General features: G+C 72.3%; 44 protein-coding genes and 1 riboswitch. Of the genes, 15 read left to right on the top strand and 29 right to left on the bottom strand.

The annotated features are described in order from the left end of the window. Window positions 1-704: alpha/beta fold hydrolase (locus ACE3Q3_RS07965; RefSeq protein WP_374444300.1), on the top strand; the 704-nt coding region annotated here is incomplete at its 5' end. Window positions 705-713: 9 nt separating this feature from the next. Then, entirely contained in the window at window positions 714-2,489 is a 1,776-nt protein-coding gene (locus tag ACE3Q3_RS07960; RefSeq protein WP_374444298.1) for a tetratricopeptide repeat protein, read from the top strand. Here the strand turns inward: ACE3Q3_RS07960 and ACE3Q3_RS07955 are convergent. After that, the gene (locus ACE3Q3_RS07955) at window positions 2,419-3,144 is read right to left on the bottom strand and encodes an HAD hydrolase-like protein (protein WP_374444296.1); all 726 of its coding nucleotides are present in this window, start codon (window positions 3,142-3,144) and stop codon (window positions 2,419-2,421) included. The genes ACE3Q3_RS07960 and ACE3Q3_RS07955 overlap by 71 nt on opposite strands. 83 nt (window positions 3,145-3,227) lie before the next feature. Further along, window positions 3,228-4,079, bottom strand: coding sequence for a calcium-binding protein (locus ACE3Q3_RS07950; RefSeq protein WP_374444294.1), 852 nt, complete (start codon window positions 4,077-4,079; stop codon window positions 3,228-3,230). A gap of 126 nt (window positions 4,080-4,205) precedes the next feature. On the opposite strand from ACE3Q3_RS07950, the gene ACE3Q3_RS07945 reads away from it, so the two are divergent. Both ACE3Q3_RS07945 and ACE3Q3_RS07940 read left to right on the top strand, forming a co-directional pair. Further along, window positions 4,206-4,619, top strand: a complete 414-nt coding sequence (locus tag ACE3Q3_RS07945; protein ID WP_374444292.1) for a DUF350 domain-containing protein — start codon at window positions 4,206-4,208, stop codon at window positions 4,617-4,619. Between the two features lie 3 nt (window positions 4,620-4,622). Beyond that, window positions 4,623-5,480: a serine protease gene (locus tag ACE3Q3_RS07940; RefSeq protein WP_374444290.1), complete on the top strand. Its 858-nt coding sequence runs from the start codon at window positions 4,623-4,625 to the stop codon at window positions 5,478-5,480. A gap of 8 nt (window positions 5,481-5,488) precedes the next feature. Here ACE3Q3_RS07940 and ACE3Q3_RS07935 read toward each other — a convergent pair whose 3' ends face one another. From ACE3Q3_RS07935 to ACE3Q3_RS07920, 4 genes are all read right to left on the bottom strand, one after another. Continuing rightward, on the bottom strand, window positions 5,489-6,493 hold the full coding sequence (locus tag ACE3Q3_RS07935) for a succinylglutamate desuccinylase/aspartoacylase family protein (protein WP_374444288.1): 1,005 nt from the start codon (window positions 6,491-6,493) through the stop codon (window positions 5,489-5,491). A 64-nt stretch (window positions 6,494-6,557) separates the two neighbouring features. Then, the gene (locus tag ACE3Q3_RS07930) at window positions 6,558-7,346 is read right to left on the bottom strand and encodes a transporter substrate-binding domain-containing protein (RefSeq protein WP_374444286.1); all 789 of its coding nucleotides are present in this window, start codon (window positions 7,344-7,346) and stop codon (window positions 6,558-6,560) included. A gap of 53 nt (window positions 7,347-7,399) precedes the next feature. Then, the gene (locus tag ACE3Q3_RS07925) at window positions 7,400-8,071 is read right to left on the bottom strand and encodes an amino acid ABC transporter permease (protein WP_374444284.1); all 672 of its coding nucleotides are present in this window, start codon (window positions 8,069-8,071) and stop codon (window positions 7,400-7,402) included. Beyond that, entirely contained in the window at window positions 8,068-8,733 is a 666-nt protein-coding gene (locus ACE3Q3_RS07920; protein ID WP_374444282.1) for an amino acid ABC transporter permease, read from the bottom strand. Before ACE3Q3_RS07920 ends, ACE3Q3_RS07925 begins: the two co-directional genes overlap by 4 nt. Window positions 8,734-8,906: 173 nt before the next feature. Between ACE3Q3_RS07920 and ACE3Q3_RS07915 the strand changes: the two genes are divergently transcribed. The 3 genes from ACE3Q3_RS07915 to ACE3Q3_RS07905 are packed head-to-tail and all read left to right on the top strand — an operon-like array spanning window position 8,907 to window position 12,319. Continuing rightward, on the top strand, window positions 8,907-10,418 hold the full coding sequence (locus ACE3Q3_RS07915; RefSeq protein ID WP_374444280.1) for a M81 family metallopeptidase: 1,512 nt from the start codon (window positions 8,907-8,909) through the stop codon (window positions 10,416-10,418). Window positions 10,419-10,427: 9 nt separating this feature from the next. Further along, window positions 10,428-11,054: a hypothetical protein gene (locus ACE3Q3_RS07910; RefSeq protein ID WP_374444278.1), complete on the top strand. Its 627-nt coding sequence runs from the start codon at window positions 10,428-10,430 to the stop codon at window positions 11,052-11,054. Beyond that, window positions 11,051-12,319, top strand: coding sequence for an MFS transporter (locus tag ACE3Q3_RS07905; protein ID WP_374444276.1), 1,269 nt, complete (start codon window positions 11,051-11,053; stop codon window positions 12,317-12,319). Before ACE3Q3_RS07910 ends, ACE3Q3_RS07905 begins: the two co-directional genes overlap by 4 nt. On the opposite strand, the gene ACE3Q3_RS07900 is transcribed toward ACE3Q3_RS07905, so the two are convergent. Genes ACE3Q3_RS07900 through ACE3Q3_RS07875 form a run of 6 tightly spaced genes read right to left on the bottom strand, consistent with a single transcriptional unit; the run spans window position 12,288 to window position 17,820 of the window. Beyond that, window positions 12,288-12,620 carry a hypothetical protein gene (locus ACE3Q3_RS07900; protein WP_374444274.1) on the bottom strand — a complete coding sequence of 111 codons (333 nt, stop codon included), beginning with the start codon at window positions 12,618-12,620 and terminating at the stop codon, window positions 12,288-12,290. The two genes, ACE3Q3_RS07905 and ACE3Q3_RS07900, sit on opposite strands and share 32 nt — an antisense overlap. 30 nt (window positions 12,621-12,650) lie before the next feature. After that, window positions 12,651-13,874, bottom strand: a complete 1,224-nt coding sequence (locus ACE3Q3_RS07895) for a CaiB/BaiF CoA transferase family protein (RefSeq protein ID WP_374444272.1) — start codon at window positions 13,872-13,874, stop codon at window positions 12,651-12,653. Further along, complete coding sequence (locus ACE3Q3_RS07890) at window positions 13,871-14,683, bottom strand: SDR family NAD(P)-dependent oxidoreductase (protein ID WP_374444270.1); 813 nt, start codon at window positions 14,681-14,683, stop codon at window positions 13,871-13,873. Before ACE3Q3_RS07890 ends, ACE3Q3_RS07895 begins: the two co-directional genes overlap by 4 nt. Next, a complete protein-coding gene (locus ACE3Q3_RS07885) occupies window positions 14,680-16,002 on the bottom strand; it encodes a phenylacetate--CoA ligase family protein (RefSeq protein WP_374444268.1) in 1,323 nt (440 codons plus the stop codon). Before ACE3Q3_RS07885 ends, ACE3Q3_RS07890 begins: the two co-directional genes overlap by 4 nt. Then, entirely contained in the window at window positions 15,999-16,652 is a 654-nt protein-coding gene (locus ACE3Q3_RS07880; RefSeq protein WP_374444266.1) for a TetR/AcrR family transcriptional regulator, read from the bottom strand. The genes ACE3Q3_RS07885 and ACE3Q3_RS07880 overlap by 4 nt, the downstream gene beginning before the upstream one ends. 1 nt (window position 16,653) lies before the next feature. Beyond that, window positions 16,654-17,820, bottom strand: coding sequence for an acyl-CoA dehydrogenase family protein (locus tag ACE3Q3_RS07875; protein WP_374444264.1), 1,167 nt, complete (start codon window positions 17,818-17,820; stop codon window positions 16,654-16,656). Between the two features lie 89 nt (window positions 17,821-17,909). On the opposite strand from ACE3Q3_RS07875, the gene ACE3Q3_RS07870 reads away from it, so the two are divergent. Genes ACE3Q3_RS07870 through ACE3Q3_RS07850 form a run of 5 tightly spaced genes read left to right on the top strand, consistent with a single transcriptional unit; the run spans window position 17,910 to window position 22,166 of the window. After that, on the top strand, window positions 17,910-18,293 hold the full coding sequence (locus ACE3Q3_RS07870) for a Zn-ribbon domain-containing OB-fold protein (protein ID WP_374444262.1): 384 nt from the start codon (window positions 17,910-17,912) through the stop codon (window positions 18,291-18,293). 5 nt (window positions 18,294-18,298) lie between these two features. Then, window positions 18,299-19,456: a thiolase gene (locus ACE3Q3_RS07865; RefSeq protein ID WP_374444260.1), complete on the top strand. Its 1,158-nt coding sequence runs from the start codon at window positions 18,299-18,301 to the stop codon at window positions 19,454-19,456. A gap of 29 nt (window positions 19,457-19,485) precedes the next feature. After that, window positions 19,486-20,400, top strand: a complete 915-nt coding sequence (locus ACE3Q3_RS07860; RefSeq protein WP_374444258.1) for an SDR family NAD(P)-dependent oxidoreductase — start codon at window positions 19,486-19,488, stop codon at window positions 20,398-20,400. A 15-nt stretch (window positions 20,401-20,415) separates the two neighbouring features. Then, window positions 20,416-21,276 carry a MaoC/PaaZ C-terminal domain-containing protein gene (locus ACE3Q3_RS07855; RefSeq protein ID WP_374444256.1) on the top strand — a complete coding sequence of 287 codons (861 nt, stop codon included), beginning with the start codon at window positions 20,416-20,418 and terminating at the stop codon, window positions 21,274-21,276. Beyond that, window positions 21,273-22,166: a hypothetical protein gene (locus tag ACE3Q3_RS07850; protein WP_374444254.1), complete on the top strand. Its 894-nt coding sequence runs from the start codon at window positions 21,273-21,275 to the stop codon at window positions 22,164-22,166. Before ACE3Q3_RS07855 ends, ACE3Q3_RS07850 begins: the two co-directional genes overlap by 4 nt. Before the next feature lie 7 nt (window positions 22,167-22,173). On the opposite strand, the gene ACE3Q3_RS07845 is transcribed toward ACE3Q3_RS07850, so the two are convergent. The 5 genes from ACE3Q3_RS07845 to ACE3Q3_RS07825 form a co-directional block, all read right to left on the bottom strand. Beyond that, a complete protein-coding gene (locus ACE3Q3_RS07845; protein WP_374444252.1) occupies window positions 22,174-23,148 on the bottom strand; it encodes a hypothetical protein in 975 nt (324 codons plus the stop codon). Between the two features lie 8 nt (window positions 23,149-23,156). Continuing rightward, window positions 23,157-23,396, bottom strand: coding sequence for a ribbon-helix-helix domain-containing protein (locus ACE3Q3_RS07840; RefSeq protein ID WP_374444250.1), 240 nt, complete (start codon window positions 23,394-23,396; stop codon window positions 23,157-23,159). A 22-nt stretch (window positions 23,397-23,418) separates the two neighbouring features. Continuing rightward, window positions 23,419-25,038, bottom strand: a complete 1,620-nt coding sequence (locus ACE3Q3_RS07835) for a fumarate hydratase (protein WP_374444248.1) — start codon at window positions 25,036-25,038, stop codon at window positions 23,419-23,421. 76 nt (window positions 25,039-25,114) lie between these two features. Continuing rightward, the gene (locus tag ACE3Q3_RS07830; protein ID WP_374444246.1) at window positions 25,115-26,194 is read right to left on the bottom strand and encodes a site-specific DNA-methyltransferase; all 1,080 of its coding nucleotides are present in this window, start codon (window positions 26,192-26,194) and stop codon (window positions 25,115-25,117) included. A gap of 58 nt (window positions 26,195-26,252) precedes the next feature. Beyond that, entirely contained in the window at window positions 26,253-26,876 is a 624-nt protein-coding gene (locus ACE3Q3_RS07825; protein WP_374444244.1) for a ribonuclease HII, read from the bottom strand. A gap of 73 nt (window positions 26,877-26,949) precedes the next feature. Between ACE3Q3_RS07825 and ACE3Q3_RS07820 the strand changes: the two genes are divergently transcribed. Continuing rightward, the gene (locus ACE3Q3_RS07820; protein WP_374444242.1) at window positions 26,950-28,773 is read left to right on the top strand and encodes a potassium/proton antiporter; all 1,824 of its coding nucleotides are present in this window, start codon (window positions 26,950-26,952) and stop codon (window positions 28,771-28,773) included. Here ACE3Q3_RS07820 and ACE3Q3_RS07815 read toward each other — a convergent pair. From ACE3Q3_RS07815 to ACE3Q3_RS07780, 8 genes are all read right to left on the bottom strand, one after another. Then, complete coding sequence (locus tag ACE3Q3_RS07815) at window positions 28,758-29,432, bottom strand: hypothetical protein (protein WP_374444239.1); 675 nt, start codon at window positions 29,430-29,432, stop codon at window positions 28,758-28,760. The two genes, ACE3Q3_RS07820 and ACE3Q3_RS07815, sit on opposite strands and share 16 nt — an antisense overlap. Beyond that, window positions 29,429-29,869: a hypothetical protein gene (locus ACE3Q3_RS07810; protein WP_374444237.1), complete on the bottom strand. Its 441-nt coding sequence runs from the start codon at window positions 29,867-29,869 to the stop codon at window positions 29,429-29,431. Before ACE3Q3_RS07810 ends, ACE3Q3_RS07815 begins: the two co-directional genes overlap by 4 nt. Further along, on the bottom strand, window positions 29,866-31,428 hold the full coding sequence (gene gcvPB, locus ACE3Q3_RS07805) for an aminomethyl-transferring glycine dehydrogenase subunit GcvPB (RefSeq protein WP_374444236.1): 1,563 nt from the start codon (window positions 31,426-31,428) through the stop codon (window positions 29,866-29,868). The genes ACE3Q3_RS07810 and gcvPB overlap by 4 nt, the downstream gene beginning before the upstream one ends. Next, window positions 31,425-32,762, bottom strand: coding sequence for an aminomethyl-transferring glycine dehydrogenase subunit GcvPA (gene gcvPA / locus ACE3Q3_RS07800; RefSeq protein WP_374444234.1), 1,338 nt, complete (start codon window positions 32,760-32,762; stop codon window positions 31,425-31,427). The genes gcvPB and gcvPA overlap by 4 nt, the downstream gene beginning before the upstream one ends. Window position 32,763: 1 nt before the next feature. Then, window positions 32,764-33,141, bottom strand: coding sequence for a glycine cleavage system protein GcvH (gene gcvH, locus ACE3Q3_RS07795; RefSeq protein WP_374444232.1), 378 nt, complete (start codon window positions 33,139-33,141; stop codon window positions 32,764-32,766). An 8-nt stretch (window positions 33,142-33,149) separates the two neighbouring features. Continuing rightward, a complete protein-coding gene (gcvT, locus tag ACE3Q3_RS07790; RefSeq protein WP_374444230.1) occupies window positions 33,150-34,256 on the bottom strand; it encodes a glycine cleavage system aminomethyltransferase GcvT in 1,107 nt (368 codons plus the stop codon). 156 nt (window positions 34,257-34,412) lie between these two features. After that, window positions 34,413-34,529, bottom strand: a riboswitch (glycine riboswitch). A 71-nt stretch (window positions 34,530-34,600) separates the two neighbouring features. After that, entirely contained in the window at window positions 34,601-35,137 is a 537-nt protein-coding gene (locus ACE3Q3_RS07785; RefSeq protein ID WP_374444228.1) for a hypothetical protein, read from the bottom strand. Further along, window positions 35,137-35,376 carry a CDGSH iron-sulfur domain-containing protein gene (locus ACE3Q3_RS07780; protein ID WP_374444226.1) on the bottom strand — a complete coding sequence of 80 codons (240 nt, stop codon included), beginning with the start codon at window positions 35,374-35,376 and terminating at the stop codon, window positions 35,137-35,139. Before ACE3Q3_RS07780 ends, ACE3Q3_RS07785 begins: the two co-directional genes overlap by 1 nt. 213 nt (window positions 35,377-35,589) lie before the next feature. Here ACE3Q3_RS07780 and ACE3Q3_RS07775 point away from each other — a divergent pair, with 213 nt between their 5' ends. Both ACE3Q3_RS07775 and rnhA read left to right on the top strand, forming a co-directional pair. Further along, on the top strand, window positions 35,590-36,552 hold the full coding sequence (locus tag ACE3Q3_RS07775) for a homoserine kinase (RefSeq protein WP_374444224.1): 963 nt from the start codon (window positions 35,590-35,592) through the stop codon (window positions 36,550-36,552). After that, complete coding sequence (gene rnhA / locus ACE3Q3_RS07770) at window positions 36,527-37,009, top strand: ribonuclease HI (protein WP_374444222.1); 483 nt, start codon at window positions 36,527-36,529, stop codon at window positions 37,007-37,009. The genes ACE3Q3_RS07775 and rnhA overlap by 26 nt, the downstream gene beginning before the upstream one ends. A gap of 8 nt (window positions 37,010-37,017) precedes the next feature. On the opposite strand, the gene ACE3Q3_RS07765 is transcribed toward rnhA, so the two are convergent. From ACE3Q3_RS07765 to ACE3Q3_RS07750, 4 genes are read right to left on the bottom strand one after another with little or no spacing between them, the layout of a single operon-like run. Next, entirely contained in the window at window positions 37,018-37,647 is a 630-nt protein-coding gene (locus tag ACE3Q3_RS07765) for a helix-turn-helix domain-containing protein (protein WP_374444220.1), read from the bottom strand. After that, the gene (locus tag ACE3Q3_RS07760; RefSeq protein ID WP_374444218.1) at window positions 37,644-39,242 is read right to left on the bottom strand and encodes an ABC transporter ATP-binding protein; all 1,599 of its coding nucleotides are present in this window, start codon (window positions 39,240-39,242) and stop codon (window positions 37,644-37,646) included. The genes ACE3Q3_RS07765 and ACE3Q3_RS07760 overlap by 4 nt, the downstream gene beginning before the upstream one ends. After that, window positions 39,239-40,051 carry an ABC transporter permease gene (locus ACE3Q3_RS07755; RefSeq protein ID WP_374444216.1) on the bottom strand — a complete coding sequence of 271 codons (813 nt, stop codon included), beginning with the start codon at window positions 40,049-40,051 and terminating at the stop codon, window positions 39,239-39,241. The genes ACE3Q3_RS07760 and ACE3Q3_RS07755 overlap by 4 nt, the downstream gene beginning before the upstream one ends. An 8-nt stretch (window positions 40,052-40,059) precedes the next feature. After that, entirely contained in the window at window positions 40,060-41,004 is a 945-nt protein-coding gene (locus ACE3Q3_RS07750) for an ABC transporter permease (protein ID WP_374444214.1), read from the bottom strand. Window positions 41,005-41,169: the final 165 nt, after the last annotated feature.

Raw genomic sequence — 41,169 nt, 5'->3', positions numbered from 1 at the left:
CCTACGGCCCGACCTTCCCCGACATCACCGTCTCCGACATCGTCGGCGTGCAGCGACGGATGCTGGAGCACCTCGGCGTGCGCCACCTGGTCGCCGTCGCCGGCAATTCCTACGGGGGGTTCCAGGCCTTCCAGTGGGCCGTGAACCACCCCGACTTCATGGACGCGATCGTCCCCGTCGTCACCGCCCCGGCGAGCCCGCGTCGGGCCTATCCCGAACTCCTCGCCCGCATCTCCGCCGATCCCAACTGGAACGGCGGCTGGTACTACGACCGGCCGGGCGGCGTGACGGCGACGATGCGCGAGATCCGCTACGAAACGCTGAAGCGCTACGGCGCCGACGAGGTGCTGGCCGACGAGGGGCTCGACCCGGCGGCACGGGAGGCGCGGATGCGGGCCCAGGCCGAGGCCTGGGCCGACCGCTTCGACGCGCATTCGCTGCTGATCCTGCGCAAGGCGGCCGACCGCTTCGACACGGTGGCGGAGTTCGACCGCATCCGCGCCAAGGTGCTCTACGTCATCGCCAGGACCGACGTGCTGTTCCCGCCCTCGATCGCCCCCGACGTGATGGCGCGCCTGACGGCGGCCGGCGTCGATGCGCAATATTTCGAGATCGACACCGAGTATGGCCACACGGCGAGCGGCGCCGACTGGCGGAAGTGGGAGGCGCCGCTGCGCCGCTTCCTGGCGCCGCTCGTGCCCTGAGCCGGCGCGTTGGCGCCGGGACCGACGCCGCGGCCACCCGACCTGCGCCGGGCCGAGGCCGCCCGACGGGGCGGCCGCCTGGCGGAGGCGGAGGCGATCTACCGCGCGCGCCTCGTCGAGGCGCCCGACGATCCGCGCGCGCTGCACGGCCTCGCCATCGTCGCCCTGCAGACCGGGCATCCGGGACCGGCGGCGGGCCTGCTGCAGCGCGCCGCCGCCCGCGGCGCGACGGCCGACCTGCTGGTCGATCTCGGGCTGGCGCTCGGCCTCGTCGGCGATCGCGCCAGCGCCATCGCCGCGGAACTCCGTGCGGTCGAGCTCGACCCGCGCCACGCCCAGGCGCGCTACAACCTCGCCTGCGACCTCCAGGCCGAGAACCGCCTCGCCGAGGCCATCGCGCAATACCGGCACGCGACCCGGCTGGCGCCCGGCCATGTCGACGCATGGAACAACCTCGCCCAGGCGCTGGTCGCCGCGGGCGAGATCGCCGAGGGCCTGGCCGCCTTCGACCGGGCGGAACGGCTGGCGCCCGCCGACGCCGCGCTCGCCGGCAACCGGCTGCTGGCGCTCCACTACGATCCCGGGCGGAGCCCGGCGGCGATCGCGGCCGAGCATCGGCGCTGGGGCGAGCGGCATGTCCGGCCGGCGCCGCCGCTGCGCCATCTCAATCCGCCCGATCCGGACCGGCCGCTGCGCATCGGCTTCGTCTCGCCCGACTTCTGCCGTCACCCGATCGGCTGGTTCGTGACCGGGCCGCTCGCCCATCGCGACCGCGCCCGGTTCCACGTCACCGCCTATTCCAGTCGGCGCGCCGAGGACGACCTGACGGCCGCCATCCGCGGCCTCGTCGACCGCTGGCGGCCGGTGGCCGGGCTCGACGACGGCGCACTCGCCGCCCAGGTCCGGTCCGACGGCATCGACATCCTGGTCGACCTCGCCGGCCACACCATGGGCAACCGGCTCGGCGCCTTCGCCCGCCGCCCGGCGCCGGTGCAGGCGACCTGGCTCGGCTGGATCGACACCACCGGCCATCCGGCGATCGACTGGTGCATCGCCGACCGGATCGAGGCACCGCCCGGCGAGGAGGACCGCTTCACCGAGCGGGTGATCCGGCTCGAGGGCGGCGCCATGTGCTACGCGCCGCCCGCCGACGCGCCGGCGACGGTAGCGCCGCCGCTGACCCGCGGGGCCGCGCCGACCTTCGGCTGCTTCAACAACCTGTCGAAGGTGAATGCCCGCGTCGTCGCCCTGTGGGCGCGCCTGCTGGCCGCGGTGCCGGCAGCCCGCCTGCTGCTGAAGAGCAAGGCGCTCGGCGATCCGGCGGTCGCCGGGGCGATGGCGGCCCGCTTCGCCGCCCACGGCATCGACGGCGACCGGCTGATCCTGGAAGGGCGGTCGCCGCACGGCGAGATGCTGGCGCGCTACGGCGACGTCGATGTCGCCCTCGACCCCTTCCCCTATTCCGGCGGCCTGACCACGGTCGAGGCGCTGTGGATGGGGGTCCCCGTGGTCACGCTGGCGGGCGACCGCATGGTGGCGCGGCAGACGGCCGGTTTCCTCGACACCCTCGGCCGGACGGAATGGATCGCGCCGTCGGGGGACGCCTATGTCGCGACGGCCGCGGCACTCGTCGCCGACCGCGCGGGCCTGTCGGCCGCGCGCGCCGGGCAGCGGGCGCGGATGGCGGCGACGCCGCTGGTCGACGGCGCCCGCTTCACGCCGATGCTGGAGGCGGCGTTCCGCGCGATGTGGCAGGACTGGTGCCGCCGGCAGGCACCGGGCTGAGCAGAGCCAGAACCGCCTCGGCCAGGTCGTCCGGGTGCCCGGCAACCCGGTCGGCGCCGGCCGCCGCCAGCTCCTCGCCGCCGCCATAGCCCCAGGCGGCGCCCACCGAGGGCAGCCGGTTCTGCTGCGCGCCGGCGATGTCGTGGTGGCGGTCGCCGACCATCACCGCGGTCTCCGGCCGGATCGCCTCCCGGCCCAGGATGTGGGCGATGAGGTCCCCCTTGCGGTCGAGCGCGCCGCCCGGCTCCGAGCCGTAGATGGTGTGGAAGGCGGGGGACAGGCCGAAATGGTCGAGGATGCGCCGGGCGAAGACGGTGCGCTTGGCGGTCGCGACATAGAGCCGGCAGCCGGCGCCGGCGAGCGCCGCCAGCGCCTCGGGAATGCCGCCGTAGACGGAGTTCTGGAAGAGGCCGCCGCGGCCGTAATGCTCGCGATAGAGCGCCACCGCCTCGGTCACCCGGTCGTCGCCGTAGCGCGCCAGCACCTGCGGCATGATCTCCTCGGGCGGCGGGCCGATGACGAAGGTGAGGTCGATGCCGAGGTCGGGCTCGTGCCCCAGCGACCGCAGGGCGGCGTGGTAGCTGGCGACGATGCCGGGTCGCGAATCGGTGAGCGTGCCGTCGAGGTCGAGGAGCACGGTGGGCGTGGGGGCCATGGCGGGGACGTCCGGGTCGGGTGGGCCGGGAAGAGGGCCCCAACCTACCCGGGCGCCCCCGCCCAGGCTATCGCCGGGACCGGCTACAGCAGGAACCAGTCCTGATCGAGCGAGCCGGTGCCGGCGATGGTGACCTTCGCGCCGGCCCCGAGGTCGATTTCCGCGCCGGCGCCCGTGAAGGCGATCGTGCTCGAGAAGATGAAGTCGTTGTAGTCGGCAAAGCCGAAGGCGATGAGGTCGATCTCGTCCTGGGTGCCGTCGAAGTCGCGGATCACGTCCTGGCCGCTGCCGGGGACGAAGACGAACCGGTCGGCGCCGCCCTCGCCGAACAGGACGTCGTTGCCGAGATTGCCGTGGACGACGTCGTTGCCGTCGCCGCCATGGACCGTGTCCGCGCCCTGCCCGGCATGGATCGTGTCGGCGCCGGCGCTGCCGAAGACCGAATCGTCGCCGGCGCCGCCGAACAGCCGGTCGTTGCCGGCGCCGCCGTCGACGAGGTCGCTGCCGAGATCGCCCGTCAGCGTGTCGGCGCCGTCGTCGCCATAGAGGGAGTCGGCGTCCTGGCCGCCGAAGGCGGCATCGTCGCCGGCGCCGCCGCCGATCAGGTCGCTGCCCTGGTTGCCGGCCAGGATGTCGTCGCCGGTGCCACCGAACACGCGGTCGAGACCGTTCTCGCCATAGAGCACGTCAGTGCCGTCGCCGCCGGTCAGGGTGTCGTTGTCGGGGCCGCCCGCGACGAGGTCGTCGCCGGGACCGCCGTCGAGCTCGTCCGCCCCCTCCGAGCCGAACACCGCGTCGTGGCCGTCGCCGGCCTGGATCGTGTCGTTGCCGCCGAGACCGGCCAGCAGGTCGTCGCCGCCCAGGCCGAAGATCCCGTCGGCCTCGCCGGTGCCGAACCGCACGTCCGCATCGTTGGTGAGGATGAAGGTCGCCATGGTCGCCACTCCCGTCGCGATGGTTGCGCGCAACCAACGGTGACGTTCGGAAAAGGTTTCGGACCTTCGCCGGGCCGGCGAACGTTGCTAGGGTCGGGTCCGGCGAAAGCGGGGTGCCCTGCCGTCATGATGCCCTTCCTCGACAACCTGCTATCGAGCCTTCCGGTCTTCCTCGCCCATGTCGGCGTCACCCTGGCGATGCTGGTCGCCGGGATTCTCGCCTACGAGGCGATCACCCCCTATCGCGAGCTGGCCCTGGTGCGCGCCGGCAACAGTGCGGCGGGAATCGCGCTCGGCAGCGCCATTCTCGGTTTGGCGATCCCACTCGCCGCCTGCATGGCGCGGTCGGTCGCGGTCTGGGACATCGTCGTCTGGGGCGTCGCCGCCCTGGTGCTGCAGCTCGCCGCCTTCGCCGTCGTCGCGGTGGCGCTGCGGCGCCTGCCGGATGCGATCGCCAAGGACGAGAAGGGGGCGGCCTGCGTCCTCGCCAGCGTCCAGCTCGCCGTCGCGCTGGTGATCGCGGCCGCCGTCGGCGGCTGAGCCATGGGGCGCCTGTTCCGGCTGCTCCTGATCCTCGGCGTGCTGGGGGCGATCGCGCACGCCACGTTCTTCCAGGAGTCGGAGCCGGGCTTCCCGCCGCCGCGCCGCGGCGTGCCCGACGCCTTCCGCGCGCCGGCGCCGCCGGACGTCTTCCCGCAACGACCGCTGCCGCCGCCCTCGGCCGCCGACCCGCGCGGCATCATCGAGGTGCCGGCGCGCGGCGGCAACGCCCAGGGAACCGCCGCCGTCATCGACAGCCGCGGCGTCTGGCTGACCGCCCGCCACGTGGCGGAAGGCTGCCGCGAGGTGCTGGTCGAAGGCACGGACCGCTGGGTGCGGACCCGGGTGGCGGCCCTCCATCCGCAGACCGACCTCGCCGTACTCGCCACCCGCGGCGCGCCCCCGGCCTTCCAGCTCGCCGACGGCCGCCTCCGGCTCGGGCAGTCCGGCTGGGCGATCGGTTATCCCAAGGGCGTGCCGTCGGTGGTCGAGGGCCAGCTGCTCGGGCGCGCGCGGCTGGGGTTCGCCGGGCGGATGCGCGGCGAGGCCGCGGTGACGGTGTGGACCGAGCGCCGCCGCACCCCGTCCGGCGACGGACCGCTCAGCGGCATCAGCGGCGGTCCGCTGGTCGACGGCGAGGGCCGGATCATCGGCGTCGCCGTGGCGGCGACCGAGCGCCGCGGCCGCTTCTACGCGGCCTCCCCCGAGGGCATGGCGGACATGATCGCGCGGCTGGCGCCGGCCGACCGGCCGGCGGCGGCCGCGCCGCTGGACGTCCGCCTCGACGGCGCGCGGGCCGAGCGCTTCGGTGCCTGGGCGATGGAGGCCCGCATGGTCACCCGTGTCGGCTGCCGCGGCTGAGCCGCGGCTCAGTCCTCGCGGTAGGGGGCGAGCAGCACGCAGACGCCGTTGCCGCGCTCGACCCGGCCCGGCGCACGGCGGCAGAAGAGATAGCCCGAACTGCGGAAATGGGCGACGAGCGGCGGCCGGCCGGGATCGTCGAGGAAGTTCACCTGCCCCGCCGGCTGCCCCTTCTCGACCCAGGTGCCGAGCGGATGGAACGGCTCGAACAGCCCGTCCGCCGGCGCGAAGACATAGCTGTCGGGCCCGGCGATCTGCATGAGCTGGGTCGGGCGGCGCTCCGGCGGCGGATCGGCGGTCAGCACTCCCAGGTGATGCAGCACGTTGCGGACGCCGCGTTCGCATACCGCCAGTCCCTCGAGCGAGACCGCCCCGGCGCTGCCCAGCTCCGAACCGATGACGACGAGGCCGCGGGCGAGCGCGGCCGCCGAGGAGGTGCGCTTCTCGCCCAGCGTGTCCATGACGACGGTGAGCGGCGCGTTGAAGGCGAGCACGGCATCCAGCGTGCGTCGCCGCAGGTCGGCATCGTCCGGCCGCTGCATCATCACCGACGGGATGAGGTCGAGCGAAGAGCCGCCCGAATGCAGGTCCATGAAGACGTCGGCCATCGGGAACAGCACGCTGTCGACATAGTGCGAGATCTGCTCGGTCGGGGTGCCCAGCGGATCGCCCGGGAAGGTCCGGTTCATGTTCTTGCCGTCGGCCGGCGAGACGCGGTTGCCGGCGCGTACCGCCGGCAGGTTGATCGCCGGCACGAAGATCAGGCGGCCGCGGATCGCGCGCGGGTCGAGGTCGCGGATGAGGCGGCCGAGCACGATCGGGCCCTCGTACTCGTCGCCGTGGTTGCCGCCCATCATCAGCACGGTCGGCCCCTCGCCGTTGCGGATGACGGCGACCGGGATCGGCAGCACCCCCCAGGCGTCGGTGTGCGGCGAATAGGGCAGATGGAGGAAGCCGACCTGCCGGCCCTCCCGCTCGTAGTCGATGTCGGTGAAGATGGGAGAAGCGGCCATCGGCGGGGGCTCCGGCTCGGACGGGGGGAGGGGCGGCCGCGGTGCCGGGCCGCCCCCGGCAGGATCAGAACACCGGCAGCTCCGGCATCTTGTAGCCGGCCCACTTCTCGAACAGGCGGCCGAAGTCGCCGTTCAGCTTGTGGAAATAGACGAAGGTGTTGACCCACTGCAGGAAGTCGGCGTCGCCGCGGCGGACGCCGATCGCCCCCGGCGACAGCCGGATGGTGAACTTGAGGTCGAGGTTCTTCTGCGGGTTGCGCTTGGCGATCTCGATCGCCAGCAGGTCGGCGGTGGCGACGATGTCGACCTGGCCCGAGAGCAGCGCCGCGGTGGTCGTGGCGTCGTCCTCGAAGCGGATGATCTGCGAGCCCTCGGGCGCCAGCCGCGTGAAGTCGAGGTCCTGGGTGGTGCCGCGGGTGATGCCGACCTTGTAGCCCTTGGTCGCCGCCATGTCGGGGATCGGCTTGTCCTTGGGTCCGAGCACCACGAGGCTGAGCGCGACGTAGGGGTTCGAGAAGGCGACCGACAGCGCCCGCTGCGGGGTGATGCCGAAGGTGGCGATGACGACGTCGACCTTGTTGGTCAGCAGGAAGGGGATACGGTTGGGACCGGTCAGCGGCACGATCTCGAGCTTGGCGCCGAGATCCTTGGCGAAGAGCTCGGCCACGTCGACGTCGTAGCCAGCCGGCTTCTGGTTGGCGTCGGTCAGCCCGTAGGGCGGAACCCCGAGGTCGATGCCGACCTTGACGGTGCCGCGCTTGACGATGTCGTCGAGCGTCCCGGCCGAGGCCGGCAGCGCGGCCAGCAACGGCAGGAGGAGCGGAAGCAGCAGGCGGGAGAGAAGACGACCCATGACGTGACCTCCAGCAGCAGCGGGCCGGTTCTCCGCCGACCCTCGGATCCTCATCAAGGCACGGCGCGCATCGGGGCGCCGCCGGTGCGGAGCCGCCGTTCGAGGCGGCGGCTCAGCAGCGACAGGGGGAAGCAGAGCGCGAAATAGAGCCCGGCCACCACCAGGAAGACCGTGAAGGGCTGGAAGGTGGCGTTGTTGATGACCTGGCCCGCGCGCGTCAGCTCGACATAGCCGACGATCGAGGCGAGCGAGGTGTTCTTCACCACCTGGACCAGGAAGCCGACGGTGGGCGGCACCGCGATCCGCACCGCCTGCGGCAGGATGACGAGCCAGACCGAGAGGACGAAGCGCAGGCCGAGCGCGCGCGCCGCCTCCCACTGCCCGGCCGGGATCGCCTGGATGCAGCCGCGCCAGATGTCGGCGAGGAAGGCCGCGGCATAGAGGACGAGCGCCGTCGAGGCAGCGACGATCGCCGGCACGTCGAAGCCGAAGATGCCGAAGCCGAAATAGAAGACGAAGAGCTGCATCAGGAGCGGCGTGCCCTGGAAGAGCTGGACGTAGCCCGTCACCAGCCACTGCGCCGGCCGCCACGGCGACACCCGCAGCACGGTGAGCACGAGCCCGAGCAGCCCGCCGCCGACGAAGGCGATGGCCGACAGCATCACCGTCCACTGCATCGCGGTGACGAGGTAGAGGAAGTCGCCGGTGCCGAACTGGCGGATCATCGGCCGCGCTCGAAGACGAGCCAGTGGACGCCGCGGAAGAATCCGCGGAAGGCCAGCGCCAGCGCCAGGTACATGACCATGACCACGGCGTAGATCTCGAAGCTGCGGAAGGTCCGAGACTGCATGAAGTTGGCCGCGAAGGTCAGTTCCTCGGCCGAGATCTGCGAGACCACGCTGGTCGCCAGCATCATCAGCGTGAACTGGCTGGCGAGCGCCGGATAGACGGTGCGCAGCGCCGGGAAGAGGATCAGGAAGCGGAATACCTGCACGCGGGTGAGGCCGAGCGCCCGCCCGGCCTCGACCTGGCCGCGCGGCACCGCCTCGATCCCGGCGCGCACGATCTCGGTGCAGTAGGCGCCGGTGTTGATGGTGAGCGTCAGCAGCGCCGCCGCCCCGGCCGACATGCGGATGCCGAGGCTGGGCAGGCCGAAGAAGATCAGGAAGAGCTGGACCAGGAAGGGGGTGTTGCGGATCGCCTCGACATAGGCGGCGATTGCCCAGGCGAGCCAGCGCGGTCCCTGGGCCCGGCCCCAGCCCCCGAGGATGCCGAGCATCAGCCCGAGGACGATGCCGGCGGCCGACAGCAGGACCGTCAGCCACGCCCCCCACAGGAGCTGGTCGAAGCCGGCGAAGACCGAACCGAACTGGAACTGGTAGGCCAAGGCGGTCGCCTCGTGCCCGAGGGCGGGATGGGAACGCTAACGTCGCGCTTCGCGACGCGTCAATGGCCGCGAGACCGGCAGGCGGGCGTCCCGCGCTCGACGGCCGGCCGGCGATCTGCCAACATCCTGGGCACCCCACACCTCTTCCCGACCCCACTGCCGAGGTATCGATCATGAGGCGCGTTCTGTGCGCGGTGATGGCGCACGAGACCAACACGTTCAGCAAGGACCTGACGACGCTGGACACCTTCAAGCGGCGCGACTTCTATCTCGGCAACCAGATCGCCGAGGTGCGTCGCGGCACCCGCTCCAACTTCGGCGGCAGCTTCGAGGCGGCCGACAAGTTCGGCTGGCAGCTCGTCCATCCGATCATCGCCAACGCCAATCCCTCCGGCACGGTGACGGACGAGGCGTTCGAATATATCTGCGGCCAGATCCTGGACGCGGTCGACCAGGCGGGCGGCGTCGATGCGGCGCTCCTGCACCTGCACGGCGCCATGGTCGTGGACAGCTACCCGGACGCCGAGGGCGAGCTCCTGCGCCGCCTGCGCGCCAAGGTCGGCCCGAAGGTGCCGATCGCCGTCACCCTCGACCTGCACGGCAACATCACGCCGCTGATGGCGGAGAACGCCAACGCCCTCATCGCCTTCAAGACCTACCCGCACATCGACCAGTACGAGCGCGCCTGGCAGGGCGCGGAGATCCTGGAGCGGGCGATGAACGGCGAGATCGAGCCGCGCGTCGTGCTCGCCCGCCGGCGGATGCTGACCGGGCTCGACATGGGCCGCACCCAGGGCGGCCCGATGAAGGAGCTGGTCGAGGAGGGGACGGCGCTCGAGGAGAAGGGCGAGCAGCTCAGCGTCTCCGTCTTCGCGGGCTTCCCCCATGCCGACATCGCCGACGTCGGCCCCAGCGTCGCCATCGCCTACGACGCCCGCAAGCCGGGCGCCGAGGCAGCCGCGCGCGCCACCGCCGAACGCTTCATGGATCGCTGCTGGGAGACGCGCGACTACGCCGCGCTCACCTTCCTCACGCCCGAGCAGGCGGCGAAGAAGGCCAAGGCCGAGGAGCAGGGGGCGAAGGCCCCGCTGGTCATCGCCGACTACACGGACAATCCGGGCGGCGGCGGCTACGGCGACACCACCGCGCTCCTCAAGGCGATGGTCGACGCCGACCTGCAGAACGCCGCCTTCCACGCCATCTGCGATCCCGCGGCGATCGCGGAAGGCATGAAGGCCGGCGTCGGCAGCACCATCACGCTCACCTTCGGCGGCAAGTGGGACCCGACCAAGGGCGGTGGCCCGCTGACCCTCTCCGGCAAGGTCCGCGTGCTGACCGACGGCGAGGTCTGGGCCTACGGGCCGATGGGCGGCGGCGTGCGCCGCGAATACGGGCCCAGCATGGTGTTCCGCGTCGGCGGCATCGACATCGTCTTCATCACCAACAACGGCCAGGCGGTCGACCTCGCCCAGTACACCGCCATGGGCATCGAGCCGACCCGGAAGACGACGCTGGCGGTGAAGTCCATGCACCATTTCCGGGCGGCCTTCCAGCCGATCTCGCGCGAAGTGGTGGTCGTCGATTCGGGCTCGCTGTGCTCGGAGAACTTCAAGACCTTCACCTTCAAGAACGTCCCGCGGCCAATCTGGCCGCTCGACGAGGTGACCGACCCGACGGGGCGCTGAGGCGGACGCTTGGCCCTGACCTGCTTCGGACCGGCGGCGCTGGCGACGGCGCTCGCCGGCTTCGCCGACATGCTCGCCGGACGGCCGACGGCGGCACGGGCCTTCGCCCGCATCGCCGCCAGCGGCCGGTTCGGCGGCCCGGAGGATTCGCCCGAGCGGCGGGCGGGCGCGATCGCGCTCGCCCGCCGCCTCGGCATCCCGACCCTCGACGAGGCGCCGGCCGCGGCCTTCTCCTGGGACGGTGCGGTGCTGCGCACCGACAGCGAGGCCTGGGTGGTCCTGCACGAGATCGCCCACTGGCTGCTCGCCCCGGACGGGCGCCGCCATCGCCGCGACTTCGGCCTCGGCGCCGGGCCGGAGACCGGCCGCAAGCCCGAGGCGGACGGCGACCGCTGCCTCGACGAGCCGGCGCTCGCCGCCGAAGAGGCGGAGGCGTCGCTCCTCGGCATCCTGCTGGAGGCCGAACTCGGGCAGCCGGCGATCCATGCCTTCCTCGAACAGAACTGGCTCGAGGGCTGGCAGCGGCCGTCGTCCGCCGACTATTTCGCGGCCGTGGTCGACCGGCTGCGGGCGCAGGGCCGGATCGATCGCGACGGCCGTCCGGTGCTGTCCCTGGGCGACGCCCGCGCCGCATGAACGGGGCCGCCGCCGGCCTACCGCCGGGGCCGCTGCGGGTCCTGGCGACGGTTCTGCTGCCGTTCGCCGCCGGCTATTTCTGCTCCTACCTGCTGCGCGCGGTGAATGCGGTGGTGGCGCCCGACCTAGTCGCCGCGGTCGGCCTTTCGGCCGGCGACCTCGGGCTCCTGACCGCCGCCTACTTCCTCACCTTCGCCCTCCTCCAGGTGCCGCTCGGCGTCGCCCTCGACCGCTGGGGGCCGCGGCGGGTGCAGGCGGCGCTGCTGGCGATCGCGACCGTCGGCATCCTCCTCTTCGCGCTGGCGGAGACGCGCACGGGCCTGTTCGCCGCCCGCGCCGTCATCGGCTTCGGCATGGCCGGCGGCCTGATGGCGGCGCTCAAGGCGATCACCCTCTGGGTCCCGCGCGAGCGCTGGCCGCTCGTCAACGGCTGCTTCATGGCGATGGGCGGGCTTGGCGCGCTCGCCGCGACGGCGCCCGCCGAGGCGGCCCTCCACTTCGTCGACTGGCGCAGCCTCTTTGTCGGACTGGCGGCGATAACCGCGGGGGCCGCCGCCCTCGTCCTGTTCCTGGTGCCGGAGAAGCCGGCCACGGCGGCTCCGGGCCGGCTCGCCGACCAGTTCGCCGCGGTCGCCCGCATCTACCGCGACCCCTTCTTCTGGCGGATCACGCCGGCCGCCGTCGCCACCCTCGGGATCACCATGGCGATCCAGACCCTGTGGGCCGGTCCCTGGCTGCGCGACGTCGGCGGCCTCGGCCGCGAGGCGGCCGCGGCCTATCTCCTCGCCATCGCCGCCGCCCTGACGGCGGGCTTCGCGCTCTCCGGCGTCGTGACCGACATCCTGGTGCGCCGCGGGGTGGCGCTGACCCGGGTCATGGGCGGGGCGCTCGTCCTGCTCATCGCGGTCCAGGCGCTCATCACCTTCCAGGTCGCCGCCCCGTCGCTGCTGCTCTGGGTGCTGTTCGGCCTGCTGTCGAACGGCGCCATCGTCTTCTTCCCGATCCTCAACCGTCACTTCCCGCCCGAACTGGCCGCGCGCGTCAACACGGCGACCAACCTGCTCAATTTCGGGATCGGCTTCGCCGCGCAGGCGGCGATCGGCTGGATCATCGACCTCTGGCCGGCGACCGACGGGCGCTATCCGCCGGACGCCTATCGCTGGGCCTTCGCCGCCATGCTCGCCGTGCAGGTGCTGGCGCTGCTGTGGTTCCTGGCCCCCGGGACCCCCCCAGTCAGCCGGCCGGGCCGACGACACCGTGCCTGACGAGGACGGCGCGGATCTCCGCCTCGGTCTCCGGGTAGAGATCGCGGTCGATCGCCGTCCGGCGGTCCGGGCGGCCCGCCGCCCGGTGGACGATCCGCGCGGTCCAGCCGGCGAAGTGCAGCACCGTGTCCTCGCCGAGGTTGCGCCCATAGTCGCCCGGCAGCCCGCGATGGGCCGGATCGATCGCGGAGAGCGCGAGCGCCACCATCTCCTTCGTCGCCGGCTTGGGCAGCTTGACCCCGCGCTCGCGCAGCTCCTTCACGAAGAGCCGCTCCAGGCTGTCGCCGAAAATCCCGAACATCGCCGCCCGCTCCCGCTGCCAAGGCGGGCGTTATAGCGCCGCGGGCGGCGTTCCGGAAACCGCGCCCTCGGCATGCAGGGCCGCGATCCGCTCGGGGCCGTAGCCCAGCACTTCGGCCAGCACCCGGTCCGTGTCCTGGCCGAGCAGAGGCGGGGGAAGCGGCGGTACCACCGGCGTGTCGGACAGGCGCAGCGCGCTCGCCACCAGTTCGAGCCGGCCGATCGTCGGATGCTCGACCGCGGCCACCATGCCGCGCGCCCGGACCTCGGGCGCCGAGAGGGCGGTCGGCACGTCGCGGACGATGCCGGCCGGCACCCCCGCCGCCTCCAGGCGCCGGAACCACTCGGCCGTGGTGCCGACGGCGAAGATGACCTCGAGCAGGGGGATCAGCACCTCGCGATGCCGGACCCGGTCGATGTTGCGGACGAACCGCGGATCCTCGGCGAGCTCCGGCCGGTCGAGGACGCGGCGGCAGAGGGCCTGGAACTGCAGGTCGTTGCCGCAGGCGAGCGCCAGCATGCCGTCGGCGGTCGCGAAGATCTGGTAGGGCACGGTCGTCGGATGGGCGTTGCCCCAGCGCCCGGGCGCCTTGCCCGAGACCAGCCAGGCGCTGCCGACATTGACCAGCGCCGCCACCGTCGAATCGAGCAGTGCGGCATCGACGAGCTGGCCGCGGCCGGTGCGGTCCCGGGCGATGAGCGCGGCCAGGATCGCCTGGGTCGCGTCCTTGCCGGTCAGCACGTCGCAGATGGCGACGCCGACCTTCATCGGCTCGCCGTCCGCGGCCCCGGTGATCGCCATCAGGCCGCCCTCCGCCTGGACGACGAAGTCGTAGCCCGGGCGGGCGGCCATCGGGCTGGTGCGGCCATAGGCGGAGATCGAGCAGTAGACGAGGCGCGGATTGATCGCCGACAGCGTCTCCCAGTCGAGCCCGTACTTGGCGAGCGCGCCGGCGCGGTAGTTCTCGACCAGCACGTCCGCCTTCCCGGCGAGCGCCCGCACCACCTCCTGGCCGCCCGGCGTGCGCAGGTCGACGGCGATGCCCTTCTTGTTGCGGTTGACAGCGAGGTAGTAGGCGCTCTCGCCGGCGGCGAACGGCGGCCCCCACTTGCGGGTGTCGTCGCCACCGTCGGGATTCTCGACTTTCCACACCTCGGCGCCGAGGTCGGCCAGGGTCATCGTACACCAGGGGCCGGCCAGGACCCGCGACAGGTCGAGGACGCGGATGCCGGCGAGCGGCGGGGCGTTGGTCATGGCGGATGCCCTCCGGGTCGAGGCGGCTCGATCAGGTGGAGGCCGGGACCGAGATGGGCGCCGCCGTCGATCTGCAGGAGCTGGCCCGTCATCATGGCGGCGGCGGGCGTGGCGAGGAAGGCGGTCAGCTCCGCCACCTCCTCCGGCATCGTCGGGCGGCCGAGCGGGGTCGCCTGGACGAGGCGGTCGAGGATCGCCTGACCCGCCTCGCCGGCAAGGCCCCCGGTCACCACCGTGCCCGGTCCGATGCAGTTGAGGCGGATGCCGGCCGGCGCCCATTCGAGGGCCAGCGTCCGCGTCAGGGCGAGGACGCCGGCGCGCGCGGCGATCGAGTGCGCCATGCCCATCGAGCCGCGATCGACGCCGGACAGCGAGATGCTGACGACGGCGCCGCGGGCGGCGGCGAGGAAGGGATGGGCGGCCCGGGTGATCGCGAACACCGCCGTCAGGTTGAGGTCGAGGACGGCGGCCCAGCCGCGGGCTGAAATCTCGGTCGCCGGCGCGAAGAACTGGCCGCCGGCATTGTTGACGAGGAGGTCGATGCGGCCGCCGGGTTCGGCGGCGGAGCGCACGAAGGCGGCCGCAGCCTCCTGGTCGCGGACATTGACGACGGCATGGCGGAAGCGGCCGCCGGCCGCAGCCGCGAGACGCCCCGTCTCCTCCAGCCGCGCCGCCGTGCGGCCGCAGCCGACGACCTCGGCGCCGAGCGCCGCCAGCCGGAGCGCGATCGCCCGGCCGATGCCGCTGCCCGCACCCGTCACCACGGCGACCCGGCCGGCGAGCGCGCCCGGCGCCAGGACGGCCGTCATCGCTTCACCAGCCGCTTCGCCTTGTGGGTGAACCGGTCGAGGGTCATCGGCGGCAGCACCTCGACGACGGCACGGACCAGCAGCTTCGTGCGGATCGCGTCGGCCAGCCGGTGGCCGATGTCCGGCGGCGCCTCGCCCACCGCCTCGACCTGCAGGCGGATCCCGGTCGGGAACCCGGTCGCCGGATCGCGCACGCTGTCGTCGAGGATGATGCGGTATTCGTCCGCCAGCCCCGGCATCGCCCGCACCACGTCCTCGACCGCCGTCGGGAAGAGATTGACGCCGCGGACGACGATCATGTCGTCGGCGCGGCCGAGCACGCCGCCCGGCAGGCGCGCGTGGGTGCGGCCGCAGGCGCAGGGCCGGCTGTCGCGCACCACCACATCGCCGGTCGCCCAGCGGACCAGCGGAAAGGCCTGCTTGTCGAGATGGGTCAGCACCAGCATGCCCGGCGTGCCGTCCGGCACGGCGGCGCCGGTGTCGGGGTCGATCACCTCGGCAAAGGCGAAATCCTCCATCAGGTGGCCGCCCGCCTGGGCCGCGCAGTCCCAGGCGATCGGCTGGAACTCCAGGCTGCCGTAGCAGTCGTAGACCCTGGCGCCCCACAGGTCCTCGAGCCGGGCGCGGGTCGCGGGCACGCCCGCCCCGGGCTCGCCGCCGACGCCGATGTGGCGCACCTTCGAGGCGCGCAGGTCGCGGCCCATGCGCTGGGCGACCTCGGCCAGATGGGCGGCGAAGGACGGCGTCGCCATGATCGCCGTCGTGCCGTAGGCGAAGAGCGTCTCGATCTGGCGCTCGGTGTCCCCGCTGCCGCCGGGGATGACGGCACAGCCGATGCGCTCGAAGGCCGCCGTCGCGCCGAGCCCGCCGACGAACCAGGGGTAGGAGAAGAGGCACTGGAAGACGTCGCCCTCGCGGGCACCCTGGCTGTAGGTGGCGCGCGCATAGAGATCGGCCCAGCGGGCGAGGTCGTCCGCGGTCCAGGCGTCCGGCGTCGGCCGCGAGGTGGTGCCCGAGGAGAAATGGACGCGCCGGATGGACGCGGGGTCGCAGGCGAGCGCCGTGCCCCAGGGCGGGGCGGCCTCCAGCGCCGCGAGGTAGTCCTGCTTCGTCGTCAGCGGCAGGCGGGCGAGGTCGGACGGCGAGCGGAAGTCGGCGGCGCGGAACCCGGCGGCGGCGAAGCGCGCGCGATACCAGGCGCTCGACGCCTCGACATAGGCGAGCTGGCGCGCCAGCGCGTCGGCCTGGAACGCGGCCAGCCGGTCGCGCGACCACGTCTCGCGCTCGTCCCACTGGTTCGCGGAGAATGCCTTCGTCACGGTCGCAGCCCTCGCACCACGAACTCCACCATCTCGTCGGCGATGGCGTCCTGCGCCGCCGCATCCTCGTGCGGGCGTGGGCGGTACCACACCGTCAGCCAGTTGAGGGACCCGAGGATCGGCTTGATGGCGCGCCGCGGCAGCAACGGCCGGAATTCGCCCGTCCGCACCCCCTCCTCCAGCACGCGGACGAAGAGGCCCTCGTAGGTGTCGCGCATGCGGATGACGCCGTCGAGCGCGGCGCGCTGCCGCTCCGTCACCCGGCCGGCCAGGTGCCGCTCGAGGCCCTGCACCGAGACGCGCTGGAAGGGGAAGCTGGTCATCAGCAGGATCGCATGCGCGCGGACCATCGCCGCGATGCGGGCCGTCGGCGGATCGCTTCCCTCGGCGAGCGGCGTCACCACGTCGAGCATCCGCTGCATCGCGTAGCGATGGATGTCGAGGAAGATGTCGGCCTTGCTGCGGTAGTAGTGGTAGACGCGGCCCTTGGTGGCGCCGAGCCGGTCGGCGATGTCGTCGATGGTGGTGGCGGTGTAGCCGCGCTCGGTGAAGGCGGCGGCGGCGGCGGCCAGGATGGCGTCGCGCCCCTCGACGCGGGCGGCGGGACGGGCGCCGCTCGCGATCTCCGCCGGCGGCTCGGGATCGGCCATGTCAGGCATCCCGGACCGCCTCGGCCTCGGCCTTGATGGCGCGGCCGATGACGAGGCGCTGGATCTCGGAGGTGCCCTCGTAGACCTCGGTGATGCGCTGGTCGCGGTACAGCCGCTCGACCAGGTTCGGCTTGCAGTAGCCCTCGCCGCCCCAGACCTGGACCGCGACGTCGACGGCCCGATGCGCGACCTCGGTCGCGTAGAGCTTCGCCATGGCGCCGAGCGTCGAGATGTTCTCGCCGCGATCGTAGGCGGCGGCCGCCTCGTACATCATCATCCGCGCCGCCGACAGCGTCGTCGCGACGTCGGCGAGCTGGAACGAGATGCCCTGGAAGTCGACGATCGGCTGGCCGAAGGCGACGCGGGCGAGGGACCGGTCGCGGGCGGCGGCATAGGCGGCGAGCGCGATGCCGAGCGACTGCCCGGCGACGACGACGCGGCCGACGTCCAGCGTCTTGAACGCGAGGCGAAGGGCGCGGCCCTCGGTGCCGACGAGGTCCTCCGGCCCGACGACGGTGTCGAGCCTGAGGTTGCTCGTGCGCGTGCCGCGGATGCCCATCTTGTCGGAAAAGTGGTCGACCGCGACGCCCGGCTTCTCCTTGTCGACGACGAAGGCGCTGACGCCGCGCGCGCCGGCCGCCGGGTCGGTGCGGGCGAAGACGACGTAGTAGCGGGAGATGCCGCCGTTGCCGATCCAGTATTTCTCGCCCTTCAGGCGCCAGCCCGCACCCTCGCGCACCGCCGTCGTCGCGAGCGCGGCGGCATCGGAGCCGGACCCTTGCTCGCTGAGTGCGAAGCTGATCGAATTGCCGCGGGCGAGTTCGCCCAGGTACTTCGCCTTCTGCCCGGCCGTGCCTTCGAGCAGGATCGGGAAGGCGCCCAGCTGGTAGGTCGAGATGATGGCCGCGGTCGTGGCGCAACCGGCGGCGACCGCCTCGGCCACCGCCGTCAGCGCCGTCAGCGAGGCGCCGCTGCCGCCGAACTCGCGCGGCAGGAACATGCCGCTGAGGCCGGTCTCGACCAGCACCGGGATCGATTCGTGGGGGTAGCGCTGGTCGCGGTCGATCTCCGCCGCCAGCGGCGCGAAATGGGTCTCGGTCGCCGCCCGGGCGCGCTCCAGCCACGCCGCGGCGGCGGCATCGAGCCGCGGTTCCCAGATCACGCCCATGACCCTGCCTCCCGGTCGCTTGTCTTGCACCTACCGGGTAGTATCATGCCCGCCCCCAGCGGGTACGCGCAATCTCCGGGAGTGTGGGAATGACTTTGGAAGACCGTGGGCCGGGCCCCGACGCCATCTATCGCGAGGAGCTCCTGGCCGGGCGCTTCACCATCCAGACCTGCGCCGACTGCGGGCTCGCCAGCTTCCCGCCCCGCGTCTTCTGCAAGCATTGCGGCTCGGCCGCCCTGACCCGCGCCGAGGCATCGGGCGAGGGCACCGTCTACTCGACCAGCGTCGTCCGCAACCGCCCGGACAAGGGCGGCGACCACAACGTCTCGCTGGTCGACCTCGCGGAGGGTGCGCGGATGCTGACCCGGGTCGAGGGTGCGGCCCCGACCGACGTGCCGATCGGCGCGCGGGTGAAGGCGCGGATCGTGACGGGCGAAGTGCCGCACGTGGTCTTCGATCTGGTGAAGGAGTGACGGCGATGACGCACCACCAACTGCGCGGCGCCAGCGCCGTCGTCGGGGTCGGGCTCGCCGGCTGCGGCGAGGCCCCCGGCCGGACCGCGATGGAACTGATCGGCGCCGCCGCCTGGAACGCCGTCACCGACGCCGGCCTGAAGATGACCGACATCGACGGCGTCTTCGGCGTCTCGGCCGTGCACGGGATGCCGTCCGTCACCATCTCCGAATATCTCGGCATCCGGCCGCGCTATTCCGACGGCAGCATGATCGGCGGCTCGTCCAACGTCGCCCACATCCTGCAGGCGACCATGGCGATCAAGGCCGGCCTGTGCTCGACGGCACTCGTCGTCTACGGCTCGAACCAGAAGAGCGCGTCGGGACGGCTCGTCTCCTCGGCGGCCGAGTTCAATCCCTACGAGCAGCCCTACAAGCCGCGCTTCCCGATCACCGCCTACGCGCTGGCCGCCGCCCGCCACATGCACCAGTTCGGCACGACGCGCCGGCAGCTGGCCGAGGTCGCCGTCGCCGCCCGCGCCTGGGCCAACCTCAATCCCGAGGCCTACATGCACGGGCCGCTGTCGGTGGAGGACGTGCTGAACGCGCGCATGGTCTGCGATCCCTTCGGGCTCTTCGACTGCTGCCTCGTCACCGACGGCGCCGGCGCGCTGGTCGTGGTCGGCCGCGACCGGGCGAAGGACTTCCCGAAGAAGCCGGTCTATTTCCTCGGCGGCGGGATGGCGCACTGGCACCGCTCGATCATGCAGATGCCGGACATCACCGTCAGCGCCGCCTCCGAATCCGGCCCGCGGGCCTTCGAGATGGCCGGCATGGAACCGGCCGACATCGACGTGCTCGAGCTCTACGACGCCTTCACCATCAACACGATCCTCTTCCTCGAGGATCTCGGCTTCTGCCCGAAGGGCGAAGGCGGCCGGTTCGTCGAGGGCGGCCGGATCGCGCCCGGCGGCGCCCTGCCGGTCAACACCAACGGCGGCGGCCTGTCCTGCGTCCATCCCGGCATGTACGGCACCTTCATCCTCGTCGAGGCGGTGCGGCAGCTCCGCGGCGAGGCGGGCGACCGCCAGGTGAAGGAGCCGGAGACGGCGCTGGTGCACGGCAATGGCGGCGTGCTGTCGAGCCAGGTGACCAGCATCTTCGGCACCGAGGCGACGCTCTGACGGCCGGATCGGGGAGGGAACGGACAACCATGACCAGGATGGTGGACGGCAAGGTCGCGCTGGTGACCGGTGCCGGGCGCGGCATCGGCCGCGAGATCGCGATCATGATGGCGAAGCACGGGGCCCGCGTCGTCGTGAACGACGTCGGCGCCTCGGTCGGCGGCGAGGGCACCGACCAGAGTCCCGGCGCGGAGACGGTGGAGGCGATCCGGGCGGCGGGCGGCCAGGCCGTCCTCAACACCGAAAGCGTCACCGACCGGCGCGGCGCCGAGGCGATGGTGCAGACCGCCCTCGACGCCTATGGCCGCATCGACATCGTCGTCAACAATGCGGGCATCCTGCGCGACCGCATCTTCCACCGCATGACCGAGGACGAGTGGGATGCGGTGATCGCCGTCCACCTCAAGGGCAGCTTCAACGTCAGCCGGGCCGCCGCCAACCACTTCAAGGAGCAGGAGTCGGGGGCGTTCGTCCACATGACCTCGACCTCCGGCCTGATCGGCAATTTCGGCCAGGCCAACTATGCCGCCGCCAAGATGGGCATCGCCGGCCTGTCGCGATCGATCGCGCTCGACATGTCGCGCTTCGGCGTGCGCTCGAACTGCATCTCGCCCTTCGCCTGGAGCCGGATGATCGGCGCCATCCCGACCGACACGCCCGAGCAGGCGGCGCGGGTCGAGAAGCTGAAGCAGATGACGCCCGACAAGATCGCGGCGGTCGCCGTCTGGCTCGCGTCGGAGGCGGCCAAGGACGTGACGGGCCAGATCTTCGCGGTGCGCAACAACGAGGTCTTCCTGATGAGCCAGCCGCGGCCGCTCCGCGGCCTCCATCGCGCCGGCGGCTGGACGCCCGAGGCGCTGGCGGAGGAGGTGGGGCCCGCCTTCCGGTCGATGCTGGTGCCGCTCGAACGGTCGGGCGACGTCTTCTGCTGGGACCCGGTGTGAGGGAGGAGGCGAGCGATGGCGATCGACTATGAGCGGCTGATGGCCAAGCCGTTCCCGGAGCGGCGGCACAGCTACACGAAGAAGGACACGATCCTCTACGCGCTCGGCATCGGCCTGGGCGGCGATCCGGTCGACGACGGACAGTTGCAGTTCGTCTACGAGGCGGGGCTGAAGGCCTTTCCGACCATGCCCGTCGTGCTCGGCTATCCCGGCTTCTGGATGCGCGACGACCCCGACTGCGGCATCGACTGGGTGCGGGTCGTCCATGGCGAGCAGCGGCTGACGCTGCATGGCGAGATCCCGGCCGAGGGCACCGTCGTCGGCCGCACGCGCATCACCCACGTCATCGACAAGGGCAAGGACCGCGGCGCGCTGGTGATCCAGCAGCGCACCGTCACCGACGCGGCGACCGGGCGGCTGATCGCGACCATCGACCACACCACCTTCTGCCGCGCCGACGGCGGCTTCGGCGGGCCGAAGATCGAGGCGCCGGTACCGCACCGCCTGCCGGAGCGCGCCCCCGAAGCGCATTGCGACATCGCCACGCTGCCGCAGGCCGCCCTCATCTATCGGCTCGCCGGCGACGACAACCCGCTGCACGCCGACCCCAGGGTCGCCCGCGACGCCGGCTTTCCGCGGCCGATCCTGCACGGGCTCGCGACCTACGGCGTCGCCGCCCACGCCGTGCTGAAGACCTTCTGCGGCATGGATCCATCGCGGCTGCGGAGCTTCGACCTGCGCTTCTCGGCGCCGGTCTATCCGGGCGAGACGGTGCGGACGGAGATGTGGCGCGAGGGCGAGGTCGTCTGGTTTCGGGCCCGGGTGCCCGAGCGCGACGCCGTCGTCCTCAACAACGGCCGGGCCACCATCTCGTGAGGTCCTTCGCCGCGGCGCTGGCCGCCGTCCTGCTGCTGGCCGCCCTGCCGGCCAGCGGCCAGACGCCGGGCGGCGCCGCACCGACCTACAGCGACCGCCCGCCGGGCGAGATCCCGAACGCCGAGGCGATCGACCGGCGCTTCTGGGCACCCGGCCTCGACGAGGGCTACGTCCCGCAGGGAATCACGCTGGCACCCGACGGTGCGGTGCTGGTGAGCGGCTACCGCTCGACCGACCCCAAGGTCGGCGGCGGCCCGGCGCGCATCTGGGCGGTCGATCCCGCGACCGGCGCCGTCCGCGGCACGTTCGACCTGCCGGAAGGGTTCGCCCATGCCGGCGGCATCGCCATGGGTGCCGGCGGCCGGCTCTGGGTCGCCGACACCCGGCTGCTCGGCCGCTTCGACCTCGCCCGGGCGCTCGCCGCAGGCGGCACCGCCACCGCCGAGCGCACCTGGGTGCTCGCCGAGCCGCTGCGCGGCTCGTTCCTGTCGCGGCACGGCGGCCGGCTCTGGATCGGTGGCTGGAATCCGAACGGCGAGGGACGCATGTTCGCCCTCGACGAGGCCACGGTCGAGACTGCCGGGACGCTGGACGAGCGTCACGTCCAGCGCTCCTTCGCGATCCCGTCGCGCGCCCAGGGCGCCGGCTTCGACCGGGCGGGAGCGCTGTGGATCACCCGTTCGTCGAGCCGGATCGGCGAACTCCTGAAGCTCGACCCGGCGGACGGCCGCGTCCTCGCGACCTACCAGACGGCGATCGGCATCGAGGATCTCGGCTTCGATGCGGAAGGACGGCTGTGGTCGGTGTCGGAGGCGGGCAGCCGTCGCTGGCTCGGCTGGGCCGCCTTCTACCCGCTGCTCTTCCGGCTCGATCCGGACAGGCTGCGATAGCGCGGGCTCAGGGCGCGCCGTCGACGCGGTCCGGATTGTCGATCGCCCGCCCCGCCAGCATCCGGTCGATCAGCCCCGAAAGCCTGCCCGAGACGATGGCGACGCTCAGCGAATCGTGCTCGGCATAGCCCGGGATCGGCACCAGCCGCAGGTTGGGCAGTTCCTCCATCCGCCGGGCATAGCGCGTGTCGCCCTGGCTCGCCGCCCCGTAGACGATGGTCGTCGCCGGCAGCCGGTGGCGCGCGCGGTAGAGCGGCCGGAGATCCTGCGCCATGTGCGGCAGAATCTCGTGCAGGCGCCGGATCATCGGCTGCGTCTCGACCTGACGGCGCCGGAGGTTGAGCTTGGTCGGCGGCGAGAAGGCGAGGACGGCCTCGGCGTCGATCTCGAGCGCGTGGCGCATCGCCGCATAGCCGTTGCCCGAGAAGCCGAAGCAGAAGCGCTGCCGGGCGCCCAGCCGGTCGCAGAGGATGCGCAGGTTGCGGGCGGTCGCGGCGAGGTCGCCGCCGAGCCCCGGCAGGCCGCCGACGCCGAAGAGCCGCCGCGGATCGGCGACGTAGATGGCGTGGCAGGGCCGGCGGCGAAGGTAGCTCTGCAGCACGACATGGGCGAACGGCGCCTGCTCGTTGCCGGAGAAGACGACGACCACCTGTTCGGCGCCCGGCTTCTCGATGACGAGCGGACCGCCGTCGCCGGTCGGCACCGACCGGTCCTGGCGGTGGATGTCCGCCAGCACCGTCGCCACCGCGGTCCGGGCCTGATCGCCCGGCGCGAAGCCCAGCCGGGTCGCCTGGCGGCTGGCGGCGATCAGGCGGCGGCCGATCCAGCGCAGCTGCGGCCGGGTCGACATGCGCTCGACCGCCTCCATCGCCTCCATGATCCGGTCCTCGGCGATCAGCCTGCGGACCGCGCGGATCATCTCCTCGTCGGCCGGCGAGAGCGGCAGGCTCGTCCTCGGAGATTCGTCCCTGGAATCGGCCATGGCGCGCGTCACCCGCCGGCGAGCGCGCCGCGCGCCGCCCGCTGCAGGACGTAGACCCGGATGGCGCCCGAGAGCGTGCCCGTCCGCCGGCGGTCGATCTCGGTCACCAGCGAGGCGACGGAGCGGCCGTCGGCCGCCGCGATCGCCCGCAGCCCGTCCCAGAAGGCGGACTCGAGGGAGATGCTGGTGCGGTGGCCGGCGATCACCACCGAATGCTTGCGCAGCGCCGCATCGGCCGGATCGATCACCGCCCCACCCGTCGCTCCCCCGTCAATAGGACGGGATGTCGGCGAAGAAGTCGTTGCCCTTGTCGTCGACGACGACGAAGGCCGGGAAATCGACGACCTCGATGCGCCAGACCGCCTCCATCCCGAGTTCCGGATAGTCGACGACCTCGACCTTCTTGATGCAGTCCTGCGCCAGCCGCGCGCCCGGCCCGCCGATCGAACCGAGATAGAACCCGCCGTGGGTCTTGCAGGCCTCGGTCACCTGGCGCGAGCGGTTGCCCTTGGCCAGCGTCACGAAGCTGCCGCCCTTGGCCATGAAGTCGCCGACGAAGGAATCCATCCGGCCGGCCGTGGTCGGACCGAAGGCGCCCGAGGCGTAGCCCTGGGGCGTCTTGGCCGGCCCGGCGTAGTAGATGATGCGGTCGCGGAAATAGTCCGGCATCGGCTCGCCCCGCTCCAGCCGCTCGCGGACCTTGGCGTGGGCGAGGTCGCGGGCGACGATCATCGGCCCGTTCAGTACCACCCGCGTCTTCACCGGATATTGCGACAGGGTCCGGCGGATCTCCGACATCGGCCGGTTGAGGTCGATCGCGACCACCGGACCGGCGAGCCGGTCCATGTCGACCTCGGGCAGGTACTGCGCCGGGTTCTCCTCGAGCTGCTCGAGGAAGACGCCGTCGGCGGTGATCTTGCCCAGCGCCTGGCGGTCGGCCGAGCAGGAGACGCCGATGCCGATCGGGCACGAGGCGCCGTGACGCGGCAGGCGGATGACGCGGACGTCATGGCAGAAATACTTGCCGCCGAACTGTGCCCCGATGCCGTTCATCTGGGTGAGGGCGTGGATGCGCGCCTCCATCTCGACGTCGCGGAAGGCGCGGCCCTGCTTGTTGCCCTCGGTCGGCAGCCCGTCGAGGTAGCGGGTCGAGGCGAGCTTGACCGTCTTCAGGTTGAGCTCGGCGGAAGTGCCGCCGATCACGACCGCGAGGTGGTAGGGCGGGCAGGCGGCCGTCCCCAGCGTCTTGATCTTCTCGTCGAGGAACTTGAGCAGGAGGTCGGGCTTCAGGATCGAGGGCGTCTGCTGGTAGAGGAAGACCTTGTTGGCCGAGCCGCCGCCCTTGGCGACGAAGAGGAACTTGTAGGCGTCGCCCTCGGTCGCATAGAGGTCGATCTGCGCCGGCAGGTTGTCGCCGGTATTCACCTCCTGGAACATCGAGAGCGGCGCCAGGTTCGAGTAGCGCAGGTTGGTCTCGACATAGGTCCGGCGCACGCCCTCCGACAGGGCGGCCTCGTCGCCGCCGCCGGTCCAGACCTGCTGGCCCTTCTTGCCCATGATGATCGCGGTGCCGGTGTCCTGGCACATCGGCAGCACGCGGCCGGCGGCGATGTTGGCGTTCTTCAGGAGATCGTAGGCGACGAAGCGGTCGTTGGCCGAGGCCTCCGGGTCGTCGAGGATCTTCCGGAGCTGGGCCAGATGGCCCGGCCGCAGCAGGTGGGCGATGTCGGCGAAAGCGGTGCGCGCGAGGAGGGTCAGCGCCTCCGGTTCGACGGTGAGGATCGGCCGCCCGGCGAAGGAGGCACGCCCGACGAAATCACCCGTCAGCTTGCGATAGGGCGTCGTGTCGGACGCCAGCGGGAACATGTCCTGGAAAATGCCGTCGGGCATGGCGCACCTGCAGGGGGAAGCGGAACCGGATGGGTCGCCGAACACCACGGATCGGCGGCCGCGTCAAGTCCGTCGGCTACGCCAGCTCGGCCCGCACCTTCTGGCGCAGCACGTCGATGGCGACCAGCCGCTTCTGGCGCTCGACATGCCAGAAGGTCCAGCCGTTGCAGGCCGGTGCCCCCTGCACCGAGGCGCCGATCTGATGGATCGAGCCCTTGGAATCGGCGGTGATGACGGTCCCGTCCGCCCGCACCTTCGCGGACCAGCGGCGCTGCTGGTCGAAAAGGATCTCGCCGGGCCGCACCAGGCCGCGCTCGACGAGCGAGCCGAAGGGGATGCGCGGCTCGTCGCGGCGGGCGGCGATCTGCACGGCCTCGCCCTCGGCCGGCTCGACGCCGGCGATGCGGGCACGCGCGATCTCGGCATAGTCCGGGTCGCGCTCGATCCCGATCCAGCGCCGGCCGAGGCGCTTGGCGACGGCGCCGGTGGTGCCGGTGCCGAAGAAGGGGTCGAGCACGAGGTCGCCCGGGCGCGAGCCGGCCAGGATGACCCGATGCAGGAGCGCCTCGGGCTTCTGGGTCGGATGCGCCTTGCGGCCGTCGCGCTTCAGGCGCTCGGCGCCGGTGCAGATCGGCAGGGACCAGTCGCTGCGCATCTGCACCCCGTCGTTCAGCGCCTTCATCGCCTCGTAGTTGAAGGTGTAGCGGGCGTCGCGGCGCTTCGACGCCCAGATCATCGTCTCGTGCGCGTTGGTGAAGCGGCGGCCGCGGAAGTTCGGCATCGGGTTGGTCTTGCGCCAGACCACGTCGTTGAGGATCCAGAAGCCCAGATCCTGCATCCGCGCGCCGACGCGGAAGACGTTGTGGTAGCTGCCGATCACCCAGACCGTGCCGTCCTCCTTCAGGGCGCGGTGCACGGCCGTCAGCCAGCCGGTGGTGAAGCGGTCGTAGGCGGCGAAGTCCTGGAACTTGTCCCAGTCGTCGTCGACGCCGTCGACCGCCGAGTTGTCGGGCCGGCGCAGGTCGCCCGAGAGTTGCAGGTTGTAGGGCGGATCGGCGAAGACCATGTCCACCGAGCCCGCTGGCAGGCGATCGATCACCTCGACGCAATCGCCGACGTGAACCGCATCGACTGCGATTCCGGAAGTGTCCCCCATGGCGGGCACCATGACCGTCCCTGTGGACGAGGTCAAATCGGCCGCCTGGAACAACCACTTATCGATTCGGGCGAGTCTCCGGACTCAACATCTGGGAAACCGGCGCGAAACTGTGGCGGTGGTGGCGCGTCACCCCGAATCGGACGATGCCCTCGCGGTGGCCCGGGGTGCCGTAGCCGACGTTGGTCTCCCACCCGTAGCCCGGGTGGCGCAATGCCAGCTTCGCCATCATCGCGTCGCGCAGGACCTTGGCGACGATCGAGGCGGCGGCGATCGACAGCGAGCGGGCGTCGCCGCCGACGACGGTAACGACCCGGCAGCCGAGCGGCGGTGCGCGATCGCCGTCGACCAGGACCGCGTCGGGCGCGACCGGCAGGCGGGCGAAGGCCCGCGCCATCGCCGCGAAGGTGGCGCGCAGCACGTTGTCGCGGTCGATCTCGCGGGTGCTGGCGGCGCCGACGCCGACCCGGGCATGGGTGCGGATCGCCGCCGCCAGCGCCGGACGGCGGGCGGGCGGAACCTTCTTGCTGTCGTCGATCGCGGCCAGCACGTCGGCCGGCAGGGACGCCGGATCGAGGATCACGGCGGCAGCCACCACCGGGCCGGCCCAGGGTCCGCGGCCGACCTCGTCGATCCCGCAGACGATCCCGCCCAGTCCGGTCTCCAGCTCGAAATCCGGCATTGCCGCCGCACCGTCCCGATTGCCGTCGATTCGACACAAGCTGATAGCATTGCTGGGGCGCCAACGGGGACCCATGGAACTCATCCACCAGATCATCTTTGCCGGCGCGCTGATCGTCATCCTCAGCATCCTCGCCGGGCGCCTGTCCTCGCGCTTCGGCGCGCCGATCCTCCTCGTCTTCCTCGGGTTCGGGATGCTGCTCGGCGACGAGGGGCCCGGCCAGATCCAGTTCTCCGACCCCGGCGCGGCCTACTTCTTCGGCAGCATCGCGCTGGCCATCATCCTGTTCGACGGCGGCCTGCGCACGACGCGCGACAGCATGCGGCTCGCCTTCGCGCCCGCGATCTCGCTGGCGACGCTGGGCGTGCTGGTGACGACCGCGATCACGGCCGTCGCCGTCTCCTACGCCATGGACTTCTCGGCCCTGGAGTCCTTCCTCGTCGCCGCCGTCGTCGCCTCCACGGACGCCGCCGCGGTCTTCATGCTGATGCATCTCCGTGGGCTCGACATCAACCGACGGGTGGGCGCCACGCTCGAGGTCGAGTCCGGCATCAACGACCCGATGGCGATCTTCCTCGTCCTCGGCGCCACCACCCTCATCGACAACGACATCGCCCATCCCGACGCGGCGTTCATCGTCCGCTTCGTCTGGGAGATGGGTGCCGGCGCGCTCATCGGCTGGCTCGGCGGGCAGGCACTGGTCCTGCTCATCAACCGCCTGCAGCTCGCGGCCGGCCTCTACCCGATCCTCGCCGTCGCCGGCGCCGTCTTCGTCTTCGGGACGACGCTGGTCCTGCACGCCAGCGGCTTCCTCGCGGTCTTCCTCGTCGGCTACGTGCTGGGCAACCGCCGCCACCGCGGCAACCAGCTCATCGTGCGCTTCTCCGACGCGCTCGGCTGGCTCAGCCAGATTGCGCTCTTCGTCATGCTGGGGCTGTTCGTCACGCCCTCGACGCTGCTGCCCTACGTCTGGCCGGCGATCGGCATCGCGAGCGCGCTGCTGCTGCTCGGCCGCCCGATCGCGGTCTGGATCAGCCTCTGGCCGTTCCGCTTCGAGACGCCGGAGAAACTGTTCATCGCCTGGGTCGGCCTGCGCGGCGCGGTGCCGATCTACCTCGCCATGATCCCGCTGCTGCACGAGGTGCCGCAGGCCCATGCCATCTTCTCGATCGCCTTCGTCGTCGTCATCGTCTCGCTCGTCCTCCAGGGCTGGACGCTGCCGGTCGCCGCCCGCTTGACCGGCGTCGAGGTCCCGCCGGAGACGGCGGGCGACGACCGGCTCGATCTCGATCCCCTGCATCGGCAGTCGCGCGAGCTGGTCGGCTACCGCGTCGCCGAGGGCAGCCCGGCGGTCGGGCTCGCGCCCTCGGAGCTGCATCTGCCGCCCGAGACCTCCGTCGTGACGGTGCTGCGCGACGACCGGGTGCTGCGCCCGGAGGCGGGCGAGCCGCTCGCCCCGGACGACCTCGTCCTCGCCCTCGGCCGTACCGAGTCGCTGTTCCGCCTCGACCGGCTGTTCGCGGCCCAGGTCCGGCCGATCCATCGCGAGGCGGGCGGCCTGCTCGGCGACTTCCCCATCGACCCGACCGCGACGATCGGCGCGATCGTCGACTTCTACGGGCTGCCGGCCGGGATCGAGATCCGCAGCCAGACGGCCGAAGCCTATGTCGCGAACCGGCTCGGCCGGCTCCCCGTCGCCGGCGACGCGGTGCCGCTGGGCGCCGCCGAGCTGGTGGTGCGGGAGACCGGCGCGGGCAGGATCGAGCGGCTCGGCCTTCGCCTCGATCCCGAGGCGGCGCGCTCGCCCGCCATCCGGCTCGGCCGCCGGGTGCGCCGCTTCGCCGGCGGCGCCCGCCGCTCCCTGGCGGCGATCGGCCGACGTCAGCCCAGGCCGTAGCGCCGGTCGGTCGCGCAGAAATACGTGGTCCGACGCCCGCCGGACCGGCGGATCAGCCGGGCTTCGCCGGGCCCGTGCCGGAATTCGAAGCGCAGTTCCTCGCCGCCGGCGACATCGACCCAGGTGAGCGCGACGGACGGGCTGCCCAGCCCCTTCTCGCAGCACTCCCCGCCGCAGCCCCGGCCCGAGCAGCAGCCCCACGACCTGGCCGGGTCGGCGAGACAGGCGTGCAGGGGCACCGGCACGGTGACCGCGACCCGTGGCGACTGCTCGAGCACGCGGACCCGCGCGAAGCGGTCCTCGAAGACCAGCAGCCGGGCGCGTGCGAAGCGCCGCTCCAGCCCGTCGACCAGCGGCGTCATCGGCGTGCCGCGGACGGCGTTGCGGAACTCGGCCGCACCCATCACGAAGCCCACGAGATAGCCGCGGCGCGGGCTGCCCTGGAGCGCTGCCGGTGCGAAGGCCGGGCCGGGGCCGAGCCGCGGGCCGCCGCAGGGCACGAACCCCTTCATCCGGCATTCCGGACAGGCGTCGTCGATCTGCCGCAGCAGATCCGCGCGCCGGTCGGGCGGCAGGATCAGCGCCTGCGCGCCTGCCGGCGCCGCATGGCCCCACAGCAGGGCCGCGAGCAGCAGCAGGGCGAGGGCGCGCGCCGTCACGGCTCGATCGTCGGCTTCTCGGTCGGCTCGGGGATGATGGCGAACTGCCAGAGCGAATGCTGGAAGCCGAAGGGGCCGCGATTGACGAAGGCTTCGATGTGCCGGGCCGCCATCAGCCGGTCGAGATCGGCCCAGATGATCTGGCCCGGCCGCACCGTCTCGCCCTCCTTCTTGCAGTCGAGATCGAGCGTGATCGGCGTGCCGACCGCGACATTGCCGCGGAAGACCCGCTCGATCCGCCCGGCGACGGCACAGATGCCGGGCGTCTTGTCGACGATGCGGACGCTGTCGACGGCGAACTGGATGTGGAACTCCGACTTCAGGCGGGCGTCGCGGAAGACCCGCGGCGGAAATCCCTGGGCCATGGCGGGCAGGATGCCCGCCATGGCGACCAGCAGGACGGCGAGGGCCGCCGCGACGCCCGGACGCGCCGTCACTCGGCCGCCTCCGCCGTCGCCGGCGGACGCCACCGCAACTGCGGCTTGCGCGCGGCCGCGGTCTCGTCGAGCCGCCGCCGCGGGGTGAAGCGCGGCGCCTCGCGGAACCAGGCTGCGGCCCCCTGCTGGCGGGTGCGCTCCGCCAGCGCGCGGATGACCCCGATGAACTGGTCGAGGCTCTCCTTGCTCTCGGTCTCGGTCGGCTCCATGAGCAGCGCGCCGTGGACGACCAGCGGGAAGTACATGGTCATCGGGTGGTAGCCCTCGTCGATCATCGCCTTGGCGAAGTCGAGCGTGGTCACGCCCGTGTCCTTGAGGAAACGGTCGTCGAACAGGGCCTCGTGCATGCACGGGCCCTCGAACGACGGCGTCAGCACGTCCTTCAGGCCGGCCATCAGGTAGTTGGCGTTGAGGACGGCGTCCTCGGCCACCTGCCGCAGCCCGTCGCCGCCATGGCTCATCATGTAGGCGAGCGCGCGGACGAACATGCCCATCTGGCCGTGGAAGCCCTTGAGCCGGCCGATGGTGCCCTGGGTGCCCGAGGCGGCGTCGGCATGCTCGACCAGCCGGAAGCCGTCCGGACCGTGGACGACCCAGGGCAGCGGCGCGTGCGGCGCCAGCGCGTCCGCCAGGACCACCGGGCCCGAGCCGGGCCCGCCGCCGCCGTGCGGCGTCGAGAAGGTCTTGTGCAGGTTGATATGCATGCAGTCGATGCCGAGATCGGCCGGCCGCACGCGCCCGACGATGGCGTTGAAGTTGGCGCCGTCGCAGTAGAAGAAGGCGCCGGCCCGATGCACCGCCTCGGCGATTTCGAGGATCTCGTCCTCGAAGAGGCCGCAGGTGTTGGGATTGGTCAGCATGATGGCGGCGACACCGCCGTCGAGCTTCGCCTTCAGCGCCGCCAGGTCGACGCGGCCGCGGTCGTTGGCCGGGATCGCCTCGACGGCGTAGCCGCAGGCGGCCGCCGTCGCCGGATTGGTGCCGTGCGCCGATTCCGGCACCAGGATGCGCTGGCGCATGTCGCCGCGCGCTTCCAGCGCCGCGCGGATCGTCATGATGCCGCAGAGCTCGCCATGGGCGCCCGCCGCCGGCGACAGGGCGACGGCCGGCATGCCGGTCAGGGCCTTGAGCCAGTGGGCGAGCCGGTCCATCAGTTCGAGCGCGCCCTGGATCGTCGCCCGCGGCTGCAGCGGATGCAGGTCGCCGAAACCCGGCAGCCGCGCCATCCGCTCGTTCAGCCGCGGATTGTGCTTCATCGTGCAGGAGCCGAGCGGATAGAGCCCGCTGTCGATGGCGAAGTTCTTCTGGCTGAGCCGCGTGTAGTGGCGCACCACCTGCGGCTCGGACAGGCCGGGCAGGCCGATCGCCCCCTTGCGGGCGAGGCCGCCGAGGCGATCGCCGGCCGGCGGTTCGGGGAGGTCGACGCCGGTGCGGCCGACCGCCCCCTGCTCGAAGATCAGCGGCTCCTCGATCTGCAGGCCACGGTTGCCGCTCGCCGTCTCGCCGCCGGCGGCACCGCCGCCCTGGAAGCGCGAGAGGGCCTTGCTCCAGTCGCTCATCGAAGGGTCTCCTCGAGCGCCGTCGCCAGCGCTTCGATGTCGGCATCGGTCACGGTCTCGGTGGCGGCCAGGATGAGCAGGTCGTCATGGCCGGGGGCGAAGCGCGAGACCGGCACGCCGGCGATGATCGGGCGTTCCGCCAGCCGGTCGACGACGGCCGCCGCCGGCTTCGCCAGCCGCACCGTGAATTCGTTGAAGAAGCTGTCGTTCAGCACCGTCACGCCCGGCACCTTCGCCAGCCGCTCGGCCAGCTTCACCGCCTTGCCGTGGTTGATGGCGGCGAGCCGGGTCAGCCCGGCCTCCCCCAGCAGCGACAGGTGGATGGTGAAGGCCAGCGTGCAGAGGCCGGAGTTCGTGCAGATGTTGCTGGTCGCCTTCTCGCGGCGGATGTGCTGCTCGCGGGTCGAGAGCGTCAGCACCCAGCCGCGGCGGCCCTCGGCGTCGGTCGTCTGGCCGACGAGCCGGCCCGGCATCTGCCGGACGAAGCGCTCGCGGGTGGCGAAGAGCCCGACATAGGGGCCGCCGAAATTGAGGCCGTTGCCGATCGACTGGCCCTCGGCCGCGACGATGTCGGCGCCCATCTCGCCGGGCGGGGTCAGCGCGCCCAGCGACACCACCTCCGTCACCACGACGACGAGGAGCGCGCCCTTGGCGTGGCACGCCTGGGCCAGCCCGCGCAGGTCGCGCACCCGGCCGAAGAAGTCGGGATACTGGACGACGACGCAGGCGGTCTCGCCGTCGATCGTGCCCGCCAGGTCCTCGGTCCCGTCGGGGTCGAGCGGCAGCGCGTCGGCGCGGAAGCCGACGAAGCGGGCCAGCGTCTCCACCACTTCGCGGTACTGCGGATGCAGCGCGCCCGACAGCACCGAGCGGCGGCGGCCGGTGACGCGGTTGGCCATCGCCACCGCCTCGGCCGTCGCGGTCGCCCCGTCGTAGAGCGAGGCGTTGGCGACCTCCATCCCGGTCAGCAGCGCGACCTGGGTCTGGAACTCGAAGAGATACTGCAGCGTGCCCTGGGTCACCTCCGGCTGGTAGGGCGTGTAGGAGGTGAGGAACTCGCCGCGCTGGATCATGTGGTCGACGGTCGCCGGCACATGGTGCCGATAGGCGCCGCCGCCGAGGAAGAAGGGCACCGCGCCGGCGGCGACGTTCTTCGCCGCCATCGCGGTCAGGGCGCGTTCGACCTCGAGCTCGCCCTGGTGCGGCGGCAGGTCGATGGCGGTCGTCTGGCGGGCCCGCTCCGGCACGTCGCGGAAGAGCGCGTCGACCGACGGCACCCCGATCGCGGCCAGCATCTCCCGGCGGTCCGCCTCCGTCAGGGGCAGGTAGCGCATGTCAGTGCTGCCCGTCCACGAAGGCGGCGTAGGCGGCCTCGTCCATCATGGCGTCGAGCTCGGCCGGGTTCGCCAGCTTCACCTTGAAGAACCAGGCCCCGCCCATCGGCTCGGCATTGACCTTGGCCGGCTCGTCGACGATCGCCTGGTTGATCTCGACGACCTCGCCCGTCACCGGCGAATAGACCTCGCTCGCCGCCTTCACGGACTCGACGACGGCGGCGTCGCCGCCCTTGGTCACCTTCCGGCCGACGGCGGGCAGCTCCACGAACACCACGTCGCCCAACTGGTTCTGGGCGAAATCGGTGATGCCGACGGTGCCGACGTCGCCTTCGACCCGGATCCACTCGTGCTCTTCGGTGAACTTGATGGCGCTCATGGGGCTCCTCATGGCCGGTAGTAGCGGTGCGGAACGAAGGGCATCGGGGCGACGGCGGCCGGCCGCGGCTGGCCGCGGACCACCGCCAGGAGCGGGGTGCCGTCGGCGGCGTGCGCGGTGTCGACATAGCCCATGGCGACCGGCCCGCCGAAGCTGGGACCGAAGCCGCCCGAGGTGATGGTGCCGACGGGGTTGCCGGCGGCGTCGGTCAGGCCGGTGCCCTCGCGTGCCGGCTGGCGGCCCTCGGGCAGGATGCCGACGCGGCGGCGCTTCGTGCCGTTGGCGATCTGGTCGGCGACGACGGCGGCGCCGGGATAGCCGCCCTCGGCGCGCCGGCGCTTGCCGATGACCCAGTTGAGGCCGGCCTCGATCGGGGTCGTGCCGGTGTCGATGTCGTGGCCGTAGAGGCAGAGCCCGGCCTCGAGCCGCAGCGAGTCGCGGGCGCCGAGGCCGATCGGCTTGACCTCCGGTTGGGCGAGCAGGCGGCGGGCGATGCGCTGGCCGTGCTCGGCCGGGATCGCGATCTCGAACCCGTCCTCGCCGGTATAGCCCGAGCGGGTGACGAAGCAGGGAATGCCGTCGACGGCGATCTCGCGCCCGGTCATGAAGCCCTGGCCGGCGACGTCGGGGGCGATGCGCTGCAGCGCCGCGGCGGCGGCCGGGCCCTGGAGGGCCAGGAGCGCGCGGTCGAACTGCGCCTCGATCTTCACCCGGTCGCCGAGCTTGGCCTGGAGATGGGCGAGGTCGTCGTGCTTGCAGCCGGCATTGACGACGACGAAGAGATGGTCGCCGGCATTGGTGACCATCAGGTCGTCGAGGATGCCGGCCTCGTCGTTGGTGAAGAGGGTGTAGCGCTGGCGACCCGGCGCCAAGCCCTTGATGTCGCCCGGCACCAGCGTCTCCAGCGCCGCCGCCGCGTCCGGCCCGGAAAGGCGGATCTGGCCCATGTGCGACACGTCGAAGAGCCCGGCCTGGGCGCGGGTGTGCTGGTGTTCGGCGAGGATGCCGGTCGGATACTGGACCGGCATCGCGTAGCCCGCGAACTCCACCATGCGGCCACCGAGCTCGAGGTGGAGCGCGTGGAGCGGGGTCTCGTGCAATCCTGCTGTGGTCATCGGCCTCGGAACCCGACAGTTTTCCCAGGGCCGGCGCCCATCGGCACCGGCCGCCGCCCCCTCTGTCCCGAGAACCTGAAAGATTCACCGCGCGGCCCCCAGGCCCTCGGCTTACCTCGTCGGTGGGGCGGTCGCCCGCCCGCTTTCCAGAGCGTCCTGCCCCACGCGGTCCTTTTGCCTGAGCGTTTCCGGGGCGGTTGCGCCTTCGGCTCCGGCCATGGCCGCCGCGACCCCTTGGTGCGGCGGCCCGCCGATCTCTCCCGCGCGGGGTGAACCGGACTGTCCCGGAGGCTAGAGCGTGCGGCGGCAAAGTCAATCGCCGTGACGCCCGGACCCCCGCGCCCCTAGCGCTGCCGGTTGTGGGAGAGCTGCTCCTCGGTCAGCGGGAAGCCGACGAAGATCTTGTAGCCGGCGCCGGTGCCGCCGCCGAGCTGGATCACCTGCTCGATCTCGTCGCTGGCCTGCATCCGGGTCACGTTGCCGTCGAACTTGACCGGCGTCGTGAAGGTCTCGCGGGCGAGGATCTGGTTCGCGGCGTCGGCGACCGCGACGAAATAGGTCACCTGGGCCTGGCGCGAGCGGTCGGCGGGGCCGCGCTCGACGACGAGGTTGACCACCGTCTGCATCGTCACCTTGCGCCGGCGATCGTACTCGCAGGTCGCGTCGACGCGCTCGATCGCGGCCGAGAAGACGACGTCCGACAGGTCGCGGCCGGGGCCGGGCCGGAACTCCGTCAGGCGCGACAGGTCGTTGACGACGACCGCCCGCGGGCAGGCCGGGGGAGGCTCGGACGCGCGGAACGGGTTCCAGCTGCTGCCGCAGCCGGCCAGCGCCAGGGCCGCCAGGCCGAGAACGAACGGTGTCGAACGCGAATGTGCCATCAAGCCCTCTCGTGGCTGCCGTCGCAGAAGGGCGCACCCGCCGTCCGCTTGCAGCCGCAGAACCAGACCTCCTCGGTCGCCGTCGCCTCCCACTGCATGGGGGAGATGCCGGTGCCGGAGTGGGAACCGTCGCAGAAGGGCTGCCGCTTCGACAGCCCGCAGGCGCACCAGAAATATTTCCGGCCCGCCTTCACGGTGACGTTGTAGGGCGCGCGCTGTGCCGGCACCGGATCCGTCATCGGCCTTCCTTCCTTTCCGCCGGGATTCCACCGCGAGGCGCCCGTGGCGCCGGCCGGAGCGCCTTTGCAACCGGAGGGCCATGGTCTAAGTTCCGCCGCCCGGACGCCCGAGGCCGCGACTGTAGTCGAGCCGGCGGAGCCGGGACAAGCGCGAGCGGGGCCCGGCGCATCGGCCGTCCCGCCGCCGGTGCAACAGGTTCCAGCGGAGGCGGTTTGGCCGTCTACACCGACGTTCCCGACGAGGAACTGGCCGCCTTCGTCGCCGAGTACGAGCTCGGCGCCGTCACCGCCTTCAAGGGCATCGCCGAGGGCGTCGAGAATTCCAACTTCCTGCTGCGGACCGAGCGCGGCAGCTTCATCCTGACCCTCTACGAGAAGCGCGTCCGCTCCGAGGACCTGCCCTTCTTCCTCGGGCTGATGGAGCATCTGGCGGCCCGCGGCTTCGCCTGCCCGACGCCGGTCAAGGGGCGCGACGGGGTGGCGCTGCGGCGCCTCTGCAACCGCCCGGCGGCGATCGTCACCTTCCTCGACGGCCTGTGGCCGCGGCGCATCCAGCCGCTGCACTGCGCCGGCGTCGGCGATGCGCTGGCGCGCCTGCACCTGGCCGGCGCGGGCTTCGGCATCCGCCGGCCGAACGACCTGTCGGTCGGCGGCTGGCGCCGGCTGCTCGACGCCGCGGCGCCGCGCGCCCACGAGGTCCGGGCCGGGCTCGCCCAGGAACTGCTGGCCGAATTCGCGCGGCTGGAGACGGAATGGCCGAAGGGCCTGCCCGAGGGCGTGATCCATGCCGACCTCTTCCCGGACAACGTCTTCTTCCAGGGCGAGCGGCTGACCGGCGTCATCGACTTCTACTTCGCCTGCGACGATGCCTTCGCCTACGACGTCGCCATCTGCCTCAACGCCTGGTGCTTCGAGGCGGACGGCAGCTTCAACGTCACCAAGGCGCGGGCCCTGCTGACCCGCTACGAGGCGGTGCGGCCGCTGTCCGCCGCGGAATATGCCGCCCTGCCGGTGCTGGCCCGCGGCAGCGCGCTGCGCTTCCTGCTGACCCGCCTCTACGACTGGCTGAACCATCCGCCCGGAGCCTTCGTGAAGCCCAAGGACCCGCTCGAGTACCTGCACAAGCTGCGCTTCCACCAGGGGGTCCGCGATGTCGGTTCCTACGGCCTCGGCTGAGGCGGTCGCCGGCGAGACGGCGGCCGAGGCGGTCGACCTCTTCACCGACGGCGCCTGCAGCGGCAATCCCGGGCCCGGCGGCTGGGGCGTGGTGCTGCGCTGGCGCGACACCGAGAAGGAGCTGGCCGGCGGCGAGCCCGTCACCACCAACAACCGCATGGAGCTGATGGCGGCCATCGCCGGCCTGGAATCCCTGACCCGGCCGATGCAGGTCCGCCTGCACACCGACAGCACCTACCTGCGCGACGGCATCACCAAGTGGATCCACGGCTGGAAGCGCAACGGCTGGAAGACGGCCGACCGCAAGCCGGTGAAGAACGTCGACCTGTGGCAACGGCTGGAGGCGGCCGCCGCCGGCCACCGCGTCGCCTGGCACTGGGTGCGCGGGCACGACGGCCACGCCGAGAACGAGCGCGCCGACGCGCTCGCCCGCGGCGCCATCGCGCGCCGGCGGTAGCCGCGGGGCTACCGCTCGCCGCGCTCGGAGACGATGACGGAGAGGAAGCGGATCGGCAGGCGGCGCAGCTCCTCCGGCCCGTGCGGCGCATCGGCGTCGAAGAGCAGGGAATCGCCGGGGCGCATCAGCCACGCCTTGGCGCCGTGGCGGTAGACGACCTCGCCCTGGAGGATGTGGATGAACTCCTGCCCGGCATGCTGGAACACCGGGAAGACGTCCGACTGTTCGGTCAGCGTGATGAGGTAGGGCTCGACCGCGATGCGCTTGCCGATGCCGTGCCCGAGGAGCTGGTACTGGTGGCCGGCGCGGGTGCCGCGGCGCTCGATGGCGAGCCCCCGGCCGGCCGGCACGAAGACCGCGTCGCGCTGCTCCTCGTAGGAGCGCAGGAAGGCGGTGACCGGCACCGCCAGCGCCTCAGCCAGCCGCTGCAGGGCGGCCAGCGAGGGCGAGGCGCGGCCGTTCTCGATCTTCGACAGCATCCCGACCGAGAGGCCGGCGCGGGCGGCGAGCGCCGCGACGGTGAGCCCGTGGCGCTGCCGCAGCCCGCGGACGGCACGGCCGATCGCCGCCTCCAGCCGCCCTTCCGGCGGCCGATGCGCCGGGTCGGGCGTGCCGGGCGCGGCGGCCGGATGCTTCATGCCGCCAGGTCTTCGATCCTGGGCGAGGCTTCGAGCAACGCCCGGGTGTAGGCATGCTGCGGGCGGTCGAAGATCTCGTCGCGGGTGCCGGTCTCGACCACCAGGCCCTGCTCCATCACCGCGACCCGGTCGGCGATCTGGGCGACCGCCGCGAGGTCGTGGGAGATGAAGAGGCAGGCGAAGCCGTGCTGCGCCTGGAGGCGCTGGAGCAGCGTCAGAACCTGCTGCTGGATCGTCATGTCGAGGGCCGAGACCGGCTCGTCGGCGACGACGAAGGCGGGCCGCCGCACCAGGGCGCGGGCGATGGCGACGCGCTGGCGCTGCCCGCCCGAGAGGGCGTGCGGGTGGCGGTCGGCGAAACCCGCCAGCCCGACCTCCTCCAGCACCTCGGCGACCCGCGCCTCCCGGGCGCGCCGGTCCATGCCCTCGGCGTGGCGCAGCGGCTCGGCCACGATGGGTCCGACCCGCATCCGCGGGTCGAGCGAGGAATAGGGGTCCTGGAAGACGAGCTGGCAGGCGAGCCGGAAGCGCCGCATCGCCGCCGGGTCGCTGGCGGCGATGTCCTGGCCGGCGAAATGGATGCGGCCGGCCCGGGCCGGCACCAGCCCGAGGATGGCGCGCCCCAGCGTCGTCTTGCCGGAGCCGCTGCCACCGACGACGGCCAGCACCTCGCCGGGACGGACATCGAGGCTGACGCCCTTGACCGCATGGACGGGGCGCGGCGCCCGGAACATGCGCCGGCGGCCGGGAAACACCACCTCGAGATCGCGCACGGAGACGATGGGCTTCGCGTCGGGCGGCACCGGCCGCGCCGGGCCGCGGCGCGGCAGCGCGCCGACCAGCGTCTGCGTGTAGGGCTGCTGCGGGCGCAGCAGGATGTCGCGCGAGGGGCCGGCCTCGACCACCCGCCCGCGCTCCATGACGACGGCCCTGGAGGCGTAGCGCCCGACGAGGCCGAGATTGTGGGTGATGAGGATGACGGCGGTGCCGTTGTCGCGCGTCAGCTCGACCATGAGGTCGAGCACCTCGCGCTGGGTCAGGGTGTCGAGCGCCGTCGTCGGCTCGTCGGCCAGCAGCAGCTTCGGCTGCAGCAGCATGACCGCCGCCAGCATGATGCGCTGGCGCATGCCGCCCGAGAATTCGTGCGGGAAGGCCGCGAGGCAGCGGTCGGGGTCGCTGATCTGCACCCGGGCCAGCATCTGCCGGCAGAGCCGCCGCACCTCGTCCTTCGGCAGCCGGCGGTGCAGCTCCAGCCCCTCGGCGAGCTGGGCGCCGATCGACAGCGCCGGGTTGAGCGACACCATCGGCTCCTGGAAGACCATGCCGATGCCGGGACCGCGCATCGCCCGCATCTGGGCCGGGCTCATCGCCGACAGGTCCCTGCCGTCGAAGACGATGCGGCCGCCGCTGCGCCGCACGCCCGGCGGCAGCAGGTCGAGCACCGAGCGCGCCGCCATCGTCTTGCCGCTGCCGGACTCGCCGACCAGCGCCATGATCTCGCCCGGCTGGAGCGAGAAGGAGACCCGGTCGACGACCGTGCGGTCGCCGGCCGCGACCGAGAGGTCGGTGACCGCGAGCAGGGGTCCCTGGCTCATGCCGCCCCCATGCGCGGATCGAGCCGGTCGCGGAGCGCGTCGCCCAGGAGGTTGATGCCGAGCAGCGTCAGCGCGATGCAGAGGCCGGGCGCGATCGACAGCCACGGCGCCTGGTCGAGATAGGGACGGGCGGCGGACAGCATGTTGCCCCAGGTCGGCGCCGGCGGCGGCACGCCGAGGCCGAGGAAGCTGAGCGCGCTTTCGGCCAGCACCACCCAGCCGAACATGCTGGTCGCCAGCACGACGATGGGGGCGACGCAGTTCGGCAGGACGTGGCGGGCCATCGTGTAGATCTCGGAATTGCCGATCACGCGCGAGGCCTCGATATATTCGCGCTCGCGCACCGAGAGCACGGTGGCGCGGACGACGCGGACCACCGACGGCGCGTAGGCGAGGCCGAGCGCCAGGATGATGCCCCACTTGTTCGGCCCGATGACCGCCATCAGCCCGAGCGCCAGCAGGATGCCGGGGAAGGCGAGGAGCGTGTCGTTCACCGCCATCAGGATGCGGTCGAGCCAGCCGCGGAGGAAGCCGGCGAGGACGCCGATGACGATCCCGAGGACGACCGCCGCGACCACGGTCAGCAGCGCCACCGTCGCACTGGTCGCAGCCCCGGCCATCAGGCGGCTGACGACGTCGCGCCCGAACTCGTCGGTGCCGAGCCAGAAGAGGTCGGACGGCGGCTTCAGGCGCGCCCGCAGGTTGATCCGCAGCGGGTCGTAGGGGGTCCAGAAGGCGGCGGCGATGCCGACCGCGGCGAGCAGGCCGATCAGCGTTCCGCCGATGACCGCGTTGGCGCGCACGCGCATCGGCCGCCTCATTCGGCGGCGACCCGCGGGTCGAAGACGGGATAGAGCAGGTCCACGAGCAGGTTGACCAGGACGTACAGGATGGCGATGAAGAGCAGGCAGCCCTGCACGACCGGATAGTCGCGCGCGAAGATGCCGTCGACCAGGAGGCGGCCGAGCCCGGGCAGGGTGAACACGGTCTCGATGACGGCGATGCCGCCCAGCAGGTTGCCGAGGATGAGGCCGATCAGCGTCCAGGTCGGGGCAAAGGCGTTGGGCAGCGCATGCCGCCACAGCACCCGGCCCTCGGGCACCCCCTTGGCGCGCGCATGGGTGATGTATTCCAGGCGCAGCACCTCGATCGTCGCCGCCCGCGCCATGCGGGTGACGACGCCGATCTCGATCAGGGTCAGCGTCGCCACCGGCAGGACGACGTAGGCGAGCGCGCGGCCGAAATCCTCGCCGAACGAGACGTAGCCGACCACCGGCAGCCAGCCGAGCTTGACGCCGAAGAGCAGCAGCATCAGCAGGCCGAGCCAGAAGCTCGGGATCGACAGCAGCATGGTCGCGCCGGCGACGATGAGGAGGTCGCCGAGGCTGTTCTGCTTCCAGGCGGCGACCATCCCGGCCGGGACCGCGATCAGCGTCGCCAGCAGGACCGCCGCCAGCACGATGCTGGCGCTGACCCGGAAGCGGTCGACGATCAGCGGCAGGACCGGCAGGTCGTTGGTGATCGACCGGCCGAGGTCGCCCTGGGCGACGTTGCCGAGCCAATAGAGGAACTGCACCGGGATCGGGCGGTCGAGCCCGAGCTGCTGGCGGAGTTCGGCCAGCGTCTCCTCGGTCGCGGTGTCGCCCAGCATCAGCTGGGCCGGATCGCCCGGGACGAGCCGGAGCAGGACGAAGACGGCGAGCGCGACGAGCAGCGCCGTCGGCACCGTCATCAGCAGCCGGTGGAGGATGTAGCGCAGCACGGGCGCAGCAGCCTTGGGCGGACGGGGAGGGGCGGACGGCCGGACCTGCCGCTAGTGCCGCGTCACCCCCCACAGCCGCGGGGGGGGGGCGGGCCCGCCCCTGGGTCCCAAGCAGACCGGCCCCGCGGCCGCGAGGGGGGCGCCCGCGGAGAGGTCCAGCCTCCG

Origin of the sequence: Allostella sp., assembly GCF_041913585.1 — a bacterium.
Lineage (GTDB): Bacteria > Pseudomonadota > Alphaproteobacteria > ATCC43930 > Allostellaceae > Allostella.
The sequence above is the reverse complement of the archived record's forward strand: the minus strand, read 5'-3'. Positions and strand labels throughout refer to the sequence as shown.

Bases quoted from the DNA above. Each gene is read 5' to 3' on its own strand.
- ACE3Q3_RS07890 (WP_374444270.1), bottom strand. From the start codon at position 14,683: ATGACGGCCGTCCTGGCGCCGGGCGCGCTCGCCGGCCGGGTCGCCGTG.
- gcvT (WP_374444230.1), bottom strand. From the start codon at position 34,256: ATGACCACAGCAGGATTGCACGAGACCCCGCTCCACGCGCTCCACCTC.
- ACE3Q3_RS07895 (WP_374444272.1), bottom strand. From the start codon at position 13,874: ATGACCAACGCCCCGCCGCTCGCCGGCATCCGCGTCCTCGACCTGTCG.
- ACE3Q3_RS07930 (WP_374444286.1), bottom strand. From the start codon at position 7,346: ATGGGTCGTCTTCTCTCCCGCCTGCTGCTTCCGCTCCTCCTGCCGTTG.
- ACE3Q3_RS07755 (WP_374444216.1), bottom strand. From the start codon at position 40,051: ATGCGCGTGCGCGCCAACGCGGTCATCGGCGGAACGCTGATCGGCCTG.
- ACE3Q3_RS07785 (WP_374444228.1), bottom strand. From the start codon at position 35,137: ATGGCACATTCGCGTTCGACACCGTTCGTTCTCGGCCTGGCGGCCCTG.
- ACE3Q3_RS07875 (WP_374444264.1), bottom strand. From the start codon at position 17,820: ATGGGCGTGATCTGGGAACCGCGGCTCGATGCCGCCGCCGCGGCGTGG.
- ACE3Q3_RS07760 (WP_374444218.1), bottom strand. From the start codon at position 39,242: ATGAGCCAGGGACCCCTGCTCGCGGTCACCGACCTCTCGGTCGCGGCC.
- gcvPA (WP_374444234.1), bottom strand. From the start codon at position 32,762: ATGCGCTACCTGCCCCTGACGGAGGCGGACCGCCGGGAGATGCTGGCC.
- ACE3Q3_RS07765 (WP_374444220.1), bottom strand. From the start codon at position 37,647: ATGAAGCATCCGGCCGCCGCGCCCGGCACGCCCGACCCGGCGCATCGG.
- ACE3Q3_RS07900 (WP_374444274.1), bottom strand. From the start codon at position 12,620: ATGTTCGGGATTTTCGGCGACAGCCTGGAGCGGCTCTTCGTGAAGGAG.
- ACE3Q3_RS07865 (WP_374444260.1), top strand. From the start codon at position 18,299: ATGACGCACCACCAACTGCGCGGCGCCAGCGCCGTCGTCGGGGTCGGG.
- ACE3Q3_RS07870 (WP_374444262.1), top strand. From the start codon at position 17,910: ATGACTTTGGAAGACCGTGGGCCGGGCCCCGACGCCATCTATCGCGAG.
- ACE3Q3_RS07945 (WP_374444292.1), top strand. From the start codon at position 4,206: ATGATGCCCTTCCTCGACAACCTGCTATCGAGCCTTCCGGTCTTCCTC.
- ACE3Q3_RS07880 (WP_374444266.1), bottom strand. From the start codon at position 16,652: ATGGCCGATCCCGAGCCGCCGGCGGAGATCGCGAGCGGCGCCCGTCCC.
- ACE3Q3_RS07845 (WP_374444252.1), bottom strand. From the start codon at position 23,148: ATGGCCGATTCCAGGGACGAATCTCCGAGGACGAGCCTGCCGCTCTCG.
- ACE3Q3_RS07955 (WP_374444296.1), bottom strand. From the start codon at position 3,144: ATGGCCCCCACGCCCACCGTGCTCCTCGACCTCGACGGCACGCTCACC.
- ACE3Q3_RS07860 (WP_374444258.1), top strand. From the start codon at position 19,486: ATGACCAGGATGGTGGACGGCAAGGTCGCGCTGGTGACCGGTGCCGGG.
- ACE3Q3_RS07835 (WP_374444248.1), bottom strand. From the start codon at position 25,038: ATGCCCGACGGCATTTTCCAGGACATGTTCCCGCTGGCGTCCGACACG.
- ACE3Q3_RS07780 (WP_374444226.1), bottom strand. From the start codon at position 35,376: ATGACGGATCCGGTGCCGGCACAGCGCGCGCCCTACAACGTCACCGTG.
- ACE3Q3_RS07925 (WP_374444284.1), bottom strand. From the start codon at position 8,071: ATGATCCGCCAGTTCGGCACCGGCGACTTCCTCTACCTCGTCACCGCG.
- ACE3Q3_RS07940 (WP_374444290.1), top strand. From the start codon at position 4,623: ATGGGGCGCCTGTTCCGGCTGCTCCTGATCCTCGGCGTGCTGGGGGCG.
- ACE3Q3_RS07820 (WP_374444242.1), top strand. From the start codon at position 26,950: ATGGAACTCATCCACCAGATCATCTTTGCCGGCGCGCTGATCGTCATC.
- gcvH (WP_374444232.1), bottom strand. From the start codon at position 33,141: ATGAGCGCCATCAAGTTCACCGAAGAGCACGAGTGGATCCGGGTCGAA.
- ACE3Q3_RS07830 (WP_374444246.1), bottom strand. From the start codon at position 26,194: ATGGGGGACACTTCCGGAATCGCAGTCGATGCGGTTCACGTCGGCGAT.
- rnhA (WP_374444222.1), top strand. From the start codon at position 36,527: ATGTCGGTTCCTACGGCCTCGGCTGAGGCGGTCGCCGGCGAGACGGCG.
- ACE3Q3_RS07825 (WP_374444244.1), bottom strand. From the start codon at position 26,876: ATGCCGGATTTCGAGCTGGAGACCGGACTGGGCGGGATCGTCTGCGGG.
- ACE3Q3_RS07935 (WP_374444288.1), bottom strand. From the start codon at position 6,493: ATGGCCGCTTCTCCCATCTTCACCGACATCGACTACGAGCGGGAGGGC.
- ACE3Q3_RS07915 (WP_374444280.1), top strand. From the start codon at position 8,907: ATGAGGCGCGTTCTGTGCGCGGTGATGGCGCACGAGACCAACACGTTC.
- gcvPB (WP_374444236.1), bottom strand. From the start codon at position 31,428: ATGAGCGACTGGAGCAAGGCCCTCTCGCGCTTCCAGGGCGGCGGTGCC.
- ACE3Q3_RS07855 (WP_374444256.1), top strand. From the start codon at position 20,416: ATGGCGATCGACTATGAGCGGCTGATGGCCAAGCCGTTCCCGGAGCGG.
- ACE3Q3_RS07905 (WP_374444276.1), top strand. From the start codon at position 11,051: ATGAACGGGGCCGCCGCCGGCCTACCGCCGGGGCCGCTGCGGGTCCTG.
- ACE3Q3_RS07950 (WP_374444294.1), bottom strand. From the start codon at position 4,079: ATGGCGACCTTCATCCTCACCAACGATGCGGACGTGCGGTTCGGCACC.